Annotated in this window: 42 protein-coding genes and 2 tRNA genes (2 of these 44 running past the window's edge); 30 read left to right on the top strand and 14 right to left on the bottom strand. The window is 55.4% G+C overall.

Translation table 11 applies throughout. The features are described from left to right. From ABGM91_RS10495 to ABGM91_RS10470, 6 genes are all read left to right on the top strand, one after another. A protein-coding gene (locus ABGM91_RS10495; protein WP_354832156.1) for an autotransporter outer membrane beta-barrel domain-containing protein crosses the window boundary here: on the top strand, positions 1–3,146 show its 3' portion. Its footprint begins 43 nt before the window's first position; 3,146 of the gene's 3,189 nt are visible here — the last part of the coding sequence; its start codon lies beyond the left edge, outside the window; it ends in the stop codon at positions 3,144–3,146. 374 nt (positions 3,147–3,520) lie between these two features. Further along, positions 3,521–4,309, top strand: coding sequence for a LamG-like jellyroll fold domain-containing protein (locus ABGM91_RS10490; protein ID WP_354832154.1), 789 nt, complete (start codon positions 3,521–3,523; stop codon positions 4,307–4,309). 92 nt (positions 4,310–4,401) lie between these two features. After that, positions 4,402–7,785, top strand: coding sequence for a PEP-CTERM sorting domain-containing protein (locus tag ABGM91_RS10485; protein ID WP_354832152.1), 3,384 nt, complete (start codon positions 4,402–4,404; stop codon positions 7,783–7,785). Positions 7,786–7,809: 24 nt separating this feature from the next. Beyond that, a complete protein-coding gene (locus ABGM91_RS10480) occupies positions 7,810–9,252 on the top strand; it encodes a glycosyl hydrolase family 18 protein (RefSeq protein ID WP_354832150.1) in 1,443 nt (480 codons plus the stop codon). 155 nt (positions 9,253–9,407) lie between these two features. Then, the gene (locus tag ABGM91_RS10475; protein WP_290565178.1) at positions 9,408–10,325 is read left to right on the top strand and encodes a dihydrodipicolinate synthase family protein; all 918 of its coding nucleotides are present in this window, start codon (positions 9,408–9,410) and stop codon (positions 10,323–10,325) included. A 15-nt stretch (positions 10,326–10,340) separates the two neighbouring features. After that, positions 10,341–11,522: an AGE family epimerase/isomerase gene (locus tag ABGM91_RS10470; RefSeq protein ID WP_290565177.1), complete on the top strand. Its 1,182-nt coding sequence runs from the start codon at positions 10,341–10,343 to the stop codon at positions 11,520–11,522. Between the two features lie 204 nt (positions 11,523–11,726). Here the strand turns inward: ABGM91_RS10470 and ABGM91_RS10465 are convergent, their stop codons facing one another. Beyond that, on the bottom strand, positions 11,727–12,338 hold the full coding sequence (locus ABGM91_RS10465; protein ID WP_354832147.1) for an aminotransferase class IV: 612 nt from the start codon (positions 12,336–12,338) through the stop codon (positions 11,727–11,729). Then, positions 12,319–13,335, bottom strand: coding sequence for an aminodeoxychorismate synthase component I (locus ABGM91_RS10460; protein ID WP_354832145.1), 1,017 nt, complete (start codon positions 13,333–13,335; stop codon positions 12,319–12,321). Before ABGM91_RS10460 ends, ABGM91_RS10465 begins: the two co-directional genes overlap by 20 nt. Before the next feature lie 30 nt (positions 13,336–13,365). Between ABGM91_RS10460 and ABGM91_RS10455 the strand changes: the two genes are divergently transcribed. Continuing rightward, a complete protein-coding gene (locus ABGM91_RS10455) occupies positions 13,366–13,983 on the top strand; it encodes an aminodeoxychorismate/anthranilate synthase component II (protein WP_354832143.1) in 618 nt (205 codons plus the stop codon). Between the two features lie 94 nt (positions 13,984–14,077). Beyond that, entirely contained in the window at positions 14,078–15,214 is a 1,137-nt protein-coding gene (locus ABGM91_RS10450) for an NADH:flavin oxidoreductase (RefSeq protein ID WP_251841511.1), read from the top strand. A gap of 10 nt (positions 15,215–15,224) precedes the next feature. Here ABGM91_RS10450 and ABGM91_RS10445 read toward each other — a convergent pair whose 3' ends face one another. From ABGM91_RS10445 to ybaK, 3 genes are all read right to left on the bottom strand, one after another. Further along, entirely contained in the window at positions 15,225–15,968 is a 744-nt protein-coding gene (locus tag ABGM91_RS10445) for a TIGR02206 family membrane protein (RefSeq protein WP_354832141.1), read from the bottom strand. Then, positions 15,944–16,432, bottom strand: coding sequence for a pyridoxamine 5'-phosphate oxidase family protein (locus tag ABGM91_RS10440; protein ID WP_354832139.1), 489 nt, complete (start codon positions 16,430–16,432; stop codon positions 15,944–15,946). The genes ABGM91_RS10445 and ABGM91_RS10440 overlap by 25 nt, the downstream gene beginning before the upstream one ends. 180 nt (positions 16,433–16,612) lie before the next feature. Continuing rightward, a complete protein-coding gene (gene ybaK / locus ABGM91_RS10435; RefSeq protein ID WP_354832137.1) occupies positions 16,613–17,113 on the bottom strand; it encodes a Cys-tRNA(Pro) deacylase in 501 nt (166 codons plus the stop codon). A 156-nt stretch (positions 17,114–17,269) separates the two neighbouring features. Here ybaK and ABGM91_RS10430 point away from each other — a divergent pair, with 156 nt between their 5' ends. Both ABGM91_RS10430 and ABGM91_RS10425 read left to right on the top strand, forming a co-directional pair. Continuing rightward, on the top strand, positions 17,270–18,691 hold the full coding sequence (locus tag ABGM91_RS10430; protein ID WP_354832135.1) for a cytidylate kinase family protein: 1,422 nt from the start codon (positions 17,270–17,272) through the stop codon (positions 18,689–18,691). Positions 18,692–18,799: 108 nt separating this feature from the next. Further along, a complete protein-coding gene (locus ABGM91_RS10425; protein WP_354832133.1) occupies positions 18,800–19,237 on the top strand; it encodes a pyrimidine dimer DNA glycosylase/endonuclease V in 438 nt (145 codons plus the stop codon). 22 nt (positions 19,238–19,259) lie between these two features. On the opposite strand, the gene ABGM91_RS10420 is transcribed toward ABGM91_RS10425, so the two are convergent. The 3 genes from ABGM91_RS10420 to ABGM91_RS10410 form a co-directional block, all read right to left on the bottom strand. Then, positions 19,260–22,994, bottom strand: a complete 3,735-nt coding sequence (locus ABGM91_RS10420; protein ID WP_354832131.1) for a hypothetical protein — start codon at positions 22,992–22,994, stop codon at positions 19,260–19,262. Between the two features lie 265 nt (positions 22,995–23,259). After that, positions 23,260–23,335 (bottom strand) — tRNA-Ala (locus tag ABGM91_RS10415). A 48-nt stretch (positions 23,336–23,383) separates the two neighbouring features. Beyond that, positions 23,384–23,548 carry a hypothetical protein gene (locus ABGM91_RS10410; protein WP_354832129.1) on the bottom strand — a complete coding sequence of 55 codons (165 nt, stop codon included), beginning with the start codon at positions 23,546–23,548 and terminating at the stop codon, positions 23,384–23,386. A 5-nt stretch (positions 23,549–23,553) separates the two neighbouring features. Between ABGM91_RS10410 and ABGM91_RS10405 the strand changes: the two genes are divergently transcribed. The 12 genes from ABGM91_RS10405 to ABGM91_RS10350 all read left to right on the top strand — a co-directional run bounded on the left by ABGM91_RS10405 (position 23,554) and on the right by ABGM91_RS10350 (position 41,083). Beyond that, complete coding sequence (locus tag ABGM91_RS10405) at positions 23,554–23,826, top strand: hypothetical protein (RefSeq protein WP_354832127.1); 273 nt, start codon at positions 23,554–23,556, stop codon at positions 23,824–23,826. 72 nt (positions 23,827–23,898) lie between these two features. After that, positions 23,899–24,510, top strand: coding sequence for a PA14 domain-containing protein (locus tag ABGM91_RS10400; RefSeq protein WP_215429927.1), 612 nt, complete (start codon positions 23,899–23,901; stop codon positions 24,508–24,510). 1,480 nt (positions 24,511–25,990) lie between these two features. Beyond that, positions 25,991–29,752 carry a methionine synthase gene (metH, locus tag ABGM91_RS10395; RefSeq protein ID WP_354832125.1) on the top strand — a complete coding sequence of 1,254 codons (3,762 nt, stop codon included), beginning with the start codon at positions 25,991–25,993 and terminating at the stop codon, positions 29,750–29,752. A gap of 29 nt (positions 29,753–29,781) precedes the next feature. Then, complete coding sequence (locus tag ABGM91_RS10390; protein WP_215427694.1) at positions 29,782–30,558, top strand: threonine/serine exporter family protein; 777 nt, start codon at positions 29,782–29,784, stop codon at positions 30,556–30,558. Further along, positions 30,555–31,058 carry a threonine/serine exporter family protein gene (locus tag ABGM91_RS10385; RefSeq protein WP_354832123.1) on the top strand — a complete coding sequence of 168 codons (504 nt, stop codon included), beginning with the start codon at positions 30,555–30,557 and terminating at the stop codon, positions 31,056–31,058. The genes ABGM91_RS10390 and ABGM91_RS10385 overlap by 4 nt, the downstream gene beginning before the upstream one ends. 202 nt (positions 31,059–31,260) lie before the next feature. After that, the gene (locus tag ABGM91_RS10380; RefSeq protein WP_354832121.1) at positions 31,261–32,766 is read left to right on the top strand and encodes a class I SAM-dependent DNA methyltransferase; all 1,506 of its coding nucleotides are present in this window, start codon (positions 31,261–31,263) and stop codon (positions 32,764–32,766) included. Then, on the top strand, positions 32,756–33,892 hold the full coding sequence (locus tag ABGM91_RS10375; RefSeq protein ID WP_354832119.1) for a restriction endonuclease subunit S: 1,137 nt from the start codon (positions 32,756–32,758) through the stop codon (positions 33,890–33,892). The genes ABGM91_RS10380 and ABGM91_RS10375 overlap by 11 nt, the downstream gene beginning before the upstream one ends. Positions 33,893–34,080: 188 nt before the next feature. Beyond that, entirely contained in the window at positions 34,081–37,230 is a 3,150-nt protein-coding gene (locus ABGM91_RS10370; RefSeq protein WP_354832117.1) for a type I restriction endonuclease subunit R, read from the top strand. A 162-nt stretch (positions 37,231–37,392) separates the two neighbouring features. Beyond that, positions 37,393–37,467 (top strand) — tRNA-Gln (locus ABGM91_RS10365). Between the two features lie 399 nt (positions 37,468–37,866). Continuing rightward, on the top strand, positions 37,867–38,232 hold the full coding sequence (locus ABGM91_RS10360; protein WP_354832115.1) for a hypothetical protein: 366 nt from the start codon (positions 37,867–37,869) through the stop codon (positions 38,230–38,232). Positions 38,233–38,516: 284 nt separating this feature from the next. Then, the gene (locus tag ABGM91_RS10355; protein WP_354832113.1) at positions 38,517–39,845 is read left to right on the top strand and encodes a homoserine dehydrogenase; all 1,329 of its coding nucleotides are present in this window, start codon (positions 38,517–38,519) and stop codon (positions 39,843–39,845) included. 20 nt (positions 39,846–39,865) lie between these two features. Then, positions 39,866–41,083: an aspartate kinase gene (locus tag ABGM91_RS10350; protein WP_354832111.1), complete on the top strand. Its 1,218-nt coding sequence runs from the start codon at positions 39,866–39,868 to the stop codon at positions 41,081–41,083. Positions 41,084–41,274: 191 nt separating this feature from the next. On the opposite strand, the gene ABGM91_RS10345 is transcribed toward ABGM91_RS10350, so the two are convergent. Together ABGM91_RS10345 and ABGM91_RS10340 are read right to left on the bottom strand one after the other, a co-directional pair. Then, complete coding sequence (locus ABGM91_RS10345; RefSeq protein ID WP_354832109.1) at positions 41,275–41,874, bottom strand: hypothetical protein; 600 nt, start codon at positions 41,872–41,874, stop codon at positions 41,275–41,277. A gap of 92 nt (positions 41,875–41,966) precedes the next feature. After that, positions 41,967–42,845 (bottom strand): T6SS effector amidase Tae4 family protein, encoded by an 879-nt coding sequence (locus ABGM91_RS10340; protein WP_354832107.1) that lies wholly within the window; start codon positions 42,843–42,845, stop codon positions 41,967–41,969. An 88-nt stretch (positions 42,846–42,933) separates the two neighbouring features. Here ABGM91_RS10340 and ABGM91_RS10335 point away from each other — a divergent pair, with 88 nt between their 5' ends. Beyond that, positions 42,934–43,083: a hypothetical protein gene (locus ABGM91_RS10335; RefSeq protein WP_354832105.1), complete on the top strand. Its 150-nt coding sequence runs from the start codon at positions 42,934–42,936 to the stop codon at positions 43,081–43,083. Positions 43,084–43,299: 216 nt separating this feature from the next. Here the strand turns inward: ABGM91_RS10335 and ABGM91_RS10330 are convergent, their stop codons facing one another. Then, on the bottom strand, positions 43,300–43,812 hold the full coding sequence (locus ABGM91_RS10330; protein WP_290565157.1) for a thioredoxin family protein: 513 nt from the start codon (positions 43,810–43,812) through the stop codon (positions 43,300–43,302). A 103-nt stretch (positions 43,813–43,915) separates the two neighbouring features. On the opposite strand from ABGM91_RS10330, the gene ABGM91_RS10325 reads away from it, so the two are divergent. Beyond that, entirely contained in the window at positions 43,916–44,632 is a 717-nt protein-coding gene (locus ABGM91_RS10325) for a TIGR02206 family membrane protein (protein WP_354832103.1), read from the top strand. 35 nt (positions 44,633–44,667) lie between these two features. Here ABGM91_RS10325 and ABGM91_RS10320 read toward each other — a convergent pair whose 3' ends face one another. Beyond that, complete coding sequence (locus ABGM91_RS10320; protein ID WP_354832101.1) at positions 44,668–46,041, bottom strand: hypothetical protein; 1,374 nt, start codon at positions 46,039–46,041, stop codon at positions 44,668–44,670. Between the two features lie 686 nt (positions 46,042–46,727). On the opposite strand from ABGM91_RS10320, the gene ABGM91_RS10315 reads away from it, so the two are divergent. The 6 genes from ABGM91_RS10315 to ABGM91_RS10290 all read left to right on the top strand — a co-directional run bounded on the left by ABGM91_RS10315 (position 46,728) and on the right by ABGM91_RS10290 (position 54,388). After that, positions 46,728–50,270, top strand: a complete 3,543-nt coding sequence (locus ABGM91_RS10315; RefSeq protein ID WP_354832099.1) for an adenosylcobalamin-dependent ribonucleoside-diphosphate reductase — start codon at positions 46,728–46,730, stop codon at positions 50,268–50,270. A gap of 100 nt (positions 50,271–50,370) precedes the next feature. Next, positions 50,371–51,078: a DUF5131 family protein gene (locus ABGM91_RS10310; protein ID WP_354832097.1), complete on the top strand. Its 708-nt coding sequence runs from the start codon at positions 50,371–50,373 to the stop codon at positions 51,076–51,078. A 149-nt stretch (positions 51,079–51,227) separates the two neighbouring features. Then, positions 51,228–52,160 (top strand): shikimate dehydrogenase, encoded by a 933-nt coding sequence (aroE, locus tag ABGM91_RS10305; protein ID WP_354832095.1) that lies wholly within the window; start codon positions 51,228–51,230, stop codon positions 52,158–52,160. Next, complete coding sequence (locus ABGM91_RS10300; RefSeq protein WP_354832093.1) at positions 52,153–53,178, top strand: A/G-specific adenine glycosylase; 1,026 nt, start codon at positions 52,153–52,155, stop codon at positions 53,176–53,178. The genes aroE and ABGM91_RS10300 overlap by 8 nt, the downstream gene beginning before the upstream one ends. Continuing rightward, positions 53,175–53,753, top strand: a complete 579-nt coding sequence (gene aat, locus ABGM91_RS10295; RefSeq protein WP_354832092.1) for a leucyl/phenylalanyl-tRNA--protein transferase — start codon at positions 53,175–53,177, stop codon at positions 53,751–53,753. Before ABGM91_RS10300 ends, aat begins: the two co-directional genes overlap by 4 nt. Before the next feature lie 53 nt (positions 53,754–53,806). After that, positions 53,807–54,388: a four helix bundle suffix domain-containing protein gene (locus ABGM91_RS10290; protein ID WP_354832090.1), complete on the top strand. Its 582-nt coding sequence runs from the start codon at positions 53,807–53,809 to the stop codon at positions 54,386–54,388. 130 nt (positions 54,389–54,518) lie between these two features. Here the strand turns inward: ABGM91_RS10290 and ppdK are convergent, their stop codons facing one another. Both ppdK and ABGM91_RS10280 read right to left on the bottom strand, forming a co-directional pair. Next, positions 54,519–57,263, bottom strand: a complete 2,745-nt coding sequence (gene ppdK, locus ABGM91_RS10285) for a pyruvate, phosphate dikinase (RefSeq protein WP_215427726.1) — start codon at positions 57,261–57,263, stop codon at positions 54,519–54,521. Between the two features lie 215 nt (positions 57,264–57,478). Continuing rightward, positions 57,479–57,671: the final stretch of a hypothetical protein gene (locus ABGM91_RS10280; protein ID WP_354832088.1), read on the bottom strand. Its footprint extends 266 nt past the window's final position; only the last 193 of its 459 coding nucleotides appear in the window; its start codon lies beyond the right edge, outside the window — the gene reads right to left on this strand; its stop codon occupies positions 57,479–57,481.

Raw genomic sequence — 57,671 nt, 5'->3', positions numbered from 1 at the left:
TGCTGATTCCCGTTTCCTTGTCCTTCTCTGCCTCTGCTGCGGATTTCATAGTAGACGCCGCCCAGACTTCCGACCCAGCCCATAACATCTATACCACTCTGGATGATCTGGCCCGCTCCGGCTCCCTGGCTGCCGGGGATACGGTGGTTCTGAATAATGACGACGCTTCCTTGACGACCGGCTTGACCGTTCCGGTCAACTTCCGTTCGGATGATCCGGACACGCCGCGCACGGTGGACTTATCCGGACTGGGGAAAAACCCCATGTACGATCTTGCAGAGGGAGAGTATGCGCTGGATATGGATTCCGTTATCTGGTCCAACTCCCCAATCTGGGTCATGAAGATTCAAGGAGATAATTCAACGCTGACCTTTGGAAACAATGCGGTTTTTTCTTTTAATGTTATCGACATCATGAACACCTCCACCAATGGTCTGGGCTCAGTGGTTTATATGAGAGGAGACCATTCAGTACTGACTTTTGGAGACAATGCTTCCTTTTCCGGCAATATGTCCTACGCCTTGAATACCCCCGGCCGTGGCGGAGCGATTTCTATGAGTGGAAACGATTCAATGATGGCTTTCGGAGACCATGCTTCCTTTTCCGACAATAGAATCCAAATCATCGACCCCGCACCCTTCTCCGGCGCTGGCGGAGCGATTTCTATGAGTGGAAGCCGTTCAATACTGACTTTCGGAAACCATGCTTCCTTTTCCAGAAATATTATCTTCTTCTCTAATACCAACATCACCACCTCCAGCTATGGCGGAGCGATTTCTATGATTAGAAGCGATTCAATACTGACTTTTGGAGACCATGCTTCCTTTTCCAACAATGGTATCAGCTTCAATTTTAGCTACACCAACACCCCTTCCTCCAACTATGGCGGAGCGATTTCTATGCATGGAAGCGATTCAATACTGACTTTCGGAGGCCATGCTTCCTTTTTCAACAATGGTATCGGCCTCAATTCTAGCTACACCAACACCACCACCTCCAGCTTTGGCGGAGCGATTTCTATGAGTGGAAGCGATTCAATACTGACTTTCGGAAACCATGCTTCCTTTTCCGGCAATTACGCCTACGGCTCCTCCGATGGCGCCGGCGGAGCGATTTATATGCAAGGAAACAACATATCCCTAACCATCAGGAACGGAGCCTCATTCACCAATAATTATGCTTTCGTTAATGGCGGGGCTATTTTCCTGGATGGGAACAATACCGACAAGTTCAGCCGGTTTCTGGCCTTCACTCATGACGTTTTCTTCAGCGGAAACATGACCGGGGGAACGTTCACTCAACACGATGACGGCTCCTTCTCCGTGGAAAACGGCATTGCCAACGCCATTCATGTATATGGAACCAGCCATCTCCAGCTGGCCGCCGCCCAAGGAAGGGAGGTTCGCTTCAATGACCCCATCACCAGTTCAACCTACGGCATCATCAAGGAAAATGTCACCCTCTCCCTCAACCAATACACGGACGACGACGGCATCTCCCACGCTACGGACGGCACCGTCATCTTCAGCGGGGAACTCTACCAGGGGGACGACGCCCACCTTGTGGCCAGCCGCTACAGCGATTTCAAGGGCCAAACCACCCTCTACGGCGGCACCCTCATCCTGGAACACAATGTCGTCTTCGGCAACTCCCAGCTCAGGGACGATACTTCCATGACCCTGGAACACGGAACCCTGGAAATCACCGGGAGCAGCGTCATCAACGCCGCCTCCTTCACCATCGCCAACGGGGACGCCGTCCTTCGTCCCGGGACCAGCGCCTTCATCAATGCCAAGGACGTGGATCTCTCCCGCGGCTTTGTTTTTGACATGCAAAAGCAGGCGCAGGAAGCCGCCTCCCTGGCAAACACCAACGGACTCTCCATCTCCGCCTCCGGTTCCTTCACCCTGGGCGGCTCTATAGGGATTATGGACACGGGAATATCCGCCGATTATTTCTATGCGGACAATTCCTGGGAGCAACAGCGCACCTTCATCATCCTGACGGACGCCAACCAGACCCACACGGATGACTTCTCCGGCGCCCATTCACTGGCTACCGGGTCCGACCGGGTGGACAGCCCCTATGCCTACACGGGCTCCTGGAGCCACCAGTGGGTGGATGCCGACGGCGACGGCTTCCCGGAACAACTCCAACTGGTCTGGACGCCTGATGAAGAAGCCGCCATCCGGGACATCCTTCCGGAACTGGCAGGGACCCTGGCCATGAACTCCATGTGGTCCAGCTCCGCCAACGCGCTTGGGATGTCCCGGGCCGCCCTGGGCCATCTGGACGCCATGCGCTTTATCGCCGGACCGGAAAACAACTACTGGGTCAAGGGCATGGGGGATTTCCTCAACCACGCCTCCGAGGGAGCCCGTGACGGCTTTGACTACCACGGCGGCGGCTATTCCGTGGGTGCGGACAGGAAAATCACTTCCCACACCATCCTTGGCCTGGGCTTCGGTGACCTGTACGGCAAGATGAACGGGCGCCACTTTGCGGGGGATATTGACCAGCAGACGCGCACCGGCATGCTCTACGGGGGCTGGCACAAGGTTCTCAACCGGAAGAATACGTTGCTGGTGACGGGAACGGCAGGCTATGGGTGGACGGACAACAAGATGAATTCCTTCCACACGGGCGGACGGTCCCACGGCAAGTGGACCAACGAAACCCTGTTTGGAACGCTGACCGGGAAGTGGAGCCGCCGGGTAGACGAGACCGTGGCGATGGACTTCATGCTGGGGCTGGAGTATACGGACGTGACGCAGGAGGCGTTTACGGAAACGGGCTGGGACGCGAGGCGCTTTGAAAAGGGGCGCCTGAAGAACCTGAGCGTGCCTGTAGGGGTGGGCCTGACGCACCGCAGTGAGCTGAAAGGGAGGGAATGGATCAACAGCGCGATGGTGAGCTATGTGCCTGACGTGTACCGTGAGAACCCGGGAGCGCAGGCGGAGCGGCTGCTCAACGGGTACCGCTGGGAAGCGCAGGGAACGTCTCCGGACCGGAATGCGGTGAGGGTGAACGTGAACAGCGCATTACAGTTGAACGCGCGCTGGAGGACGTATGCGGGGTACGAGTTTGAGGGAAGGAGCAAGGCCACGGCCCACCGGTTTAATGCCGGTGTCAGTTATGCCTATTGAAGAGAAAATACTAACGACTAAAGATTAAAGATCTGAATAAGAGAATTGGGGGCTGTCTCACTTGCTGGTGAGCCAGCCCCCTGCCGATTAAGAAAGGAAGAAAGGAGGCATGCTCCACATCCGGCGTTTCTTTGGAACAGAAATTGTATTATCAATATCGTCCACAAATCTGACGAATTTACAATCCGGAAGTCAACCTATTTTTTTGAGCTCAAAAACGTAACGGCAAATATTCCCACATATAAAGTAGGGATAAGAAAACATCGGTGGATAGGGGAACTTTATTTATTTACAAGAAGTTCTTTAAATTGAAGCCACCTTCCGGATTGTAAATCCGATACTCGCACACGTTTAATTACTTTATTCATAAATTGATGAAACTTTCTCTGTACCTTACCATGTTCCTGCTTTGCTCGGGATTGGGAGCCCAGGCCGCCGAACTGAGATATTTTTATGATTTCAACGAGCTGAACGGCACTCTGTCTTCCCTGAACAACAATAATCTGGCCGGACCGGACGCCGGCTCCGCCACCTTCAGCGGGGGCGGCTGGATCAATTACACGGCGGGATATGAGGGGCTGGGATACGACAGCCGCGCGAACGGCGGACAGCTTACGCTGGGCTCTTCCAGCACCGGACTGGGCCTGAATACCACGGAAGGATTCAGCCTTTCCATTGCCGTGAAGGATTTTTCTCCGGGCAACAACCACTCCACGACCAAGTGGAACAGCATGCTGACCTTCACGTCCGGCAGCGGCCAGAATATGTACCTTCAAAAGGATTCCGGCGATACCTCCACCGCGGGCCAATGGGCAGCGTATTGCGGCGGAAACGTGGGGAACTGGGCCAACCTGACGGTTTCCAAGGATTCCTTTTCTAATATCATCATCACCTTCCAGAACGGGGAATTGAATATTTATCTGGACGGGCAGCGGAGAATCACCGCTTCCGGAGTCAACTTTTCCGGAGACGTCCAGTCCCTGAAGCTGGGCTCCTCCGCGGATACCACCATGGACGATCTCCAGTTGTACTCCGGCGTTCTGAACGATGCGGAAATTGCGGCCCTGGCCGCCAATCCGGCCCTTCCCGTTCCGGAACCCGCCACCGCCACGCTGAGCCTGCTGGGACTGGCTTCACTGTGCATGCTGCGCCGGAGGAGCTAATTTAAATCAGCCATGATTTTTTTAAACGGGAAAGCGAGTTGGTGCTTGTTTTCCCTTTTTTATTCTATATTACCCTATTTGTTAGAAACTGCATGAAAATAACCGCACTGTTCTTTGGAGTGTTCGCCGGCTGCCTCTCTTGCATTCCGGCCTATGGATCAGATTATATCTGGAATGGAGGCAATGGGTCCTGGACGGATTCCGGAGCCTGGCAACTGGACGGCTCCGCCGCGGACTGGGGAAATGGAAATACGGCCCAATTCCAGACAAATTCCTCCATCACGGTCGGAACCGGAATCACGGCCTCCGGCCTGCTTTATGACGGAGCGGCCGTCACCCTGAACGGAGGCTCCCTTACCCTGACGGGTACGGCAGCGGGCCGCAACGGCGGTTCCGCCACTCTTTCCAATGCCGGGCTGGTTCTGGACGCCCCCAATGCGGGAGATTCCTATGAAGTGCTGGATACCAACCTTGCAGGCACCTCCACGCTTACCAAGACAGGGAACGGCTCCGTTATCCTGGGCGGAACGCATACGGCCAGCGGCGCCTGGAATATCAATGCGGGAACGCTGGTTTTCACCGGAGAAAGAAACATCACGGCCACGGACAACAACCGGATTAACGGGAAGATCAGCATCGGTTCAGGAGCCGTACTGGACGCCAGCAACGGCCGCCTGTTCCATAATAACACTTACACGGCCAATTTCCAGTCTCCCACCATCACGCTGAACGGCGGCACGCTCAAGCTGAACCAGTTCGGGTATGATTCCGCCTCCCTGGGCAAGCTGCACAACAACTTTTACGCCCTCAAATTCGCTTCCGGCACTTCCAGCCGCATCGTCATTTCCCAGGGGTATGAATCCGGAGGCACGGCCAGCCGCGGCATTTACATCGCCGGATGGGGCACGACGGCTACCATTGAACTGGGAGCCAACCAAACCCTTACATGGACTTCCTCCAATGCGCAGTACCAGGACGCCATCGTCTGCGAAACCGGCGGCGGGAGCGCGCTGGCGCTCGCCATCGGAGAAAATTCCGTACTTTACTTCAACCAGGTCTTTGCCAATAAAAACACGTCCAACGAATACGGAGACCCCACCACCGCCAACTTCTCCGGCCTGAGCCTGATCAAATCCGGCGCCGGGGAGCTGGTCATCCAGAGGGCCAATACGATTTCCTCCGGACGCGTGGTCCGCGTGGACGCCGGCAAGCTGACGCTGGATGTGGACAACGCCTTCGGCACCGGCGGCAATCTGGGCAATGTAAGCATCGCTTCCGGAGCCCTGTTCTTCATGAACGGCCACACCCTTTCCAACGTCATTGACGTTCAGAACGGGGCCACGCTGGACATGGGAGGGAGCTCTTATGCCTACATGATTAACTGGCATGAAGGCGGCATCCTCCTGAACACGGAGAATAACAAGGGCACGCTGAATATCATGACCCGTGCGGCCCTGGAGCTGGGCGCCAAGGCATGGGCGGGGAGCGTGCTGACGGATACGGATACCGTTTTTACGCTCACGGCGGACCAGAACCTGGAAGCCCTGGGAGCAAACGTCAACTGCTGGGTAGGCGGACGCGGGTATAACGGCACCCTCCAGAACATCACCTTCACGGGCGATCACGGAATCAACGTTGACAACTACGGGGCCAAGTGGGCCGTCATCCTCTCGGAAAACGTCACCTTCCAGGACATCGGCAGCCTGACTTTCTCCAACAATGCGTCCGACATGTCCAACTCCGACGCCCTTTACGGCGCAGGAGCCATTGCCGCCAACGACACCGTCACCTTCAGCAACACGGGAGCCCTTACGTTCACCAACAACAGCGTACGCACCAACGAAGATGAATCCGCTTCCGGAGGGGCCATTTACGCTTCCGGCGGCGCCTCCTTCTCCAACACGGGGGCCATCAGCTTCTCCGGAAACTCCGCGATGACGAACGGAGGCGCCATCCATACGGGAGGCACCACGGGCAGCCTGAACTTCTCCGACATTGCGGAAAACATCTCCTTCACCGGAAATACGGCGGGAGAGAACGGCGGAGCCATCAATAACGACTATGAAGCCGTGGAGTGGTCCAATGTGGGCCACGTCACCTTCTCCGGCAACATGGCGGAGGCCGGGGCGGGCGGCGCCATCTGGTCAGGCGGAGACGTAACGGTTGATACCGCCTCCTCCTTCAGCATGACGGGCAACGAGGCCCGCGGCGGCAGCGGAGGAGCCATTTACTCCGACGGGAATGTTACCTTCTCCGGGGCAGGTTCCCTGACCTTCTCAGACAACCATGCCTTTTCCTACGGAGGGGCCATCAGCGCCTACGGAGACATCACCATCTCCGATTCCGGTTCCGCCGCCTTCTCCGGCAATACCGCCTATGAAGGAGGAGCCCTGGACGCCTACAACGTTTCCATTTCCGGCAACACGGGAACGGTACTGTTTGAAAACAACAGTGCGGAAAACACCGGGGGCGCCATCAACCTGCAGGCGGGGGGCTCCGTTTCCCTGACGGCGGACCAGGCGGACATCATTTTCCGCGGAAACACGGCCCAGGACGGGAGCGTTTACAACGCCATCCATTTCAACGACGGTTCCACAGGCTCCTTTAATGCGGGGGACAACCGCCAAATTCTGTTTGAAGACGGCCTCAGCTCCCAGGATGAATCCGTGGCGGACATCAGCGTGAATGACGCCGCCGGGTCCAATGGCACCGTCGCCATGTCCGGTGCAAACAGCCAGTCCGGCATCCGGGCCAACACGACCGTTTACGGCGGCACGTTTGCCGTCACCAAGGGCGCGACCTACGGCTACCATTCCGCAGACTGGAGCACGGAGGAAGCCCGCACCTCCTTCACGGTGAGCGGCGGGACGCTCCACATCGGCGAACAGTCCACCCTGAATGCGGCGGACGTACGGCTGGAGGACGGCACGCAGCTCTCCGTCATGGGGACCGGCAGCCTGAATGCAGACACGCTGACCCTGGGGAACAACGTCACCGTCCTCGGTACGGGTGAAGGCAGCTTTTCCATAACCGCCAATGTCATTGACATCTCCAACGGAATCACGATTGACTTCTCCGCGGGCGCCGTGGCAGGCCTGGAACTCCATGCGGACACCCTGACGCTGGGCGGCACGCTTACCCTGGGGGATGACCGGGTGGACTACACTTCCTCCGTCTGGCAGACGGACCAGTCCTACCTGGTCATGGATGCCTCCGGCGTCACCAGCATGGACGGCTCCTTCTCGGAAATCCTCTCCTCCCTCTCCAACTCCGCTACCGTCACGGTGGGAAACCTGGGCCTGGAGGGCTATGACCCGGCCCTGGAGCTGGGCCGCTGGGAACTGCGCTGGGATGAAAACAATTCCCTGCATCTGGACTGGATTTCCAACGGCCTCGTAGTCCCGGAACCCGCCACCTCCCTTCTGATCCTTCTGGCCGCAGGCGGCATGCTCGCCGTCAGAAAGCGCACCTTCTAAAAACAATTAACCTGTTAATAAAGCATGAACAACATCCTTAAAACCGGCATGTGCGCCCTGGCCCTGGGCCTGTACGGCGCAGCCCCCCTGCATGCGGCTTCCGCCACGGCGTACTGTGAACAAACGCACTCCGTCCTGTATGCGGGCGCGGCCAGCCAGGCCATCATGAAAATCAAGGTGACCGTCACGGAAACCAGCCAGATTCTGAAGGGCATGTCCTTCTCCATGGACGGAACCACCTCCGTTTCCGACATCGCGAAGGCCCGGATTTTCTATTCCGGCTCCACTCCCTACTTCTCCCCGAACGCGGAGCAGTCCAACCGCCGGGCCGTCCCCGTGCTCAACGCCATCACCAAGGGCGCCAAAACCCTCCAGTTTGAAGGAAGCCAGGCTCTTTCCCCGGGTGACAACTACTTCTGGCTGTGCGTGGACCTCACATCGCGCGCGCGTGGGAATAACAAGGTGGACGCCTCCTGCACGGGCGTGGCCCTGCTGGAGGACTCAAACGTGGCGGTCAGCAACCCCTCCCCGGAAGGCTTTGCCCAGGTATACCCCTACCAGTTCCGCGTGGTGCCCTATTACCGCAACACCAACCTGATGCAGTGGAACCCCAACCACCTGAACGCCCAGCATTTCAAATCCTTCACGGACCTCATTTATTTCAACGTGGGCTGTGACACGGAGGGGAACCTGACGGGCCAGAACAACGCCCAGTTCCTGAACGGCCTGGACAAGCTCAAAAAACTGCGCGGCACGGCGGGCAGCAAAATCATTCTGGGCGTGGCCCATTGTGACGCAGGGCTGACGGCATTCACGGGCAACGCGGAAAAGAGGCGCCAATTTGCGTACCAGCTTGTTTCCTTTGCCAAGGAAAAGGGCTTTGACGGCATAGACATTGACTGGGAATACCCGGACAACACCAACGAATGGTACAACTTCTGCCTGCTGCTGGGAGAAGTGCGCTCCGCCATGGGCGCCAGCGGCATGTCCCTGAGCGCGGCGATCAATCCGTACTACCTGGCGCCCACCAGTGAAATGATGGACCTGCTGGACTTCGTGAACCTCATGAGCTATGACCGTGCCGGACAGCACTCCACCTATCCGGACATGCTCACGGACATCCAAAACATACGAGAAAAAAACATTCCGGACTGCAAAATCGTCGCCGGACTGCCGTTCTATACGAACGAAACGCGCTCCGCCCGCAACTGGGACGCCCAGAAAGGCTATTCCAACGTGATCCAGCTCTACCCCAACATCGCCCCCGGCACGGACCTGTGCACCATCGACGGGCAGCAGCACTACTTTAACGGCATCACCACCATTAAGAAAAAATGCACGTACGTGAAAAACCAGAAGCTGGGTGGCGTGATGATCTGGTGCTATGACGGCGATTTGCTGCTGACGCACGCGAAATCCCTGGCAAAAGCCATGTACACGATCATCAAGCAACAGCCTGTCCGCTAACGTTTTGAAATAGTCCTCCCTCCGGCGCGCGTTCCCTTACCGGGAAGGCGCGTTTTTTTATGTGGTCTTTTTTGATTCAAAAGGATTCAGGGGTTGTCTTTCCCGGGGCCCTTTGCCATTATTTCCACCTAATCCTTTTCATATCACCTCATCATATGAACACCACATTGAAACTCCACGGCCTGGTGGCCGCCGTACATACTCCGTTCAAGGCGGACGGTTCCCTGAATCCTTCCATCGTTGACGCCCAGGCCAAACTGCTTGCCGCCCAGGGCATCAAACTAGCTTTCATTACCGGCAGCACCGGGGAATCCTCTTCCATGCAGCTTGCGGAACGCAAGGAAATCTATTCCGCCTGGAAGGAAGCCTCCGCCAAGCACGGCGTGGACGTCATCGCCCATACCGGTTCCAACAGCGTCTGGGACGCCCGCGAACTGGCCGCCTTTGCCCAGGAATGCGGCTTTGTGGCCACCAGCTCCCTTTCCCCCTCCTATTACAAGCCCGCTACCGTCCAGCGCCTGGTGGAATGCTGCGCCTTTGCCGCTTCCGGCGCTCCCGAACTGCCCTATTACTATTATGACATTCCCGTGCTGACGGGCGTGCGCTTCAATCCCGTGGACTTCATCAAGCTGGCCAAGGAACAAATCCCGAACTTTGCGGGCATCAAATTCACCAATCCGGACCTGGCCCTGTACCAGACCACGCTGAATTATGACCAAAACGTGGACATCCCCTGGGGCGTGGACGAATGGTTCACGGGCGCCCTCTCCGTAGGCGCCAAAGGCGCCGTGGGCAGCTCCTTCAACTTTGCTCCGGCCCTGTACCAGAAGCTGATGAAATCCTTTGAGGAAGGCGATGTGGAAACGGCGCGCGACTGCCAGTGGAAATCCGTGCAGATGATCAACATCCTGGCCTCCAAGGGCTACATGGGCTGCGCCAAGGCCCTGATGGGCTGGCTGGGCGTAGACCTGGGCCCCGCCCGCCTGCCGCAGGGCAACCCCACCGCGGAACAGCTCAAGGAACTGCGCTCCGAGCTGGAAGCCATCGGCTTCTTCCAGTGGGCCATGAACTAAACCGCACCCCTTCTTATGGCTGCAACACTTGACCTGCCCGCACTGGGCGCATTCTACCGCCGCCAGCTTCTGGAAAACGTTCTGCCGTTCTGGTTCCCCCGCGCTTTTGATGAAAAAAACGGGGGCCTCTACCACTGCTTTGACGCGGACGGCACCCTGGTGGACACGGACAAGTCCGTGTGGGCCCAGGGCCGCATGGCCTGGATGCTGCTGACGATGTACAACAGCATTGAAAAGAACCCGGACTGGCTCAAATGGGCGGAAAGCGCCCTGACCTTCCTGACGGCCAAATGCGTGGACCCTTCCGACGGCCGCATGTACTTCCATGTGGAGGCGGACGGCACCCCCATCCGCAAACGCCGTTATGCGTACAGCGAATCCTTCGCCGCCATCGCTTTTGCCGCGCACGCGAAGGCCGTGGGAAGCGAAGAGTCCGCCAGGGCCGCGCGCCACTGGTTCGATATCTTCACGGACATCTGCTTCACTCCGGGAAAGATGGTTCCCAAATTCACCGGAAACCGTCCCGCTACGGGACTGGGAACGCGCATGATCACGCTGGCGACCGCCCAGGAACTGCGCAAGTACCTGGGTGACGAGGACGGCTTTTACACCGGATGGATTGACCGCTGCATCAACGACCTGCGCACCCTGTTCATGAAACCGGAGCTTAAGGCCGTGATGGAAGTGGTGAGCCCCGACGGCGCCATCATCGACCACTTTGACGAGCGCACGCTCAATCCCGGCCATACCATTGAAGGCGGCTGGTTCGTGCTGGAGGAAGCCCGCCACCGCGGCAATGATCCGGAACTTATCAAGGTGGGCTGCGACATGATCGACTGGGCATTCGCCCGCGGCTGGGACAAGGAAAACGGCGGCCTGCTCTACTTCACGGACGTGTACGGCAAGCCCGTCCAGGAATACTGGCACAACATGAAATTCTGGTGGCCGCACGATGAAGCGCTCATCGCCATGACGCTCGCCTACAAGCTCACCGGGGAAGAACGCTACGCCATCTACCACGACATGGTGCACAACTGGGCCTTCTCCCACTTCCAGGACGTGAAGCACGGCGACTGGTTCGGCTACCTGAACAAGGACGGCTCCAGGGCAAACACCCTCAAGGGCAGCCTCTGGAAGTCCTTCTTCCACCATCCCCGCGCCATGTGGTGCTGCGCCCATTACTGCGGCGCCATTTAAGGGAAAAACAGTTTCCTCCCCGGCGGCCGTCCCGTGTTTTACGGAACGGCCGCTTTTTGATGCCCGGCTGGGAGTTTATAGAGGCAGGCGGTAAAAAGCTTGCTCCGGAAAGCTTTTACAATGGAAGGGAAACCACGGAAGAACACGTCCCCACAGCTTGAACAAACGGAAATGAAGTCTTTTCCCATGAGGCTTTTTCCGCGGTTACAGCAAGATGTCCTCTGTCCGTACCACCACGTCCCCGGGGTCCAGCATGGCGTTAATCAGGGAACAGAACCGGAATTTCCCCATATCCTCCGCCCTCACCCGGCGCTCGTGAATGGCTCCCTCCGCCAGCAGAAACGCGCGCTTGGTGCCCGGAAGAAGGAATGTCTCCGGAGTCACCCAGGAAGCGCCGTCCCCGAACACGACATTGCTGTACCGCGTATCCGTCACCATCCCATGCTGAAGGATAAGGACTTCTTCATCCGCGCCCATGCCTGCCCCGGCGGATTGAAGAGCGGCCCGGTCCTCCCACTTGCAGGAGTAATCCAGCCGGGGAACTTCCACGCACCGCAGCCTTCTCACCATCCGGGGGCGGTAAGGCTCAAAAGAAGGGTTCCGCACCCTTCCCCGCGTATCGTACGTGATATGGCATTTGTAAACGCCCTTGCCCCCGGGACCGCGGCATCCTGCCAGCACGGAGGCCAAGTCCGGCACGGAAGAGCCTTCCTCCCCGTGAAGTTCCATGCTCCTCTCCACCCTGCGTTGGTGCCAGGGCAGCAGGCGGGGGGCTCCATCCTCCCATTTTACGGTTTCAAAGATCAAACGGCACATAAACTTTGGCAACAGCTTCCCGGTATTCCTCCTCCATGCGGCTCATGACGGTAATGCCGCCCCCGCTCTTGTACGCCATCCCCTCCCCGGTCTCTTCCATGAAGCGGATGGCGACGGCGGAATCCAGCTCCCGCCCGTTGAAAAAGCCGAAAACTCCCGTGTAAAATCCCCGTTCCATGTCTTCCGCCTCCGCAATGGCCCGGCAGGTGGCCTCCTTGGGCGCTCCGGTCACGCTTCCGGCGGGCAGCAGCTTCATCATCATCTCCCCCAGGCTGGAACGCCAGTCTTCCGGGAGAGTGCCTGAAATTTCAGAACTGCACTGGAGGATGGCGCCCCCGCGCGTTTCCACGGGGCTGATGTAGCGGTAGCGCTTCACCTGCACGCCGGACGCCACCATGGAGAGGTCATTGCGCATCAGGTCCACAATGGTGGCGGACTCACGGTTCTCCTTCTCATCCGTTTCCAGCCATTGGCGGGCTTCCTGCGTGCAGGCGCCCGCCGTCCCCTTCATCGGAAACGTGGAGACGGTGCGCCCGCGCACCGTGACGAACGGTTCCGGAGAAAAACAGACGCAGCCGCGGCCATGCACGCCGGGAACACGGGAGTCCGGCCCCAGCAGCATCCGGTACGGCGCGCGGGCGTACCGGAACAGGTGGCGCAACGCCAGGTTGGTTTCCACGGGAGTAGCCATGCACAAATTCAGCAGGTAGGAGTCCCCCCTGAGCAGATGCTTCCGCACGGAGGAAAAAGCCTCCGCATACCGGGACATGGAACAGGGGGAAGGAGTGAACCGTATCCGTTCCGGAAGCGCAGGCATCTCCCCCCTCAGTTCCATCTTTCCCAGGGGAAGCTCAAAGGCCGCCGTACGCCCCTCCCCTGCTCCGGCAGGTTCCAGCAGCAGGTTGTGTTCCAGGTCATGGGAGATCACGAAAAAAAACGGATGTTCCGCACGGCCCAGGGCATTCATGCGGCGGATGGTTTCTTCCCGTGTGTACATTGGCGGGAATTACTCTATCATGTGCGCGCCATGAGTCAACAGAACGTCTGGATCATTGACCACCGGGATTCCTTCACCTGGAACCTCGCGGAACTAGCCAGGGTGACGGGAATGGCCGTTCCGCGCGTGGTTCCCAATGACTCCCCGGAACTGGAGCGGGCTGTCCAGGCCGGGGAAAAGCTTATCCTGTCTCCGGGCCCCGGCGTGGTGCGGGACGCGTGCCACCGGGCAACCTTCCGCCTGCTGGACGGGCTGCCGCCTTTCACCCCGGTGCTGGGCGTCTGCCTGGGGCATCAAATCCTGGGCGTCCATTACGGGGCGGAGCTGGAGCACCTCTCCCGGCCTCTGCACGGGGCGCGGGAATCCATACGCCGGGTAGCATCATGCCCGGTCCTTGACGGATTGCCGGAAGAATTCCCCGCGGGCCTGTACCATTCCTGGCGCCTTGCCCCCGCCCCGTGGCCGGAGGACCTGGCTGTGACCGCCAGGGACTCCCGGGGGAACATTCAGGCGATCCGCCATAAATCGCGCCCCCGGTACGGCATCCAGTTTCATCCGGAATCCATCCTGACGCCGTCCGGCGCGCTCCTGCTGCGGAACTTTCTCTCCCTTCCGGAGATGGGGGAGGCCCATGGACGAATGGCATGAGGGATGAACGGGAGGGAACCGCAAAGTGTCTCATTCCTGTACCATCCCGGCCCGCCCCGCGGGCCAGGTCAGGAAATAACGCCTTTTTATGCTCATGAACGCACAGGACGAACTTAAAATCAGGGACATGGAAATCCTGTTCCAGCCTTTCCACTCACGCAAGCTCAACACCCCGACGCGCCTGGTCCTTCCGGCCATGACGCGGGGATTTTCTCCCAACGGGGTTCCCACGGACCAGGTGGCTGAGTATTACAAGAGCCGGGCAAAGCATGAAGTGGGCCTTATTATTACGGAAGGCACCTTCATTGACGAGCCCAGCGCCTCCCCCTCCTCCAACTATCCCAACTTCTTTGGCGGAGCCTCCCTGCGGGGATGGAAAAAGGTGCTGGAAGCCGTCCACACCACGGACTGCAAAATAGTCCCCCAGCTCTGGCACGTGGGCATGGACCGCCCCTTCAAGGGAGACAACCTGCCCAACCCGGAACTGCCGCCCATCGGTCCCTCCGGAATAGACGTGAACACGCTGGAACAAACGGCGGAACCCATGAGCATCGCCAAGATTGAGGAAGTCATTGACGCCTTTGCACGGGCGGCGGCGGACGCCAAACGGCTGGGCTTTGACGGCGTGGAGCTGCATGGAGCGCACGGCTACCTGATTGACCAGTTTTTCTGGAAGGAGACCAACAGGCGCACGGACGAATACGGCGGCGACCTGGTGGGCCGTACCCGTTTTGCCAGCCGCATCATTCATGCCGTACGCAAGGCGGTAGGCAGCCAGTTCCCTATTATCTTCCGGTTCTCCCAATGGAAAACGGGCCATTACGACGCCAAGCTGGCGTATTCCCCCGTGGAGCTGGAAGACTTTCTGGCCCCCCTGACGGAAGCAGGCGTGGATATCTTTGACTGCTCCACGCGCCGGTTCTGGGAACCGGAGTTTGCGGGCTCACGCCTCAACCTGGCCGGATGGACCAAAAAGCTCACCGGAAAGCCCACCATCTCCGTCGGTTCCGTGGGACTCAAGGGAGACTTCACCAACGCCTTTGACGGCGGACCGGAAGCGGAGGCCGCCAGCCTGGAACCTCTGGTGGAACGGATGCAGGCCGGGGAGTTTGACCTCATTGCCGTGGGACGCGCTCTGCTGGCGGATGCGGAATGGGCGGAAAAAATACGCCATGCCCGTGAAAAGGACATCCACCTGTTCACGAAGGAAGACCTGAAAACGCTGAAATAGGAACTGGCGCTCAGTCTTCTCCTCCGGCGCGGCCCTGCTTTTTCCTGATGCGGACCGTCAGGTACAACAGCCGGAGCACGGTCAGCGCCGGAACCTGAAGCGTCAGGAAATACCACGGCTCAGGCCCGAAGTACTCCAGAACGGTTCCCGGAGGGGCGTACCGGGTGAACCCGTAATTCGTGCCCAGCCAGATATTCACGGGAATGATCAGCAGCAGGTACGCGTCGCACAGGGCCAGCGTTTTCACGTCGTCCCAGGGGCGTGCGCGCCATTGCAGCACCACGGGGATGTACAGCGCGGAAACCAGCAGCAGGCCGTGCCCCACGAAGAAGGCAAAAAAGGCGCCGGAGGGGAATCCCTCATACAGCATGGGCGTAATCAGCCCCTGGATGCTGGCGGCCAGCACGCCGAAGTAAGCGGCGGCACACGCCCAGGGCCTGCGGTACCACAGGGCGATGAAGCAGACCAGCGTCATCAGGCTGCAAAAATGCAGGGGAAGCCGGTCCTGCCAGGGTTCCCAGTGCTCCCGGACGATGCGCCCGAAGGTCTCAATCAAAAAAGTGAGCAGGAAAACGGCGCCCAATACTTTGCCGATGAGCACGCGTTTTTCCATCCGCAGCCGACGGCAGCCCCACAGAAGGGCGCCCGCAGCAGCCGCCACGATGCCGAGCGCCATCCAATGCGGCAGGCTCCAGCGGATGAACAGGGCGGCGTCTCCGGACATGGAAATCAGGCGGAAGGAGGTTCCGGGCATGCTTGAAGCTTGCCGCTCATGGACTCCACCCGGAGGCGAAGGACGCATACGGCGCGGACCATGGCGGGGGTAAAAGCCGCTTCCCGCCCCGTCTGTTGCAGCATAATGCGGCTCAAGGCACGCATCTTTTCCCCGTCCTCCTGAAGAATTTCCACCGTTCCCCGGCCCATCACGCAGGCATACGCATAACTGTACAGGCATGGGTTTTTCCCCTCTATCAGCCTATGGTCCCCATCCATTTCAAAAGAAGCGGCCGGGCGGGATTGCAGGATATCCAGCTTCCGCCCTTCCCTGGCGCAGTGGAAAAACAGCTCCAGGGAACCGGCCCGGTCCTCATAACCGAAGTTCAGGGGCACCATGTACACCTCCCTGCCGTCCCATAATCCCAGGCGGCACACCTTGAACCGCGCGATCATCTCCAGCAGGTCCTCCCGCCGGGTTACTTCCTTGTCTTTTCTTCTCATAAGTGAAACCTTTCCCCTTCCGCTCATGCAGAGCGCAGAATCCGGCCCTGTAAAAGAACAGGAAACGGACCGGCTGCCCATGGCAGCGGAGAAACGGACCGGAACAGGGATATAGAAAAAAATCCTCCGTGAAAAGCTTTTTACCCCAGCTCTTCCGCTTTTCCGGAACACCGGAAAACATCAGGAAGCGGAAGCCTCCGTCACATCAGCAAAAACAGCATCCGCCGCGCGGCATAAATCCACGGGATTCAGTTCAATCTGGCACCCCAGGCGGCCACCGCTCACCACCATCTTCGGCAGAGCCTCCGCGCTGGAATCAATCACCGTGGGGTACTTCTTCTTCATCCCCAGGGCCGTACAGCCGCCGCGGACATACCCTGTCACCGCCGTAATATCCTTCACGGGAAGCATGGCAACGGCCTTGGCGCCTGCGGCTCGCGCCGCCTTCTTCAGGGAAAGCTCCGCGCCAATGGGAATGACAAACACGTAATACTGGCGGGGAGCGCCCTCCGTCACCAGCGTCTTGTACATCTTTTCCGCCGGCAGCCCCAGAGCCTCCGCCGTATGCCGGGCATCCACGAACTCATGGCACTCATACGAATAATGCCTGTAGGGAACCCGCAGGGTATCCAACAGGCGCATGGCGTTCGTCTTTACCTCCCTCTCCTTCTTTTTGGACATAAGCTTGAAACGGAATCTGCCCGCAAGCATAGGAAAAACGGAGCCCTTTGACAAGGCCGGGAGGCCCTTCCCCGCCCGCGCGAGGGAAGGGAAAAAGCCATTCCCTCCCCCTCAACCCTTGACTTGACGCTGACAGAGGGGCTAACATCCGGCACCATGGCAGATCATCACGTCCGGAGAAGCATTGGGGAACACATCCTGCGGTGCTCCGTCCTGATCGTGGCGCTCTTCATCATGTCCCTGGGCATTGCCCTCTCCGCCAAGGCCAACCTGGGAGTCTCCCCCATCTCCTGCACGCCGTATGTGCTCAGCCTGGCTCTTCCGCTGACGATGGGTACCGTCACCATCCTGATGCACCTGAGCTTTGTGGCCGTGCAGGCGGCCCTGCTGAAAAGGAACTTCCGCCCGGCGCATCTGCTCCAGATACCCGTGGTATTCCTCTTCGGCGCGTTGACGGACTTCTCCATGTGGCTGATGGCTCCCCTGGAACCGGACGGCTACCTGTGGTCCGCCGTACTCTGCCTGCTGAGCTGCCTGGTCATCGGCTTCGGCGTATTTCTCCAGGTCAAGGCGGATGCCGTTCTGCTGGCCGCGGAAGGAATGAGCCTGGCCTTCGTCAAACTCTTCAAATGGGAATTCGGAGCCGTGAAAACCAGTGTGGACTGCACGCTGGTCTGCATTGGCCTGGCGTGCTCCCTGACGCTCCTTCCGGGACTGACGGGCATCCGGGAAGGAACCATTGTGGCGGCCGTCCTGGTGGGAATGATCGTCCGCTTCTTCAACAGGCACGTCTTCTGGCCGGACAGGCTGCTGGAACGGCTGACACGCTCCGGAGCGGCGGAAGAACTCCTTCCGCTGGCACAGACAGCCGCTTACGCGCCGGACGCTCCGCTGGTCATTTCCATTGACCGGGAATACGGCTCCGGCGGCCACGCCATCGGGAAAATGCTGGCGGAAAAACTGGGAATCCCATTCTACGACTCGGAACTGGTATACCTCACCGCCGCCCAAAGCGGCCTCACCCCGGACTACATCCGCAAGCATGAACAACAGCTCACCAGCCGCTTCCTGCACGAGCTCTACGCGCAGAACTACGCCTACACGGCGGAAGAACTGCCGCCGGAAGACGCCACCTTCCTGGCCCAGAGCAAAGTCATCCGTGACATCACGGCTGCACAGGCCTGCGTCATTGTGGGCCGCTGCGCCAACTTCATCCTGAAAGGAAGGCCCAACCTGTTCAGCGTCTTCCTGCATGCGGATCCGGCCGTACGCATGCAGCGCGTCGTGGAAAACTACGGAGTGGAACCTGCCCGCGTAGCCAAAACCATGGACACCATGGACTCCCGCCGCCGCACCCACTGCCTGCACTACACCGGGCAGGAGCTGGGCAACGCCCGTCTTTACGACCTGTGCGTCAACACGTCCGACTACGGACTGGAACGCACCGTGGAACTGATCCTGGAAGCCATCAACACCAGAACGGCGGAATCCCCCGCCGCGGCAGCGGCGCCCGTCCGGGAACCCGCACTACCGGAACCGGATGCCGAAGACCTCCAGGGAGAAATCTCCCTGGCCTGAGGATAATTCAGGACTCCGGGAAATCCGGATACGCTCCCGGCCTGCCAATAACACGGTCCGGTGAAAGTGAAAATCAACGGCGCCCCCCTATCCATAGTCCAAGAGTTCATGAGACTCTGGTCCCTCCACCCTTCATATCTGGACTCCATCGGCCTGATTGCCCTGTGGCGGGAAGGCTTGCTAGCCCGGAAAGTCCTGCTGGGCCAGACAAAAGGCTACATCCACCATCCCCAGCTCATCCGCTTCCGGGAAACGGAAAACCCCATTCAGACCATAGACGCCTATCTGAAAGCCGTCCATGACGAATCCGTCCGCCGGGGCTACAACTTTGACTTAAGCAAAATTTCTCCCTGCGAGTGTCACCACCCTACCCTCCTCCCCCTACCGGATAAACAACTGGAATACGAATTCCACCATCTCCTGAACAAACTTAAGAAAAGGTCTCCCCACCAATATTCTCTTTTGCAACAGACCACATCCATCCTTTCCCATCCACTTTTCCAAGTGATGCCGGGAGACATTTGTTCATGGGAAAAATATGATTAATCAAAAACGATTAAAACAAAATTCATTTAGCCAAATCAATACAAATAACTTCTATATTATTTTCATAACCAATAGGAACAGAATCTTTTACCCTCTCTAAAAAGGAATCGTGACCACGGAAATTAAATATTAAATAAATTCCATGTTGTACATTTGAAGAAAAATACTTGTCTATTAATTGACTTTTAATACTTGTATACAATTCTCTATTACTATCTTTCTTACATTCAATCTGTATTTCAAAATTTTCTACGTTATAACGTACATTAATGTCCACTCTATTATTGGCCTCATATCTTTCCTTGGTCATATCAAGATCATTTCTATATCTATCTTTCAAACGACGAAGAATAGTGTCTCTACAGAATTCTTCATCTTTCGAAGAACCATCCTGATTATAAAAAGCATCTTTATCATTATCACGATTATCCTCTATCGTTTTCTTCAACTCATTCAATCTACAACAAACGTCTATAAAGAAATCCTCTTTTGATAAAATTGTGTCAGATATAATAAATTCTTTGAGATTTTCAATAGGAATCGAATTTTTTACACTGTCTGCTTCCTGTTGGATCAACTCACTAATGCGATTTGTTATTAGATGTGTCCAAACATCATTTTCATTCCTCCGCCTGATTTTTAATTCTTGCAATTCTCCTAAATTTAAGAGATAGAAGCAATCCCTCCGTAAGAAGGTAGCACACAGATCTCTAGCTGATTGTAAACCACTTACATATTCTATAGATTCAGGCGTATTAAAACAGCTGATCATATAGTCTATAGCTCTTACTTTCATATCCGAAGATAAAGAATGAAAACTGTATTTACTCGGTGAACAAAATTCACTTAATATAATTGCATGGCTTTTAATAAATTCTTCTTTTTTACCTTCTAGAAAAATAATCAGAGTTCGAATTTTATTTTTATTCTCGTCTGTCAGTTCACATTCCTCCAATTGTTGTAAAGTTCTCAAATCTAATTGAAAAGCCATTAAACGCAAAAATGTCTCGACAATATAATTTACATTACTCTTACACGCCACAGCCATCTTTCTCAACTGCTCAATTTCAATTTCTTTCTCAAAATACGACAACAATACATTTTTTAAGCTAGGAACTTTCTTAGCAATTGTATTTTTTAAAAAATATTTCAGTGATTCTTTTGCTAGTTTAGAATTCTTTACATTAAAATATTTCACAAAATCATTTTTGATGATACCGCATATATTAGAATGTAAAATACAGTTGATGTAAATGTATTTTTGAATCTCAGTATCCAATTTCGAAAGTTCTTCATGTGTATTCAATGAGCATGAAACATAATAAACCCTATGTATTGGGTTATCTTCTATCAAAGAATATATATCTAAGTTATCAATTTTTACTCTATCAGAATTATATAAATTTTTAATAATATCTTTTAATCGTTTTTGTGTATGCTCAGAAACAGGAATTGCTTTTTCACAAAAAATAAATTCTGCAATCCAAAAAAGATGTTCATTTACAATATCATTGTCACTCCTATTTTTGAAATATTCATCATTCTTTATAATTACATTTCTATCATTTTCTTTTCGTTTTTCCTTTTTCTTCTCATACTCGATCGTCCATTCTTCTTCAGGAGGATATATGAGTTTTTCATATATATCTACAATTTGAAATCTTTGTGCAATTGCTTTTATATTTTCTGAAGATTGATTTTCTTTTGGTAACGCACAAAATGCAAATTGAAACAGTTTCTGATTTATGTCAGCATCGAAATTTAAATTCATTTTTTCAAACAATATCTCGCTTTTCTTTCTTACTATACATATGGGAAATAGGTATTGAAATTCATGAATTTTACAAATTTCACTATTACTCTTCAAAATATCATCTACGTATAATGAAAATAATTCATCAGCCAATCTTTGTAATTTTTCTAAATTTTTTTGAACTAATTCCTCCATGGTGAATAAAGGTTCCAAGGGATGGTCTTTATATGGCCGATAATACTGTTTAAAATGCTTTAGAATGTTATAAATTTCAGAAGCAGATAAACCTTCTTCAAATTTCAATATCGTTTCATAAAAATAATCTTTTATAAAAAATTCAGCAATCTTAGGTACTTCCATACCTGATTTGCATTTACTCAGTTGATAAATCCGATCTATCAATTCAAATTTATGTTCATATCGAGTTCGGAATAAAAAATCTCCATGCCCTCCCATACTTGATTCCTGATACATCATCAGGTATTCAACAACTTTCTCCAATGAGAGATGATCAGGGTACAGTAATTCCAATAATTTATCTTTTAAAGTATTATCCCCATCCTCTATCTTCCTATTTTTGATTAAATCAAGTACTTTTGTTAAAAACACCTTGTCTTTAGAAACGCCTTCAAGCATTTCAGTTTTATAGTAAGGAGAAATACCTTTTGCTACTATTTTCTTTTTCAAAAAATCAATCATTTTAGCACTCAATGATGTATTGGATACGACAATACGGGTAATCAAATACACATAATGGTTATCCAATCGTAATGCTTCTTCTAGTTCATCAATAAAAAAATCATCAAATTCAGAATCATAAATATCGGAAAGAAATTCTGTTCTGTTGAAATTCCAGAAATATGGATTATCCAATGAATATTTTTTAATCTCCAGAAGAATCTCTCTTTTTTGTTGATCATTAAACAGCGATGGATCACCGTAAACTAATTGATAATAAGGGTCTATTTTAATGAATTCATTATTCCGCGACAAAGAACACAACCATGCATAGGTACCTCTTAATTCTGTCGCTACCTTGCCCTTATATGCAAACATATTTTTAACACGCAAAAATGATAATGGACAACTTTCTGACAATTTATACTTCTGAATGAACATTGCTGCTGCAAATTCGGCAATGGTTCTGTGGATAAAGTGATGTTCTGCAAACAATGCTGTTCTAAGAGTTGCTTCTAATTTCTCTTTAGGATAACCATTGGAAGTGTCACATATTTTGTCCAAGAAATCTCCTCCCAGTTCTCCGACATCCGAAAACATATAGAAAAACGCAATATATCCTACATATTTCAGCATTTCATCAGGTTCAAGTCTGTATTCCCTTCTACGATTATGCGAACTATTATGTTCGCGCGCGGTAATAATAAAGTCCTTGTAGAGTTCAGATTTGGCATCAAAATTTTTCTCAGGATTATTTTTATACAGCTGCACTAACATTGTAAACATCTGAGGATTGCTCAAAAAACCATGACTTGAAAATTTCCTCATGAATACTTCAATATTATCAACTCTATGTAATTCAGCCAATTCTTTCTGTTGTAACTCATTCATCGGCTGAATTTTATAAACTTTTGCAATGTTTCCGACTACATCTTTTAATGCTTGAATATCACTTTCTCCATACCAGTCCATTTCTCGACAGGTTATGACCACTTTGATTGTATCTGGCAGTTCTTGTATCCTATGGGCAAGTTCTACCATCAGAAATATTTCATCTTTTTCGAAACATCTACTTTCATCCAAACCATCCAATAATACTATTTCAGTACAATCTTCCATAGCTATTGGAAATTTTAAAAAAGATTTTATCTCTATAAACTTTGTTCTTGAGGAATGATCTTGATAATATTTTTTCAAGAGAGATGTTTTCCCACTTCCAGGAGCTCCAAGAATGACTATGATTCTGCTTTCTTGAAGTGCATCATTAAATGAAATAATTTCTTCTGTTTCATTAGAATGCTTTTTTAAAAATAAATCTATATACATAAAAATATTAATTATAATTTTTCACTTATGCTAATTTCATAGCAGTATCACTTGTAATATTCTCTAGGGACGGCCTATTAAATATCTATATCTGTTATCAGGTACTACAAATCTTGATAACTCCCATATGCTCTAAGGATTATTGTCAAAGAGATTTTGTATACTCAAAAGCGTCCCTTATTTTTATCCGTGAATCTTCCAACTGGCAAATAATAGTTGATAAAAGGAAAAGGCCTTAAAGCGTTTGTGCTTTAAGGCCTTTATTTGGTGGAGCATAGCGGGTTCGAACCGCTGACCTCCTCAATGCCATTGAGGCGCTCTACCAACTGAGCTAATACCCCTTGACTTTCGTCTTGGTGCGTCCTGTTGAGGACGGGGAGAAAGTACCATTACTGGCGCAGGCGCGCAAGCTTTTTCTGCAAAAAAGATGCGGATGGATGATTTTTTCCGGGAAATCCCGGGCTGGGAAGATTCATCAGGCCACGCCTGCCCGGAAATCGGGACAGCCCGGACAAATGTGTTTGAATGGAGTTCACGCCTGATTTACCTTCCATGAAAGATGAAACGGCTCTTTTTCCTGCATCGCACGCTTTCCGCTTCCGCCCTGGCGGCTTTTTTCCTGGCAGGTTCCCTGCACGCGCAGGAACCTCCCGCAACCGCCGGACAACCGGCACCCACGGCGGAGAGCGGCATTTCCACACCCCGGCGGGTAGCCGGGCTGGGCGTTCTGGCGTTCCTGATCGGCTGGATGATCTGGAGAAGCGGTTCCCGCCGCCAGAAGGACGGCAGCCAGGAGCAGGAGGGGCCCCATGACACCGAACCCCGGGAATGACGCCGTTTTTGAAAGGTTGCCCCTATCCTTTGCGTAGTCGTTGCAGAGAGTACCCCTCTGCCCCATTCATCCATGAACGTTCTTTTACCCATCCTGAGCCTCCTGTGCGGCGCCATGCTGGCGGAAGCCGCTTCTGGCGCCGATGCCGGAGAACCTTCCCCAGGCGTAGCACAGGAATTATGGTTCGGCATTCCGGGTAGTTCGGTGAGGGATTTAACGCACGGAAAGGTTTTTGAAACAGCGGCATCAGCCGTTCACAAGATAAGCAGCCTGGATGTAACTAATCTGGGCGACCAGTACGGAGCCCGTTATTCCGCCCTGCTCCGGGTGCCCGCCAGCGGAAAGTACCGCCTTTACCTGTCTTCCGACGATTCCGCCGAGCTGTGGCTTGGCAAGGACGCCACCCAGAAGGATATGGCCTGCATCGCCACCGTCAAAGGGTATTCCGATCCCCATAATTGGAGCAACCAGCCCAACCAGGCATCCGAACCCATCCAACTGGAAGCCGGCCGTTTTTATTTTCTGCTGGTGATTCACAAGGAGGACGGCGGCCCGGACCATATGTCCGTCGCCTGGTCAGGGCCCGATATCCCTGCTCCCGTCATCATTCCGTCCACGGCCCTGTTCGTTCCCCCCGGCATTCTGCCGGAAGACAAGCCCCAGGCGCCTAAATCAGCCGAGTAAGCCCTCCGTGCCATTCCGGACGCCGTCGGAACTTTTTCAGGGCATCCCCCCTTGCCCTTAGAAAAAGGGTGCGTTTCATGCGGTGCGACAGCCGGAGAATGGGAGCGTTTTCCCTCCCGATGATCAACTACCGGGCCTCCCCTTTCAGAGAAGCCCGGCTTTCTCGTCGTATATCACGTAGTTAATTGGAGCGGACTGACACCAAAAATGTCAAAACACCCACTGAAATCAGTCTAGCGGATTTCTAATCCGTTCGGCGCAGGATGCCATGAACAGCATGAAGGATGAAGCCACCTTCAAAACGCCGAATCGATAAAATATTCTCGTTCCCTCACGGCACAACCACCTGGGGAACAAGTGCCTCCCGGCCCTTGAAAAACCATACTTCCCAAAAGAAATTCCACTTTGCTGCGCTTATGATGTTATATGATATACGAAAGCCGTGAGGCTTCCGGTTCCCAGCTGGTTGCTCAAGAAACATCCGGAGTTTTCCCTCAAATCATTTCTCTTCAAGCTAGGAACTTGACCGCGGATTAGAAATCCGTTTTCATCCCGGTTGTCCTGAATTTCTCCTTAAGGAGTTGAATTTCTTAAGTTACTCAAAGAAAGTTTACACGGAAGAAATACCGGGAGCATCCGGTCTACAGGAATGGAGAATTTCCCGACATGGGACGGATGGGAGCGGCTGAGCCTCTCCTCACGTTTCCTCATTTCATTTTTTATCACTATTCATTTATTTATGCGCATTTTATTATTTTTTTCAGATACTCTGCTTTAGTTATACACCTGTTATCCACATTCTATTTACATCACCTTTCATCTTCGGGTGAGCGTCCGTCCTGTTTTTACACGGCCAAATCATGAATGCGGAAACCCAGGCAGAAAATAGAAATAGCCATGAAGCCCTTCAAGCTACACTCAAACGGGCAGGAGAAGAACAGAAAACCAACTCTCCCAGCCGCCTTTTCCATTCTGGAAACAGGCTCCAGAAAAGAACGGCAAACCACCTGGAACGATTCTCAGACCGGGATCACCTCAAGAGTTATACACATCTTATGAACATATTATTATCAAACCTTCCATGATTTGCCCTGATTTTTTTCGTGATCGGCAAAGTTTCATCACAGGCAGGCTTCAAGGAAAACACCGGAAACGGCTTTGACCGGGAGAAGACTGTTTCCCGTAGATTATCTTCCGGATGTTGAAGAGAAGAGTTACCGCTGCCGTTATCACATTCATATTATTGAGACAGAAATGCACCGTTCACGTGCTTTTCAAGCGCCAGAGGATAAGGCATCCGCAGATATTTCACGTACACATTTCTCCCGGAGCACGGATTTTCCATCCATTTCCGCAGGACAGAATGAGAGTAAACGGAAGGATTTAAAAACGCACGGCCACGAATGCCTGTTTCCATGGCAAGCGTGACGCCAATTGTCCTTGTCCCAAACACGGACGAACGGTAGATTTTCCGCGCCATATGACCAGAGCATCCAGATTCGAACGCCTTGATTATCTGAAGGACCAATTGAGCAAAAGGATTGTCATCCTGGATGGCGCCATGGGCACCAATATCCAGAAGTTCAGGCTGGGGGAGGAGGATTACCGCGGGGAACGTTTTGCGGATGCGGCGCGCTACCCCAACGACCTGAAGAATAATAACGACCTGCTGGTCCTGACCAGGCCGGAGGTGATCCTGGACATCCACCGCCGCTTTTTGAGCACGGGGCATGCGGATATTCTGGAAACCTGCACGTTCAGCGCCACCAGCATCGGCCAGCACGATTATTTCTGGCACCGTCCGGAAGAAGGGCGCCGCAAGGACCAGGATTATTTTCAGGAGGTAGTGGACGCCCCCGGGCTGAAATCCCTGATCCGGGAAGTGAACCTGGCCGCCTGCGCCCTCGCCCGCCAGGCCTGCGACGAGGCGGAAGCGGCGGACGGAAGGCCGCGCCTGGTGGCCGGGTCCATAGGTCCCCTGCCCGTTACCTGCTCCCTGTCTCCGGACGTGAATGACCCGGGGTTCCGGGCCGTGAATTTCCGCCAGCTGAGGCAGGCCTACCGCGACCAGGTCCTGGCCCTGCTGGAAGGCGGCGCGGACCTGCTGCTGGTGGAGACGATTTTCGACACGCTGAACGCCAAGGCGGCCCTGTTCGCCATTCAGGAGGTTTTTGAGGAACAGCCGGACGGCGCCGTTCCGGTCATGGTGTCCGTCACGCTGACGGACAAGGCGGGGCGCACGCTGTCCGGCCAGACGATTGAAGCGTTCTGGAATTCCATCCGCCACGTACGCCCCTTTTCCGTGGGCATTAATTGCGCCCTGGGGCCCGACCTGATGCGTTCCTTTGCGGAGGAGCTTTCCGGCCTGGCGGATTGCCATGTGTCCATTTACGCGAACGCCGGGCTTCCCAACCCGCTCAGCCCCACGGGGTACGACCTTCTTCCGGAGGACATGGCCCGGTTCATGAAGGAGTACGCGTCCCTGGGCCTGCTGAATATCGTGGGCGGCTGCTGCGGCACCACTCCGGAACATATCGGCGCCATTGCGGCCGCCGTGGAAGGCCTGGCTCCCCGCGTTCCAACCGCGCAAGAGCCCGCGCTGCGCCTGTCCGGTTATGAAGCGTACAACCACACTCCGGAGAAGAATACCCTTTTTGTGGGGGAACGCTGCAACGTGGCGGGTTCTCCCAAATTCGCGCGCCTGATCCGTGAAGGAAAGTATGAGGAAGCCGTGTCCATCGCCCGCCAGCAGGTGGAGAACGGAGCCGTGGTGCTGGATTTCTGTTTTGACGACGGCCTGATTGACGGGCCGGAGGCCATGGTCCGGTTCCTGAACCTCGTTTCCGCGGAGCCGGATATCGCCCGCGTTCCCTTTATGGTGGATTCCTCCAAGTGGGAAGTGCTGGAAGCCGGCCTGCAGTGCATGCAGGGCAAGGGTATCGTGAATTCCATTTCCCTGAAGGAGGGAGAGGAGGAGTTCCTGAAGAAGGCCTCCCTGATTAGGAAGTACGGCGCGGCGGCCGTGGTGATGGGTTTTGACGAACAGGGGCAGGCTTCCAATTACGAGGACCGCGTCCGCATCGCCCAGCGGGCTTATGACCTGCTAGTGAACCGCGTGCAGTTCCCGCCGGAGGATATTATTTTTGACCCGAACGTGCTGACCGTCGGCACCGGGATTGCGGAGCACGCCAATTACGCCCTGGATTTTTTCAAGGCCGCAGGCTGGATTTCCCAAAACCTGCCGCACACGCACATTTCCGGCGGCATTTCCAATGTTTCCTTTGCCTTCCGCGGCAATAATCCGGTGCGGGAGGCCATGCACTCCGCCTTCCTGTACCACGCCACCCGGCAGGGGCTGGACATGTGCATCGTGAACGCCGGCATGCTGGAGGTGTACGACAATATTCCCAAGGACAGGCTGAAGCTGATTGAAGACGTGCTGCTGAACCGGGATCCGGACGCCACGGAGCGCCTGACGGATTATGCGGAAAAGCTGGCCGCGGAGAAGACGGAGGCCGGAGCGGAGAAGAAGCCCGTGCTGGAGTGGCGGGAGCAGGACGTGGCCAAGCGCCTGGAGTATTCCCTGATCAAGGGTATTACCGAGTTTGTGGATGCGGATACGGCGGAGGCGTTCCGGGAGCTGGGCTCCCCGCTGAAGGTGATTGAAGGCCCGCTGATGGAAGGCATGAAGGTGGTCGGGCAGTTGTTCGGGGACGGGAAGATGTTCCTGCCCCAGGTGGTGAAGAGCGCCCGCGTGATGAAGCAGGCCGTGGCCTGGCTCACCCCGTATATTGAGGCGGACAGCAAGGGCTCCTCCAAGACGGGCAAGGCCGTGATCGCCACCGTAAAGGGGGACGTGCATGACATCGGCAAGAATATCGTGGGCGTGGTGCTGGGCTGCAACGGCTTTGAGATGATTGACCTGGGCGTGATGGTCCATTGCGATACCATCCTGGACCGGGCGGAGGCGGAACAGGCGGACCTGGTGATGCTTTCCGGCCTGATCACCCCTTCCCTGGAGGAAATGTCCCACGTGGCCGCAGAGATGGAGCGCCGGGGAATGACCATTCCCCTGATGGTGGGGGGAGCCACCACGTCCGCCCTGCATACGGCCCTGAAAATAGCCCCCCATTACCAGGGCGCCGTGGTGCATACGGTGGACGCGTCCCAGGTGGTGCCCGCTGCCGCCTCCCTGGTGAGCGGGAAGAAGGATTCCTACATCGCCGCCGTGAAGGCCCGGCAGGAGGAGTTGCGCAACAGGCATGAGAACAAGCCCGCCCGCGACCTCCTGTCCCTGGAGGAAGCCCGTGAACTGCGCTGGAAGGGGGCGGAGGGCGGTTACCTTCCCCCCGTGCCCGCACGCCTGGGGCCGGTTTCCATCGGCAGCCTGCACAGCTCCGTCAGCTGCGGCTGCTGCAGTGACGATCCTCGCTATTACGTGACCGTGGAGGAGCTGGTTGAGCGGATTGACTGGACTCCCTTCTTCCACGCCTGGGAGCTGCACGGCTCCTGGAACCGCGCGGCCCGGGAGTTCCGCACAAAGGACCCTTCCAAGGCGGAGGCGGCCGCCGCCCTGTACCAGGACGCCCGCGGCCTGCTGGACCAGGCCGTCAGGGAGAACCGCTACCAGGCCCGCGGCGTGATAGGCATTTTCCCGGCCAATTCCACGGCCAGCCATGACGATATTACCGTCTGGACGGATGAGTCCAGAAACGTTCCCCAGGCCACCCTGCTGACCCAGCGGCAGCAGTTGAACAAGCAGGGGAAGACCCGGATGGCGCTGGCGGATTTCATCGCCCCCGCGGGAGTGAAGGATTACGTGGGGGCCATGGCGGTCAGCATCCACGGCTCCCGGCGCTGGGCGAAGGAGTGGGAGGACAGGAACGATTCCTACCGCGCCCTGCTGGTGAGTTCCCTGGCGGACCGCCTGGTGGAGGCCTTCGCCTCCATCGCCCATGACAGGCTGCGCCTCCTGTGGAATATTCCGGAAGAGTCCGGGGTGCGTCCCGCCTGCGGCTATCCCAGCCAGCCGGACCACCAGGAGAAGGAAACCGTGTTCAGGCTTCTTCATGCACAGGAGGAAGCGGGCATGAGCCTGACGGAGACCTGGATGATGCAGCCCGTTTCCGCCGTCTGCGCCCTCGTGTTCTCCCACCCGGAAAGCACCTACTTCACCGTGGGCGCCACCGGAGAAGACCAGCAGAAGGATTACGCCGCCAGAAGGCAGGCCGCCCATTCCTGACCTTCCCTTTTTCATTCCGCTTTTCATCTATGCAGCATACCGATCAAATACAGGCCCTTTCAGAGTTCCTGCTGGAGTACGCCACCACGCTCATGGGCGCAGGGGTGCACACCAACCGCGCCGTGCGCAATATTTCCCGCATCGCCGCCGCGTACGGGTACAGCGCGGACATGACCATCTTCCAGCGCAACATCACCATGAGCCTGATCTGCAAGGATGACGAGACGCTGCGCCGCACCTCCGTCCGGAAGCTGAAGCCCCTGGCATTCAACCTGAACCTGATCCAGCAGCTCAGTGAATTGAGCTGGCTCCCGGTGGACAACAACGTCAGCATTGCGGAGATGGAGCAGGCGTTCAGTTCCATCGTGCGCACCAAAAGATTTTCCCGCTGGACGGACCTGCTGCTGGTCAGCGTGGGGAACGCCGCCTTCTGCCGCCTGTTCAATGGGGACCTGTGGGCCATGCTGACCGTGTTCGTGGCCACCCTGCTGGGCTTCCTGGTCAAGCAGCAGCTCTCCCGGCTGAAGTATAATCCGCTGGGCGTGATCATCCTTTCCGCCTTCGCCGCCTCCATGGCGGCGGCGTGCGCCGTCATTTTCCAGATCGGCGCCACGCCGCAGATCGCCCTGGCCACCAGCGTCCTGTTCCTGGTGCCCGGCGTCCAGATGATCAATTCCATCATGGACCTGATGCACGGCCACATCCTGATGGGGATTTCCCGGGGCGTCCATTCCATCATGATGATTACCTGCATCACCATCGGCCTTTCCGCAACCATGCTTATTGTGGGGGTAAACAGCTTATGAGCCCGGATTTCCTTTCTTCCATCCTCCTGGACGGCCTGATGGCCGCCATTGCCGCCACGGGGTTTGCCGTCATCTCCAATCCGCCCAAGCGCGCCATTGCCGTTTCCGCCCTGCTGGCGGCCATCGGCCACGCCTTCCGGTTTTACATGCTGCATTCCTGGTCCATTGACATTTCCAGCGCCACTTTTATCGCCGCCTTCACCATAGGCATGCTGGGCGTCATGACGGCCAAGCTGGTGAAGTGCCCGGCGGAGATTTTCGCGTTCCCCTCCCTGCTGCCGATGATTCCGGGCGTGTACGCGTATAAGACCATCCTGGCCCTGATGCAGTTCATGCAGGAGAACCAGGATACGGCCACCATGAACCGGCTGATCGTGGACATCTGCAAAAACGGCATCACCGCCTTCTTCATCATCTTCTCCCTGGTGATTGGAGTAGCCATTCCCCTGCTGATATTCAAACGGTTAAGCTATACCAGGCATCTAGTCAAAGAACCTTGAACGGAGTTTCGCCCGTCCTTAACCGGCTTGAGCTTCCGGGAAAATATCACCGGGGCGTTGAAAGCCAAAGGCGTTCTTTCAAGCATAAAATCCGGAGGAAGGAGAATAGCCCCGTAGTCTCCCTGTCCGGCCCCCTCTCCCTTGAATCTTGACGCGTTCCGTCATCCTCCCTAAACTTCCCTCCCGTACAACCGTAACTGCAATGGCTGAAAAAAATAACGCCAACATTGGCTTTGAAAAACAAATATGGGACGCCGCCTGCGAACTGTGGGGGCACATCCCCGCCGCAGACTATCGCAAAGTCATCGTCGGACTGATTTTCCTGCGCTACATCTCCTGCGCCTTTGAACGGAAATTCCAGGCGCTTCTGGCGGAAGGGGAAGGCTTTGAAAATGACCGTGACGAATATCTGGCGGACAATATCTTCTTTGTTCCGGAAAAAGCGCGCTGGTCCGCCGTGGCCGCGGCGGCGCACACGGAAGAAATCGGCAAGGTCATTGATGAAGCCATGCTTGCCATCGAAACCGAAAACAGGAGCCTGAAAAATGTCCTTCCCAAGAACTACGCCAGCCCGGATCTGGAAAAACGGGTGCTGGGCAACGTCGTGGACATCTTCACCAATATGGACATGGGGGATGCTGAGGCGGGGAAAGACCTGCTGGGCAGAACCTATGAATACTGCATCGCCCAGTTCGCCTCCTATGAAGGCGTGAAAGGCGGCGAATTCTACACCCCCGCCAGCATCGTCAAAACCATCGTCGCCATCTTGAAACCCTTTGACAACTGCCGGATTTACGACCCGTGCTGCGGCTCCGGAGGCATGTTCGTGCAGAGCGTCAAATTCCTTCAGGCTCACAGCGGGCGGAAAGACGGCATCGCCGTTTACGGGCAGGAAAGCAATGCGGATACCTGGAAAATGGCAAAAATCAACATGGCCATCCGGGGCATTGAAGCCGACTTCGGCCCTCACCAGGCGGATACCTTCTTCAATGACCTGCATTCCTCCCTTAAGGCGGACTTCATCATGGCCAACCCTCCCTTCAACCTCTCCAACTGGGGGCAGGCCCAGCTGCGGGACGACGTCCGCTGGAAATACGGCATCCCCCCCGCGGGCAACGCCAACTACGCCTGGATCCAGCACATGATCCACCACCTTGCCCCGAACGGGAAAATCGGGCTGGTGCTGGCCAACGGCTCCCTGTCCACCCAGTCTTCCGGCGAGGGAGAAATCCGCAAAAACATCATTGAGGCGGATTTGGTGGAAGGCATCGTCGCCCTGCCCCCCAACCTCTTCTACAGCGTGACCATTCCCGTAACCCTCTGGTTCATCGGCAAAAACAAGAGGCAGAAAGGCAAAACGCTGTTCATTGACGCCCGGAAAATGGGAACCATGGTCACCCGCAAGCACCGCGACTTTTCAGAGGAAGATATCCGGAAACTGGCCGATACCTTTGAAGCCTTCCAGAAAGGCTCTCTGGAGGAAATCAAGGGGTTCTGCGCCATCGCGGATCTGGAAACAATCAAACGGCAGGACTACATCCTCACCCCCGGCCGCTACGTCGGAATTGAGGAACAGGAAGACGACGGAGAACCTTTTGAAGAAAAAATGGCCCGTTTGACTTCCGAACTGTCCGGACTCTTCGAGAAATCCCACAAACTGGAAACAGAAATTAAGGAACGACTGGGGGCCATCGGGTATGAAATATAATCTTTCGGATATATGCGACTATGTCCGGGGCAAAGTTGATGTGGCTTCCCTGGGATATGAGAACTACATATCTACAGAAAATATGATTTCTAACAAAGGTGGCATCACCTCAGCATACTCACTCCCCTGTGTGGCACAGACGCAGTCGTTTCAAGTAGGAGATGTTTTAGTATCAAATATTCGACCATATTTCAAAAAAATATGGTTTGCTGAATTTAATGGAGGATGCTCCAACGATGTTCTGGTATTGAGAGCGAAAGACGGCATCAGCAAGAAATTTCTCTATTATGTGCTTACGGATGATACATTTTTCAATTATTCGATGATTACATCCAAAGGCACGAAGATGCCTCGTGGAGATAAGGCCGCCATAATGAAATATGAGGTTCCAGAATTTACTTATAAAGAACAGGAAAAAATAGCAAGAATTTTGGAGGCATTTGATGAAAAAATACAGCTTAATTCGAATATAAATGATAATTTACTTGAGCAAATGAAGGTACTCTACAAATTTTGGTTTGTAGATTTTGCCCCCTTTGACAGCACAAAGCCGGAATCTTGGGTACAGACCGATATTTACGAACTGGCAAATATCATTTATGGTGCGCCATTTAAGTCCAAGCTATTTAATACAGATGGAATTGGGAAGCCAATCATTCGTATTCGTGACTTGAAGGATCAGCAATTCGCAACATATACTACCGAAGTTCATCCCAAAGGTTATTTGTTGCAACCAGGAGACATCGTTGTTGGTATGGATGGTGAGTTTCGTCCGTACATTTGGGGAAATGATGAGGCATGGCTCAATCAACGAGTATGTGTATTTGAAAATAAGCGTCCAAACGGAAAAGCCTTCCTTTATTTCACGATAAAGCCTCTACTTCATGCGATTGAACAAACTCAAGTGGCAACGACAGTTATTCATATTGGGAAGAAAGACTTCGATGCATTTGAAATTGCACTACCTGACACTTCTACTTTGGACGACTTTGACACACTTACAGCCCCAATGATAAGAATAATTGTATCGAATATCTTTGAAAACAAGAAATTGGCTGTGATGCGAGATATTCTTTTACCCAAACTCATGTCCGGCGAAATTGACGTCTCTAATATTCAAATCTAAGCTACTAAATTATCATTTAGCCGGATCAATGATTGGCCTGTTCAGCCTATTCTCGCTTCAATTTGTTTAACAACATATCAATATCATAACAACCAATATTTCAAGATCCCTCCCCATCACAAAATGATTGATTTTCAACAGAGAGTTGTATAATTACATTCATCATCAACCTTGAAGTACGCATTCAGATGGCAGGAGCATACACAGAAGACAGCTATGAAAAGTCTGTAGTGGAACTATTTCAGAACATGGGCTACACCTACGTTTACGGACCCGACGTGGAGCGAGACTATCACCTTCCCTTTTATGAAGATGAATTGAAAAGCGCCATTTTCCACTTAAACCCCGCTTTGCCGGAAGAGGCTGTGACGGAAGCGCTCAACAAATTAAAAAATATTGATAATGGAGAGCTTGTACAGCGGAATGCCGTGTTTATGAACTATCTTCAAAACGGAATTTCCGTACAATACCGCGACAAGGGCGAAGTGCGTTCCGACATTGTCTACCTGGCGGATTACAACAATCCGGACAATAATTCCTTTGTTGTGGCCAATCAATGGACATTCATGGAAAACAGCTGCAAGAGGCCGGACATGATTCTGTTCCTGAACGGCCTGCCTGTCGTGCTTGTTGAGTTGAAATCTCCTTCCCGGGAAGAGACGGACGCTTCCGAAGCCTACCGGCAGCTCCGCAATTACATGAAGGAAATCCCCTCCATGTTTGTTTACAACGCCATTTGCGTGATGAGCGACCAAATGACTTCCAAGGCCGGAACCATCACCTCCGGAGAAGACCGTTTCATGGAATGGAAAACGGTAGACGGCAGTTATGAAAATACCAGGTTCGCCCAGTTTGACACCTTTTTCGAGGGACTGTTCCGGAAACAACGCCTGCTGGATATTCTTAAAAACTTTATCTGTTTTTCCAATAACGGAAAAGAGACCGTGAAAATACTGGCGGGCTACCACCAGTATTTTGCCGTTAAAAAAGCCATTGAATCTACCCGGAACGCCACTCTTACCGACGGCAAGGGCGGGGTGTTCTGGCATACGCAGGGGAGCGGCAAATCACTGTCCATGGTCTTTTACGCCCACCTCCTGCAAGAGGCGCTGGAAAGCCCGACCATCGTTGTGCTTACCGACAGGAACGACCTGGACGACCAGTTATACGGGCAATTCGCCAAATGCAAGGGCTTCCTGAGGCAGGAACCCATCCGGGCAGAAAGCAGGGAACACCTGAAAAAACTTTTACAGGGGAGGAAAGCCAACGGGATTTTCTTTACCACCATGCAGAAGTTTGAGGAATCCCATGAGGCTCTTTCCGAACGCAGAAATATCATCGTCATGGCGGATGAGGCCCACCGGGGGCAATACGGGCTGGCGGAAAAGATCAGGATTTCCACAAATGAAGAAGGCGAGAAAATTGCCAAAAGAGTTGTCGGCACGGCGCGCATCATCCGCAACAGCCTGCCGAATGCCACCTATATCGGCTTTACGGGAACTCCCGTCTCCACCAAAGACAGAAGCACCCGCGAAGTGTTCGGGGACTACATTGACGTCTATGACATGACTCAGGCGGTTGAGGACGGAGCCACCCGCCCGGTTTACTATGAAAGCCGGGTGATCAAACTGAATCTGGATCAGGAAACCCTGAAGCGGATTGATGACGAATACGAGCTCATGGCCGCCAACTCCGACCCGGACGTGATTGAACGCAGCAAGCGGCAGCTGGGGCAAATGGAAGCCATTCTGGGCAATGACAACACCATTGATTCCCTTGTCCACGACATTCTGGATCACTATGAGCATTACCGGGAAGGTCTGCTGACGGGCAAGGCCATGATTGTGGCTTATTCCCGCCCCATCGCCATGAAAATTTACCGGCGCATGCTGGAATTGCGCCCGGAATGGACAGAAAAGGCAAAGGTGGTGATGACTTCCGGAAATAATGATCCGGAAGAATGGAGGGAAATCATCGGCAATAAGAGCTACAAAAATGAATTGGCCAGGGAGTTCAAGGATAATGACAGCCCGATGAAAATCGCCATTGTGGTGGATATGTGGCTGACCGGGTTTGACGTGCCCTCCCTGGCGACCATGTATGTCTACAAGCCGATGAGCGGCCATAACCTCATGCAGGCCATTGCCCGCGTCAACCGCGTGTTCGGCGACAAGGAAGGGGGGCTGGTGGTGGATTATGTGGGCATCGCTTCCGCCCTGAAGCAGGCGATGAATGATTACACAGGCCGGGATAAAGCCAACTACGGAGATACCGACGTGGCCAAAGCGGCCCATCCCAAGTTTCTGGAAAAACTCAGCATCTGCCGGGATCTGTTCCATGGATTTGACTATTCCGGATTCACGATGGGTACTGATCTTGAACGTGCCAGATGCATCAGCGGAGCGGTTAATTTTATCATTGGCAGGGATAAGGAAAAGAAACAGGAATGTTTCCTCAGGGAAGCGCTGATGCTGCGCCAGGCCCTGTCCCTGTGCGCCTCCATCACCCAGGAAACCGACCGTTTCGAAGCCGCCTTCTTTGAGTCCGTCCGGGTTCTGGTGCAAAGGCTCAGAAGCGCGGGGGCCGGGAAGAAAATTTCCCTGAAGGAGATGAACGACAGAATTAACGCACTGTTAAAACAAAGCATCCGGAGCGAAGGCGTCATCAATTTGTTTTCCGATGTTTCCAGGGAGTTTTCTCTTTTTGACCCAACGTTTCTGGAGGAAATTGCGAGGATGAAGGAAAAGAACCTTGCCCTGGAATTGCTTAAAAAACTGATTCTGGAACAGGTCTCCATTTACAAGAGGACCAACATCGTCAAGTCGGAAAAATTCAGCAAAAAGATGCAGCGGCTGATTAATTCCTACATCAATGGGTTAATTACCAATGAAGAAGTCATTGCGGAGATGCTGAAACTCGCGAAACAGATGGCGGAAGCCCGCAAGGAAGGAAGAAATCATGGCCTTTCCCCCGAAGAAGAAGCTTTTTACGACGCGCTGAACAGGCCGCAGGCCGTTAAGGATTTCTATAAAAATAACGAGCTGATCGCCGTGAGCAGGGAACTGACGGAGGCTCTGCGCAGAAACAGCACCATCGACTGGCAAAAGCGCACCCAGGCGCGGGCAAAAATGCGCACCATGATCAAACGTCTTTTGAAAAAATACAAGTACCCGCCCGATGATGTGCCGGAGGCTCTTCAAACCGTCATGAGCCAGTGTGAGCTGTGGGCGGACAACATCATGGATGTCAGGAAAAAGAGTTATTTGAATGATTTTTCCGAGGATGAGGGAGCCCCCAAAGTAGCGGAAGATCCGGAACAATACGGGGTCAACAGCTGATCATGGCAAGATACTCAACCAGGGAAGGAAAATGGAATCCGCATCCTCCTGTTCCGGGCATCGCCGGAGAGGCATATTCCCGCCGTTCGGATTTTTTCTCTTGTCAGACTGCGCCCCGTGTGGTTTACTGCGCCCCGCAACGGCAGAAATGCCTGAGCAGACAGCCCCATAGTGTAATTGGTAACACACCTGATTTTGGTTCAGTATTTCTAGGTTCGAGTCCTGGTGGGGCTGCCATTTTTTTCTTTTTTAGACAATTTGAAAGGGAGCTTAATTTATTACGGAATTACGTAGAATAGTCTTGCTGTAAGATTTTCAGAATATTCTGGCTATTGACAGCCAGTAAATTGCTCCTGTGCAAAACCAGAAAGATCAACGAAACAAGACTAAAGTAAATAATTTCGATTTATTATAAAGCGGATTGGTTGATTTTGTCCCATTGAAATATACGGGGCTGTATAGAATAGTTTTGTTGTGAGGATGATCATCCGTCAGGTGATGGAATTGGAATGTTAAACATTTATAATGTTTTCTTATTCAATAACCGGATGGAGACAAATCAGACAACTGAAGTGGGAATAAGATTAAAGAAGATAATTCCGACAAAATTTAGCCTGATTTCGAATTGCCTTTTCTATGAATACCTTACGTAACGCTAAAGAAATAGCCTTACTCGTTGCCAACGCATGGGAAGAACGTTCCACAGACGGACTTCGTGATGTATTAGCCGCCGATTTTGAATACGCCTCACAATGGGTCTTTGATACCATGCGCGGAGCAGATGCCTATGTCGATTATCTAACAGGCAAGTTTAACGCCATCAAACGCAGCAACTGCAATATAAACGTCAAAGATACGCGCTATTCCGATACCCTGATCGAAATTGATCTGGAACAATCTATGCCGGATATCGTCAAAGTCGTCATGCTACAGTTAAAAATCAGCAATGGTAAAATCACCCGCGGCGACATGTGCGCCCCGGCTTTCAGGCAGCTACCCTAGATGAACGCCGTTCCGCTAATATCAGATAACAGCGGATAATCCTGGATACGCTACTGTTGTGATTTTCTGAAGGGTTCCATGGTCTCTATCAGAGTTTTTTCCGGTCATGACGCCTTGCAGACGGAACCCATTGTCAAGACACCCGTTGACTCCGGATTATGGAAGAACCGCACGTTCTTGACAGCCCTGTTGAGCGGATATGGAGGGGCGGCGATTACGAGGCATTCCGGAACGGTAAAAGCTCTTGCGTTACAGGGATTTTTTTGCATAATCGCCCCGCAGGAATGACGGAAAAACCTATACAACTTGGGCTTGCTGGGCTGGGAACGGTCGGTTCCGGCGTGTATGAAACGCTGTGCCGCAACCATGCCCTCCTGGAAGCCCGGAGCAAGATTCCTTTCAGGATCAAGCGCATCGCCGTGCGCAATCTGGAAAAACCCAGGGAAACCGCCGTTCCGCGGGAATTGCTGACGGACGACTGGAACGACCTGGTGAATGATCCGGAAATTGATATCGTCATTGAGCTGATCGGCGGCACGCGCCAGGCTTACGACCTGGTGACGCTGGCCCTGCGCGCCGGAAAGCCCGTCGTCACGGGGAACAAGGCCCTTCTGGCGGAGTACGGTGCGGAGATTTTCAAGCTTTCCGCGGAGATGGGCACGCCCATTTATTTTGAAGCTTCCGCCGGGGGCGGCATCCCGATTATCCAGAGCCTTCAGAATTCCCTGATCTGCAACCATATCAGTTCCATTGTGGGCATCATCAACGGGACGTCCAATTACATCCTTTCCGCCATGGGGGAACACGGGGCGGATTATGCGGACGCCCTGGTCCAGGCCCAGAAGCTGGGCTTTGCGGAGGAAGACCCCTCCCTGGACGTGAACGGCTGGGACGCCGCCCACAAGGCCCTCATCCTGGCGATGCTGGCGTACGGCACCACCATTTCCCCGGACAAGATTTACGTGAGCGGCATTGAGAACATCACCAGCCGCGATTTCGAGTTCGCCAAGAAGCTGGGCTATACGATCAAGCTTCTCGTCGTCATCCGCTACCATGAAGGGCAGGAAGACGCCCTGGAACTGCGCGTGCAGCCCTGCTTTGTCCATGACTGGCACATCCTGGCCTCCGTGAACGGCGTGTTCAACGCCATTTCCGTCACGGGAGACATTGTAGGGGAAACGCTGTTCTACGGACGCGGAGCGGGCAAGAACCCCACGGCCTCCGCCGTCATCAGCGACGTGATCACCGCCATGCGTGAAAGCCGCTATCCGGAGTACCATACGGGCTTCAATCCGTATGCCAAGGCATGCGGAATCATGCACATCAACGACACGGTCACTCCGTACTACGTCCGCTTCCAGGTGGCAGACCAGCCCGGCGTCATTGCGGAAATAGCCCGCATCCTGGCAACCTTCGGCATCGGCATTTCCGCCACCTCTTCCGCCCCCAGCCATATTGATGAAGACGGAGCCCCCTGGAACGACCTCGTTTTCATCCTTCACTCCTGCCCGTGGGGCCAGCTCCAGAAGGCCCTGGAGGAAATTGCGCGCATTTCCTGCGTGGCGGCGGATCCCCGCGTGCTCCGCATTGAACATCTTCTTCCTCAATCCTAACCACATTATCATCCTGTTACATGGCTCTTATCGTTCAAAAATTCGGAGGCAGCTCCGTCGGCACCATTGACCGCATCCGCAATGTGGCGCACCGCATCCATGATACCGCCAGGGACGGCAACCAGGTGGTGGCCGTCGTTTCCGCCATGAGCGGCGTGACGGACAAGCTGATCAGCCTTGCCAGGGAGCTGTCCGAATCCCCCTGTGAACGCGAACTGGACGTGCTGATGGCCACCGGCGAGCAGCAGTCCATCGCCCTGCTCTGCATGGCCCTTCACGAGCTGGGGGAAAAAGCCATGTCCTTCACGGGGGCGCAGGCGGGCATCACCACCTTCGGCAACCATACGCGCGGACGCATCCACAGCATCAACCCCACGCTGATGAACAAGTACCTGCAGGAAGGCAACATCCTCATCTGCGCCGGCTTCCAGGGGGCTACGGAGGAAGGAATGGTCCAGACGCTGGGCCGCGGGGGGTCTGACCTTTCCGCCATCGCCATCGCGGCCGCGCTGAAGGCGGACGTGTGCCAGATTTTTACAGATGTGGACGGCGTGTACACCTGCGACCCCCGCGTGGTGAAAGACGCCAAGAAAATACAAACCCTTTCATATGACGAGATGCTGGAGATGGCCTCCAACGGTTCCAAGGTGATGCAGTCGCGCTCCGTGGAATTCGCCAAAAAATTCGGCGTCGTCTTTGAAGTTCGCAACTCCATGAACAACAACCCCGGTACAATCGTGCAAGAAGAAACTCCCTCCATGGAAGCCGTCGTCATCCGCGGCATCTCCATTGACCGCAACCAGGCCCGCGTCACCATCACCGGCATTCCGGACCAGATCGGCTATACGGCCCAGGTGCTGGGCGCCCTGGCTGAGGCGGAAATTAACCTGGACATGATTCTGGCCAATACCGCGCATGACGGCTACGTCCGCCAGTCCTTCACCATGCCGTCCAATGAACTGGGCCGCGCCCAGGCCGCCCTCAAGCCGGTCATGGCCGCCCTGGGCTCCACCGTGAAGGTGGAAACGGAAGCGGGCCTTGCCAAGCTTTCCCTGGTGGGCATCGGCATGCGTTCCCATTCCGGCGTGGGCGCCACCGCGTTCAAGGCCCTGGCGGACGCCAACATCAAGACCGGCATGATTTCCACCTCGGAGATCAAGATTGCCGTGATGGTGGACGAGTCAGACATTGAGGAAGCGGCCCGGGTGGTGCACAGGGCGTTCAATCTGGGCGTTTAACCCTTCCCCCTTTTTCAGGACCGGTTCACGGAAACGTGAACCGGTTTTTCATGTATTCCCCTGTCCGGGACAGGAGGAATGCTGAAATACAAAAAGGCCTGCTTCCTGAAAGGAACGGGATGGGGGATGAAACATGCCCGGGCAACAAGGAAGGGCCTGCCGGAAAGAGGGAGAGAAAAAAGAGTAAGACGTTATTTGCCGGAAGAGGGCTGGAAGCGGGCAGCCTCCGATTCTGCGGTGATTCTGGCGGGTTCGATATGAAGGAGTTTCCTTATAGCCCGGCCCCGGTCGCTCTCCGTCACCGGGAAGTAAATGACGTCGTCTCCCAGATGATAGGAATCCAGGCCGGGGATACTGCCCGCGGGGGCAAAAGATTCCGGCGTGTCCGGCAGTTTTTTTACTTCCTTGGAGGAGGCAAGGATATAATACATATAATTACCGGAATACAGTTCCGTTTTAGGGGGGCTGCCCGGTTCCGGTTTAGAGAAGCTGACCGCAGAGTGTTTATTGGCAGACCAGCTCCACTGGATCAAAGCCTCCACGGGAATGTCTCCCCGGAGAGATTGGACGACGCGGGCGTAGTACGTTACCTCCTGGTCCGTTTCTACCGTCTTATAAATAATAACCGCCAGGAGAATGTCGCTTTTCCGCAGGTGCATGGCCGGGCTGTAAAGAGAAGCATCCCCGGCCACTTCAGCCTGCGTGGGAAAGGAGGGGGGAGATGGCGCCGCGCCGGCCGATACGGTTACCAGTCCGGAAAGCAAACAATAAAAGAGTGGGTTTTTAACCATAGAAATGGGTAGATTACTTTCTTTCCCATTATGTTCAAAAACGGAGCGAATGCTTTAAAAGCATCCGCTCCGTAAAAAAAGAAGTTGATGAATTATTCAGCGTCTTTCAATGTCGCCCGATTGATTAACCAAATGGGGCCAGTCAGGAAACTGCCAATGGAGATGTTGTCTCCCGGACACATGCCTACGTGGCCCTTTCCGGCAAACACAATAATGTCGCCCGGCTGCGGGCTGCAATAGCCTGTATCCTGGCCGTCGGCATAGTCAGGGTCGCCCAGGAGCTTTTGCACATAAGCAGCCATGTCCCTTGCACGGGTGATAACGTGGGTTTTACCTCCCAGCGCATCGGCGTTCGCCTTGTCCCCGATGAGCTCCGCTCCTGCTTCGTTCTTCAAGTCCTTCCCGAAGGAACTCAACGCGATACTCATTCGCAAGGCGCAGCTGTTATAATAGTTGCGCAATTGCTCAGGGACATTGTCCTCAATTTCCTTCAGGTGTGCCTGATAGAGCCACCCTCCGATATAGGACCAAACCTGTCCAGGATTGGGCATGGTGACATAATCCACCACATTGTAGCATTTCAGCAGTTTCTGGGCATCCTCCGTCTTCCAGAGATTGACGGGAGCATCAATTTCCCAGAGTTCCAGGTCAGCCCCATCCATTTCAGGAACGAATTCTTCCGCATTGGGATAAGGGGCAATAGAATCCGGAACCTTCAGGTTCTCATGATGGAGCTTGACGTAATGGTAACCTTGCTTGAGTTCCTTCTTGCCCTCTGCCTTCTTGGATGAGTTGCCGTCCTTGAGTTCCACCACTTTCTGGTTGTCTATTTCCAGGTAACCGTTGTCGTCCATCTGAATGGTAAAGGCGCATTCCTTGTCAAAGGGAACACGGATGTATCCTTCCCAGTCATGGACGCCGGTTTCTTCCGTCTTGTGCCAGACGATTTTGGGAGCGTCTTTTTTCTTCACCTTGTAACGAGGATTATTCTCAGCGTCGAGCGGGTGAAATGGTATAGTTGATATAGCCATAGTGTTTATGTTTTCAATTCATTTATTGTTGAATGAACTGACCATTCAGTTCCTGGCCACCTTGAAAGATTTCCCACTCCCCATCAACACGTTCAACGCGTATTCGGCAGGCAGGGAAAGGGCTGAAACGGCGCAGAAATCAGGCGAAAATAAAGGGCATCAAAAATACAAGCATTGATGGTCAATGATTAAACATTCCACTCTCTCCGCCCGGGAAGAAGTAAATGCGCCTTCCGCCCGTACATCCCGGAATTCCGTCAAACCGCTTCCAATACAAAATATAAGAAGCGCCTCCAGAAGGAATATACCTCTCCGAACTATTGACGAGTGTCCATGGGCCAGGGAATTGGTTATTTTCCCCGTAACCATGCAGAGGCCCGCAAAGGCAATTCCTTTACTGCACCCGTATCGTCTGCTCAATCAGTTCGTTCAGGCGCGGCGCGGAAAGGGCGCCCACCATTTCCTTCAGCTTCATTCCCTCCAGGTACAGAAGCGTCAGGGGGACGGCTTCCAGCCCGTACTTGCGGGCCACGTCCGGATAGGCATCCGCGTCAATCAGCACGGCAAACGCCTTGCCGTCCTGCGCCGCAGCGTAGGATTTGACCGCCTGGACGTAGTCCATGGCAGGGCGGCTCCACGGAGCGTAAAAGACAATCAGCACCTTGCGGCCTGAAAGTTCCGTCAACTGCCGCATGTCCTCCCCCTTGTAATCCATCCACGCAGGCGCCTTTTTCACGGGCGCGGCGGGCGGAAGAACTTTTCTGGGAGGATCAAACGTTCTTTCCAGGGGACGCGGAGCAGGCTTCTTCTCCGCATAACGGGCGCGCCGTTCACTGGAATCGTCGCATCCGGTCAGACCGGCCATCATCAGCAAAGCGCTGACCCCTATGAACAAGCCCTGTTTCATTCCGCCGGCAAGTATGCCCGGGAAGGGCAAATTTGCAAGACTGAAACCCGTCCCGCTTTTCACGTTGCCCCGGGGCCCCTCCATCTGTTATGGTAGCCGTTGAATGAACGGCATCCCTCCACTGGAATTCGCAGGGGTTTCCCACTGGGCGGCTCTGGCCGTTCTCCTGGCGGCGGGATTGTGCATCATGGAACTGGGCCAGTCCTACAAGAAAGCCATACGGAACCGCACTACGTTCTGGTTGGGCATCGCCTGCCTGTTCAGCCTGGTTCCGGACCTGGCCGCCATGCTGGCGGATGAACCGGAAAAGGGCTGGGCATGGATGCTCCCCCTGCATTTCTGCTCCGTCATGCAGGTGCTGTGCGCCCTGAGCCTGTGGATACCCTCCCGCCTGCTGCGTTCCATCGTGTATTACTGCGTGCTGTGCGCCACTTTTCAGGGACTCGTCACTCCTTCCGTTGCCCATGATTTCCCGTCCTGGACGTATTTTGCCTTCTTCCTTTCCCACGGCGTGACGGTCATCACGGCCCTTTACCTGCCGCTGGCCCTGGAATGGAAGCCGGCGCGCTGGGACTTCCTGTGGGCTCTTTTGTTCGCCAACGTGTATCTGGCCGTTGTCCATCCGGCCAACATGCTCCTGGGGACCAATTACGGCTTCACGGTCGCTACTCCGGCGGGCGGCTCCGTGCTGGACCTGCTTGGCCCGTGGCCCTGGTACCTGCTGTGGATGCAGGTTCCGGCGCTTGCGCTGATGTATCTGCTTACGCTACCCTTCCGCCATTATCCCAAGGGCCGCACGGGCAGCTCCCTGTTCCAATAACAGAAGGAAGGCAGGAAGGCACGGGACGCGCCCTTTTATTTGACGATCGGCTTGAGGATGCCTATGTAGGTGTCAGATGTGCCGGTACCGGGATAGCTGGAGTCTATCCTGATTTTAATGGTGCGGACAGGCTGCCTGTAATAGGGAGGAACCACAATCTGGGGCGTCCAGTCATCCCGCAGCGTGGCGTCAAAGGTGTAATCCCCGTTCAGCGTCACCTGGATGCCCTTGGGGCGGCTGAACATGGAGTAGGCGATGTTGGGGTGCCGACGCGCCTCCGAATCCCTGGCCGGATTAGTCACCGGGGAGATGCCGGTTTCCAGCATGATGCCGAGCAAACGCCCCGGGTTCCTGAGCTTGAGCTCCAGCGTTTCCCCCTGGCCGTCTCCGGAAACGCCTTCCGCCCAGTATCCGGTGCCGTTCTTCAGGTTGTCCGGTGAGCACGGGGCGCCGTAGGGGTCCTTGTCCAGGGTGGAGCTGGCCGTCACCTCATACTGGTCCGTAAGCTTCCCTTTTTCACCGCGGATGGTGACGTGCCCGTCCTTGTCCAACACCCAGGAGGGTCCGGGCGCCAGCACCACGGAAGGAGCATAGGGACGGCCGTCCGCGCCCAGCAGGGACCAGGTGAAAACGCCCTTGGGCGTGGTCACGATGGATTTGGCGTCCGCGGAGGGGTCCAGCTTGACGGACTGGTTGGTCATTTCAGAGCTGTACACATTCACCACCGCCTTGGGCGTGCCTCCGGTCCAGGTCATGACCGGGGAGGTGAGCAGCGTCAGGCGGGGTTCCCCCACCGTGACTTTCGGGTCCGGAGTGATGACGGTATCCTGTATATAGGGTACGGAGAACTGGAAGGTGAGCACGTGGGTCCCCGCCTTGTTGGGAACCTGGGCCACCAGCCAGTGGGTAATTCCGGCTACGGGGGACATGGTGGGGGCGTCCGCCTGGAGATGCTTCCCTTCCACCAGGGAGAAATCACATTTCAAGTCATCCACGGACGTCACGACATCCTGCACTGCCTTGGTGAACGGAAGGATGCGCAGGGGTTCCGGCGTGGCGGCATTGGCCTGCTCATCCGGCGGGGCATACTGGAACGGCACGCCCACGGAGATGGTCTTCCCCTTCACCCCCCTGGGAATGTCCAGCGCGCAGGTGTAAACCAGAAAAGCCTGGTGCTGTTTCAGGGCTACGGTAACGTCCAGGGCGTTCAGGCGGATGCCGTCCGCCTGCGCCAGGTCCATGGGTACCGGGAGGCCCGGCACCGGGGCAACGCTTTGGATGGAGAGGTCACGCGGCTGGCGTTGCAGCGCTTTTCCCGCAGCGGGCTGTTCATGCCGCTCAGGCTCCGCAGCCATGCCAGGCATGCAACATGCGGCGCTGGCCAGCCAGATGAGGGTAGCTAATCTCATGACCTTTAAAATAACGTTTCCCATTCCGTTCATCAAGGCTGATTTAAGGAACATGAAAAAGGCCCCTGGCTTTGCCGGGACAAAGGCGGAGGGCGGAAAAACCGTTCCGGACTCCGGAAAGGCGGAGTTCCCGACTTCTGCCAAGGTTCCGGCAAGATGCCCCGGTTTCCGGAAAACATGAAAAGCTCCGGCACGCCACATCAGGGAATCCGGTTTCACCCACGCGGAAAACCATCAGGAGCAATCCAGGGAAGTCTCATGTTAGTAAACATCACAATTCATTCATTGATAAAACACAACAGATATTTCCCATGAGCCGCGGCATGCCTTGAAATACCCGCTGATTCCACCTTTTCAAGGGCTGTTAACACCTTCTTATTGCCGGGAGTTCCCATGAAAGAAGTACCGCAGGAAGGGATGCAGAACGTTCCGAAGGAAGGGGTGCGTCAAGCGAAAAAAAAGCAGTGTCAGCCGGACGAAAAAAATTTACGCAAGAGAGGAGCGTAATTTCTCATAAAGGGAGAGAAAACACAAGATGTGGCACACATGAAAAAAGACTGTACAATATTTCCTTTTCATCGCGATTATTTTTCAGTAGATAATGCACACGCTACGCGCCGCCCCAACCCCGCGACGGAGCGCTGCTCCCGGGAGGCTCCTCCCAAATGCTTTCCATTTCGCAAGCCATGACTACAGACAACTCGCAAACTACGCTTAAACTCCGCACAGGACAGGAAATCATCCTCCCCCAGAGGAAGGACCTGCTGGGCGGTTTGAAATTCACCAGAAGATTTTCCCACAATGAAGTCCACCCTTATGATGAAGTGGACTGGACGCGCCGCGACGTGCGCATCATGGACTGGAAGACCGGAAAGACCATTTACGAGCGCCTGGGACTGGAAGCCCCCGCCCACTGGGATGACAATGCCGTGAAGATCACGGCGGACAAGTACCTCTTCGGCAGTGAACCGGGGTCCCTGGAATATGAAGACAGCTTCCGCAATATTTACGACCGCATTTCCAACACCTACACCGTGTGGGGCTGGGAGGAAGGCTACTTCGCCACGCTGGAGGACGCGGAGATTTTCAATGAGGAAATCAAGGCTATGCTGGTGCAGCAGATCTGGGCCCCCAACTCCCCCGTCTGGTTCAACATCGGCCACTGGGAACAATGGCGCTGGGGCCGCCCGGACCTGCGGGAAAACTATACCGGCCACGGCAACAAGGCCTACCATACCAAGGGCACCAAGAACAACCTGAAAACCTTCACGGTCCAGTCCACGTATGAGTATCCCCAGTGCTCCGCCTGCTTCCTGACGGAAGTGGGGGACAGCATGGAGGACATTCTGGACCACCTGACCACGGAAGGCCGCATCTTCGCCTCCGGTTCCGGTGTGGGCATCAACCTTTCCACCCTCCGTTCCTCCAAGGAGCCCATCAGCGGGAAGGGCCGCTCCTCCGGCCCCATCTCCTTTGACCGCGGCTGGGACCGCATGGCCGGAGCCATCAAGTCCGGCGGCAAGACGCGCCGCGCCGCGCGCATGGTGCTGATGTTCAGCGACCACCCGGACATTTTCGAATTCATCAACACGAAAAACCGCCAGGAAGACATTGCCAAGGTGATCCTGCGCGAGCACAACGTGCATGTGGAGCTGAAGCAGATTGCAGAGACCAAGCTGGTGGCCGGCACCCCGGCGGAAAAAGCCGCCGCGCGCCTCATCCTTTCCCTGCCCCTGGCTACGCGGAACAGCTTTGACCCGCACATGGACGCCCTGCTGTACGGGGAAACGCTTTCCCACCAGAACGCGAACCACTCCGTCTCCCTGAAAGGGGACTTCTGGCAGGCGCTTGCCAACAACGGCAACACCTACACGCGCTGGGTCACGAACCCGGCCCACATTGAACAGACCTTCCGCGCCCAGGAGCTGCTGGAAGCCATGGCCAAGTCCATCTGGGAAAACGGGGAGCCCGGCGTGCACAACAATGACGTGATCAACCTGTGGAACCCCGTCAAGTCCATCGGCTCCATCACCACGTCCAACCCCTGCTCCGAATACGTCTTCCTGAACAACACGAGCTGCAACCTTTCCTCCTTCAACGCCTACCGCTTCCTGACGAAGGGAGAGGACGGCAAGCCCGTCTTTGATGCGGACGCCCTGACCCATGCCGCGCGCCTGGCGATGGTCTGCGCGGACCTGAATGTGGAACGCGGCGGCTTCCCGATTGAAGAGATCGCGGAAGGAACCTACAAGTACCGCACCACGGGCATCGGCTTCGCCAACGTGGGCGGCTCCCTGATGGCCCTGGGCGTTCCGTATGATTCCGATGAAGGCCGCTGGATTTCCTCCCAGCTTTGCAGCGCCCTGACGGCGGCCTGCTGGACGGCCTCCGCGGAGATGGGCGCGGAACTGGGCTCCTATGTGGAATACCCCGCCAGCAAGAAGGACCTGCTGGCCGTGCTGCGCCTGCATAACGCGGCCCAGAAGCTGGCTACCGCCCTGCCCGCCCAGAAGGATTCCAAGGCTCTGGACGACCTGATTGAAAACATCATCGCCAACGCCGGGGGAACGCTGCCGGAAGCGCAGGGGCTGACCGCCTCCTATGCCCTGCACGCGTACCTCAAGAGCTTCAAGGCGCCCACCATGATGAACAAGGAGCGCATCGCCCCCGCCGCCAAGCTGGCGGAAGCGGCCTCCAGCATGTGGGCGAAGGCCGCCAAGGCCACGGCGCACCGCAACGCCTTTGTTTCCGTCATGGCCCCCACGGGCACCATCTCCGCCCCGCTGGGCTGTTATGATGAAGGCACCACCTCCATTGAACCGGACTACACGCTGGTGAAGTGGAAGCAGCTTGCTGGCGGCGGCTCCCTGAAAATGTTCAACCGCCTGGCTCTGGAAGGCCTCCGTTCCCTGGGGTATCCGGAAGACTTCGTCAATGAAGCCGCCCTGGAAGTAGCCGGCCTGGACGGCCTGATCTCCGCCTTCCAGGGGAATATGGACGCCGTGGTGAACCAGATCATCGTGGACCCCTGCAACGACCAGGCCGGCCCCGTGCGCCTCGCGTGGCGCCGCCTGCTCTCCGGCACGGAATCCCGCAGTGAAATTCAGGAAAAGGTGGCCTACATCAGCAACCCGGCCAACATGTCCGTGCTGACGGCGGACGAACTGACCGTGGTCAACGGCTCGGCCCACATTGAATCCATTCCGTGGCTGGACAAGAAGGACCTCCCGGTCTTTGACTGCGCCGCCACCAACGGCAACGGCGTCCGGGCCATCTCCCCCGCCGGGCACGTGCTGATGTTGGGCGCCCTCCAGCCCTTCATTTCCGGCGCGTGCTCCAAGACGGTGAACATGCCCGTCTCCGCCACCGTGCAGGAAGTCTACGATTCCCTCATCATGTCCCATGACCTGGGCGTGAAGTGCATCGCCATTTTCCGCGCCGGGTCCAAGGCGAACGCCGTTTACGTGGTGGATACGCCGGAAACTCGCATGTTCAAGGCCAACCACGTCTGGGAACAGCTCGTGAACGCCGGAACGGAAGCCATTGACGAGATCATCGCGGAAGCCTCCAAGCCGCGCCAGCGCAAGCTGCCCGGCCGCCGCCTGGGCCAGACCGTGAAGTTCTCCGTGGGCGGCCAGCTCACGGGCTACCTGACGGTGGGCGTTTATGCGGACGGCACCTGCGGGGAAGTCTTCGGGCGCCTGGGCCAGGTGGGCTCCTTCGCCTCCGGCATGTTTGAAGCTTATTGCAAGCTGCTCTCCACAGCCCTCCAGTTCGGCGTGCCGCTCAAGGAAGTGGTCAAGGGCTTCCGCAATTACTCCTTTGAGCCCTCCGGCTTCTGCCGCGTGGGGGACGATACGGAGGCGGACACCTGCACGGAAATCCGCTCCTGCGCCTCCGTGGTGGACCTGATCGCCAAGATTCTGGCATGGCTCTTCCCGGAAAGCAACGGCTACCGCCTGCGGGACGTGTTCTCCATCCCGAGCGTCAGCCTTCCCGGCCAGTCTCCGGACACCACGGTGAGCGTGCTGCCCCCCCGCATCATCACCACTCCGGTTCATACCCAGCCCCCGGCTCTTCCGGAAATTCCCGCAGGCAAGGCGCCGGAAGGGACGATGCTCAACGGAGCCTCCCTGTGCCCGCAGTGCCATTCCCTGGCCTACGTCCAGGACGGCAAGTGCAAGTCCTGCCGCTCCTGCGGCTACAAGGACGGCGGCTGCGGGGAATAAACATATTCCCGCATCCATTCTTTCCAGGCGGAACCCGGCCAGCTTCCGGGTTCCGCCTTGCTGATGCTTTTCCCAACACCAATTCACCAGAAGCAGGCAAATGGCAATGTGGAACCCATGGCGCGGATGCCACCGGTACAGCGCCGGGTGCAAGTTCTGTTATATTCACCAAGCCGACAGGCGGCGGGGGATGGATACGGACGAGATTGTTAAAACGGACAAGTTCCATGCCCCCGTGCTGAAGAATAAAAGGGGGGATTACAGAATGAAGCCCGCCCAGACCGTCTATCTGGGCTTCTCCACGGATTTTCTCATCCGGGAGGCTGACCCGTGGCGCGGCGAATGCTGGGACATGATCCGGGAACGCCGGGACCTGAACTTTATTTTCCTGACTAAAAGAATCGAACGGTTCATGGAGTGCATCCCCAGCGACTGGGGGGACGGCTATGACAACGTCACCGTAGGCTGCACGGTGGAAAACCAGGACAGGGCGGATTTCAGGCTTCCCATTTTCAGCAGGCTGCCCATCAAGCATAAAAACATCATCTGCCAGCCACTTCTTGAACAAGTGGACCTGGCCCCGTATTTGCGGCAGATTGAACTGGTCGTCGCAGGCGGGGAATCCAACAGTTGCGCCAGGCCCCTGAACTACGAATGGGTCTTGTCCATCCGGGAGCAATGCCTCCGGAACAAGGTCCGCTTTGAATTCCGGCAATGCGGGACAAACTTCATCAAGGACGGTAAAATGTACCGTCTTCACGCCAGGCAGCTGTGCAGCCAGGCGAAGAAAGCCGGCATCAACTGCTGACCTCCCGCCCGGCGTGCGGCGGAAACACGCCTTCCGGACCATGGGCAAAAAAAGCCGGGAAGAAGGAATGATAGGCGTTTGCCTTGAAATCCGGCGGAATTTCATTCATAGTACAGCGTGAACGCCTGAGGCTGTTCCTCTATCTTTCCATGAAACCCTACTACACCCTGGCCGATCTTCTGGATGAAGAACATCCGTTTGATGCCGGGGAATCCGTTCCCGCCAGACTGGCCGTGATCGGCTTCCCCATCTCCCATTCCAAATCTCCCGCCATGCAGCAGGCCGCGCTGGATGCAGCAGGCATCCGTGCGCGCTACATCCGCATCCAGGCTTCTCCGGAAGAGTTTGCGGACGTGGTGCGCCTGATCCGGGAGAAGGGATTCATGGGCGCCAACGTGACGGTGCCCCACAAGCAGGCGGCGTTCTCCCTGTGCGACGATACGGACGCCCTTTCCCGCGCTACCGGCTCCGTCAATACGCTCGTCTTTCAGAAAGACGGTTCCGTTTCCGGCTTCAATACGGACGGCCCGGGCTTTGCGCGCGCCATCCGGGAGGATTTTTTTGTGGACCTGCGCGATCTGAAGGTAGTGCTGCTGGGCGCCTGCGGCGGCGCCGGACTGGCCCTGGCGTACACCTGCGCCATGCAGCACTGCGAACGGCTGGCACTGGCCGGAAGATCGGAAGAAAAGCTTCAGTCGCTAAAGGACAGGCTGAGTTCCTTCTTTATTGACGAGCACAGGTTGGAGGGCGCTTCCGACCGCCTGGCGGCCCACCTGAACAACACGCCGCGCTTCAATGCCGCCGTGGAGGAAGCGGACCTGATTGTGAACGCCACTTCCCTGGGCCTGAAGCCCACGGACCCGTCCCCCGTGCCGTCAGCCCTGCTCTCCGCCCACCACCTGGTGTATGATTTACAGACGCATGACGACACGTTCCAGATGGAAGCCCGCTTCCAGGGAGCCAGAGTCGCCAACGGCCTCTCCATGCTGGTTCACCAGGGGGCCCTGTCCTTTGAACGCTGGTTCGGCATCAAGCCGGATATTTCCGCCATGCGCCAAGCCCTGGAACAAAAGCATGCCTGACTCCGCACCAGACTTTGACCGTCACGCGTTCCGAAAAGCGCTGGTGGAGTGGTTCCGGAGGGAGGGGAAGGATTACCCGTGGCGCCGGACCACGGACCCGTGGCACATCCTGGTTTCCGAGCTGATGCTCCAGCAGACCACCATCCCCACCGTTCTGGGAAGGTATGAGCGGTGGATGCGCCAGTTTCCCACTCCGGGGCATCTGGCCGCCGTGGACGAACAGACGGCCCTGCGCTCCTGGGAGGGGCTGGGGTATTACCGCCGCGTGCGTTCCCTCCAGGCCATCGCCAAGGAGATTGTCAACGAATTCGGCGGACGGTTCCCGGACAACCCGGAAGGGCTGAAACGCCTGCCGGGCATAGGCCCCTATACGTCCGGGGCCCTTCTTTCCTTCGCCTTCAACAAGGCCGCCCCCATCGTGGACGCCAACGTGGCGCGCGTGCTGGCACGCATTGATAATTATTCCGTGCCCGTGGATTCCACGGAAGGGCTGAAATACCTGTGGACCCGGGCGGAGAGCCTGGTGGACCCGGAACATGCCCGCGAGTTCAATTCCGCCATCATGGAGCTGGGGCAGACCTATTGCAGGATCAGCGCGCCGGACTGCCTGCTGTGCCCCGTGCGCCCCTTCTGCTCCGCGGAACAGCCGGAAACGCTTCCCGTCAAGAATCCCAAGCCGGAAATCACGCGGGTGGAGCACCACGATATTCTGTACCTCCGCAGCAAGTCCATCCTGCTGGCAAGATGCCCGGAGGGGAAACGCCACGCCGGGATGTACCGCTTCCCCCAGCGGGAGGATGACCACACCCTTTCCCTGCCCCATGTGCTGAAACAGACCTACAGCGTCACCCGCTACAAGGTGACCCGCTACATCCACCATGTGACGGAGCCCCCGGCCTTCCTGGAAGGGGAGGAACTGGTTCCTCTGGACAAGGTGCACGAGCTGCCCATGGCCTCCCCGGACCGCAAGGCCCTGAATTCCCCCATTCTAGGCAAACTGCTGGACCACATCAGATGAATCCCCGACTGACACCGGAGCTGGTTCTTTCCGCCTACTGCCACGGGTGTTTTCCCATGGCGGACCCGGAAACGGGGGAAATCTCCTTCTATGAACCGGACCCCCGCGCCCTGATTCCGCTGGACGACCGCTTCCACATTCCGCACGGACTCAGGCGGGTTCTGAAGAAGAAACCTTTTGAAATACGGATGGATGCCGCTTTTCCGGAGGTGGTCCATGCCTGCGCCCGGACGGAAGAGCCGGAGGAACAGTGGATAGACGGGCAGATTGAAGAAGTGTACGGCAAGCTTCACGAGATGGGGTTCGCCCACAGCGTGGAATGCTGGGATGGGGAAGGATTGCAGGGGGGCCTGTACGGGGTCTCCCTGGGGAAGGCGTTTTTCGGGGAAAGCATGTTCCACTGGAAAACGGACGCCAGCAAGATTGCGCTGGTGGCCCTGGTGCAGTACCTGCGGGCGCACCAGTTCCTTTTTCTGGATACGCAGTGGACTACGCCGCATTTGCTGAAATTCGGCACGTACGAGGTGCCGGCGGTGGAATACAGGAAGCTGCTTAAGAGGGCGCTGGAGGGGTGAGAAAGTTTGGTATTTTATTATTTTAATGGACAAAATGGGAATAAATAAACAGAATGAACTCTATGGACGGAATGTCTCATGGATTTATTCCCAAGCATGGAGGATACAGGAATCTGGTGGCGTACCGGATTGCGGAGATCATTTATGATTTCACGTTCCGGTTCTGCAATAAATACGTGAAAAATCAAGGCCGGACTTATGACCAGATGGTTCAGGCAGCCCGTTCCGGCATGCAGAATATTGCGGAAGGGAGCGTAGATTCAGGCGTCAGCAAAGCGTCGGAATTGAAATTGACGGGAATTGCCAAGGGAAGCTTGCAGGAGCTTAAGGAAGATTACTGTTCCTATTTGCGCCAGCGAGGATTGGAACAGTGGGAAAATAACAGTTTTTATGCGCAGGAATTGATCAGGGCCAGGTTTCCTTCCGCCCAGGAAGTTATTCGGTGGGTGGGAAGGCACAGGGATTTCCGCCCGGATCAATTCGGCGCGAATACAGCCATCATCCTCATTAATGTGGCACTGGGCCTCCTCAGCAGATTGCTCCAGGCACAGGAAAAGGATTTCATGCAGAACGGCGGCATCCGTGAACGCATGACCCGCGCCCGGCTGGAACAGCGCAAATATCGGGGCAGTTAAGCTCCCGTTGATTCAAGCTTCATCCTTTAAGTCCACGCCGTCCATTTAGCCCATTAAGTCAATTCTGTCCACAAAAAAGCCCGTGGTTCCGGAGAACCACGGGCTGTGTATTAACCCTTAACAAAAAGGCTTACGCCTGTTCCAGAGCTGCCTGGGCGGCGGCCAGACGGGCGGTCGGGACGCGGTAGGGGGAGCAGCTCACGTAGGTCAGACCCAGCGTGTTGCAGAACTTGACGGAGGCGGGGTCGCCGCCGTGTTCGCCGCAGATGCCCAGCTTGATATCCGGACGGGTGGAGCGGCCGAGTTCCACGGCAATCTTCATCAGTTTGCCGACGCCGGCCTGGTCGATGGAGGCGAAGACGTTTTTCTTGATGATTTCCAGTTCCTGGTACTGCGGCAGGAAGGAGCCGGAGTCATCGCGGCTCATGCCCAGGCCCGTCTGGGTCAGGTCATTGGTGCCGAAGGAGAAGAACTGGGCGGTTTCCGCGATTTCGTCAGCCGTGACGGCGGCGCGCGGGATTTCAATCATGGTGCCGACGAGGTAGTCCACCTTGGCGCCCTTTTCTTCAAATACCTGCTGGGCCACCTTGTCGATGATGGCTTTCTGGATGTCCAGTTCCTTCTTGAAGGCCACCAGGGGAACCATGATTTCAGGCACCACGGAGAAGCCTTCTTCCTGGGAGACTTCCACAGCAGCTTCAAAGATGGCGCGGGCCTGCATTTCCGTGATTTCCGGGTAGGCGATGCCGAGGCGGCAGCCGCGGTGGCCGAGCATCGGGTTGAACTCATGGAGTTCAGCCACGCGGCGCATGATGACTTCCACGGGCATGCCGATCTTCTGGGCCAGGTCAAGCTGCTGTTCCTTCGTCTGGGGAAGGAATTCGTGCAGGGGCGGGTCCAGCAGGCGGATGGTGCCCGGCAGGCCCTTGAGCGCCTTGAAGATGCCCTTGAAGTCGCTCTTCTGGTAGGGAAGAAGCTTGGAGACGGCGGCCACGCGGTCGCTCTTCTTGGTGGAGAGGATCATTTCACGGACGAAGTCGATGCGGTCCCCTTCAAAGAACATGTGCTCCGTGCGGCAGAGGCCGATACCGGTGGCGCCGAAGGCGATGGCGGTTTCCGTCTGCTTGGGGGAGTCAGCGTTGGTGCGCACTTTCATCTTCGTGCAGTCGTCGCACCACTGCATGAGCCTGGCGAAGTTCTGGTACGTGCGGCTGTCCTCCGGCTTCATGGTCTTGGAGATCAGCACCTGGATGATTTCAGAGGGGGAGGTTTCCACCTTGCCGGCGTATACCAGACCGCTCGTTCCGTCAATGGACATGTAGTCGCCTTCATTGAAGGTCATGCCGCCAACGGTGACGGTGCGGTTGTTATAGTCCACGATGACTTCATCAGCGCCGCAGACGCAGACCTTGCCCATCTGGCGGGCGACGAGGGCCGCGTGGGAGGAAACGCCGCCGCGGGCGGTCAGGATGCCTTCAGCGGCAATCATGCCGCGCAGGTCTTCCGGAGAGGTTTCCAGACGGACCAGAAGCACTTTTTCACCGTTGTCCGCGGCTTCCACGCAGCGTTCCGCGTTCAGGTAGATGCGGCCGGTGGCGGCGCCGGGGCCGGCGGGAAGGCCGCGGGTCAGCACCTTGGAGGATTTGAGGGCTTCACGGTCAAAGATGGGGGTCAGGAGCTGGTCCACCTGGTCCGCGGGAATGCGGCGCACGGCGGTCTTCCAGTCAATGAGGCCCTGCTCCACCATTTCACAGGCAATGCGGAAGGCGGCCACGCCGGTGCGCTTGCCGTTGCGGGTCTGGAGCATGTACACGGTGCGGTCCTGAATGGTGAATTCAAAGTCCTGCATGTCGTGGAAGTGGTTTTCCAGCACTTCGCGGATGCGCATCAGTTCATTGAAAGCGGCGGGCATCACGTCGTGAAGGGCTGCCACGGGAGCGGGCGTACGCACGCCGGCCACCACGTCTTCACCCTGGGCATTCATCAGGAATTCACCGTAGAATTCGTTTTCCCCGGAGGCGGGGTTACGGGTGAACGCCACGCCGGAACCGGATTCTTCACCCGTGTTGCCGAAGACCATGGCCTGCACATTGACGGCGGTGCCCCATTCGGACGGGATGCCGTATTTCTGGCGGTAAACGATGGCGCGGTCATTGTTCCAGGAACCGAATACGGCGCCGATGGCGCCCTGGAGCTGTTCCCACGGGCATTCCGGGAATTCATGGCCGGTGCGTTCCAGCACCAGGGCCTTGAAACGGGAGACAAGTTCCTTCAGGTCGTCGGCGGAAAGCTTGGTGTCTTCCACGTCCGGGCTGCCGTAACGTTCTTCCTTGATGGCGGCGATGGCGGCTTCAAAGGGTTCGTGGTCTTCATCCGGGTTCTTCTGCACGCCCAGCACCACGTCGCCGTACATCTGGACGAAGCGGCGGTAGCAGTCCCATGCGAAGCGGGGGTTGCCGGTGGCCTTTACCATGGCTTCCACGGATTTTTCATTCAGGCCGAGGTTCAGAATCGTGTCCATCATGCCGGGCATGGATTCGCGGGCGCCGGAACGCACGGCCACCAGCATGGGCATGGCTTCCGTATCGCCAAACTTGCGGCCCAGGATCTGTTCCATCTTGGCGATGCCTTCCTTGATCTGCGCGTCAAGCTGGGCGGGATAGGTGCAGCCGTGATCGTAGTAATAAGTGCAGACCTCCGTGGTGATGGTGAATCCGGGAGGGACAGGAAGACCGATGCGGGCCATTTCCGCAAGGTTGGCTCCCTTGCCGCCCAGAAGATTTTTCATGCTGCCATTGCCGTCGGCGGACCCTCCGCCGAAGGAATAGACGAATTTGTCAGTAGATGCGCTGCATGCGCAGGAATTGGTGGACATATCGATTATTTTAGTCGAATTAATGATTCTGCCCAAACATCAACCACAGGAGCCAACAAAAGACCCGATAGCGAGTTAGGGTCGAGTAAGGATGCCCGCCGCCCCCGGCTTTGTCAACTCGAAATTGTACGGAAAACGAAAATGTTTTTTATGATTTTTAGGGAAAAATATCTTCCGTATTTTCTCCGCAGCTCCATTCCGGCGGCTCCATTTTTTCAGAGCATTTCCCGAAAGGAGGAATCCGGCTCGTAGTAAAGGATATCTACCGGACATTCCACATAAATGGTGCCTCCCGTCCACCGGAATAATGGAAGAATGATTCCCGGTATTCTATAGTTCCGGGTGCGGGCTATCATCATTTTACCCTTCATCCGCACATTGGGAGGTTCCGTACCATCCCAGATATCC

The organism is Akkermansia muciniphila (assembly GCF_040616545.1).
GTDB classification, from domain to species: domain Bacteria; phylum Verrucomicrobiota; class Verrucomicrobiia; order Verrucomicrobiales; family Akkermansiaceae; genus Akkermansia; species Akkermansia muciniphila_E.
Note: the sequence above shows the minus strand (reverse complement) of the source record. Positions and strands in the feature narration are given on the sequence as shown.

Excerpts from the sequence above, each read along its gene's own strand:
- ABGM91_RS10410 (WP_354832129.1), bottom strand. The coding sequence starts at position 23,548 with ATGGAAGGTAAATCAGGCGTGAACTCCATTCAAACACATTTGTCCGGG.
- ABGM91_RS10390 (WP_215427694.1), top strand. The coding sequence starts at position 29,782 with ATGCAGCATACCGATCAAATACAGGCCCTTTCAGAGTTCCTGCTGGAG.
- ABGM91_RS10430 (WP_354832135.1), top strand. The coding sequence starts at position 17,270 with ATGGCAGATCATCACGTCCGGAGAAGCATTGGGGAACACATCCTGCGG.
- ABGM91_RS10425 (WP_354832133.1), top strand. The coding sequence starts at position 18,800 with ATGAGACTCTGGTCCCTCCACCCTTCATATCTGGACTCCATCGGCCTG.
- ABGM91_RS10400 (WP_215429927.1), top strand. The coding sequence starts at position 23,899 with ATGAACGTTCTTTTACCCATCCTGAGCCTCCTGTGCGGCGCCATGCTG.
- ABGM91_RS10445 (WP_354832141.1), bottom strand. The coding sequence starts at position 15,968 with ATGCCCGGAACCTCCTTCCGCCTGATTTCCATGTCCGGAGACGCCGCC.
- ABGM91_RS10300 (WP_354832093.1), top strand. The coding sequence starts at position 52,153 with ATGCCTGACTCCGCACCAGACTTTGACCGTCACGCGTTCCGAAAAGCG.
- ABGM91_RS10460 (WP_354832145.1), bottom strand. The coding sequence starts at position 13,335 with ATGTACACACGGGAAGAAACCATCCGCCGCATGAATGCCCTGGGCCGT.
- ABGM91_RS10480 (WP_354832150.1), top strand. The coding sequence starts at position 7,810 with ATGAACAACATCCTTAAAACCGGCATGTGCGCCCTGGCCCTGGGCCTG.
- ABGM91_RS10385 (WP_354832123.1), top strand. The coding sequence starts at position 30,555 with ATGAGCCCGGATTTCCTTTCTTCCATCCTCCTGGACGGCCTGATGGCC.
- ABGM91_RS10355 (WP_354832113.1), top strand. The coding sequence starts at position 38,517 with ATGACGGAAAAACCTATACAACTTGGGCTTGCTGGGCTGGGAACGGTC.
- ABGM91_RS10360 (WP_354832115.1), top strand. The coding sequence starts at position 37,867 with ATGAATACCTTACGTAACGCTAAAGAAATAGCCTTACTCGTTGCCAAC.
- ybaK (WP_354832137.1), bottom strand. The coding sequence starts at position 17,113 with ATGTCCAAAAAGAAGGAGAGGGAGGTAAAGACGAACGCCATGCGCCTG.
- ABGM91_RS10310 (WP_354832097.1), top strand. The coding sequence starts at position 50,371 with ATGGCAATGTGGAACCCATGGCGCGGATGCCACCGGTACAGCGCCGGG.
- ABGM91_RS10375 (WP_354832119.1), top strand. The coding sequence starts at position 32,756 with ATGAAATATAATCTTTCGGATATATGCGACTATGTCCGGGGCAAAGTT.
- ABGM91_RS10325 (WP_354832103.1), top strand. The coding sequence starts at position 43,916 with ATGAACGGCATCCCTCCACTGGAATTCGCAGGGGTTTCCCACTGGGCG.
- ABGM91_RS10465 (WP_354832147.1), bottom strand. The coding sequence starts at position 12,338 with ATGTGCCGTTTGATCTTTGAAACCGTAAAATGGGAGGATGGAGCCCCC.
- ABGM91_RS10475 (WP_290565178.1), top strand. The coding sequence starts at position 9,408 with ATGAACACCACATTGAAACTCCACGGCCTGGTGGCCGCCGTACATACT.
- ABGM91_RS10345 (WP_354832109.1), bottom strand. The coding sequence starts at position 41,874 with ATGGTTAAAAACCCACTCTTTTATTGTTTGCTTTCCGGACTGGTAACC.
- ABGM91_RS10330 (WP_290565157.1), bottom strand. The coding sequence starts at position 43,812 with ATGAAACAGGGCTTGTTCATAGGGGTCAGCGCTTTGCTGATGATGGCC.
- aat (WP_354832092.1), top strand. The coding sequence starts at position 53,175 with ATGAATCCCCGACTGACACCGGAGCTGGTTCTTTCCGCCTACTGCCAC.
- ABGM91_RS10290 (WP_354832090.1), top strand. The coding sequence starts at position 53,807 with ATGAACTCTATGGACGGAATGTCTCATGGATTTATTCCCAAGCATGGA.
- ABGM91_RS10440 (WP_354832139.1), bottom strand. The coding sequence starts at position 16,432 with ATGAGAAGAAAAGACAAGGAAGTAACCCGGCGGGAGGACCTGCTGGAG.
- ABGM91_RS10485 (WP_354832152.1), top strand. The coding sequence starts at position 4,402 with ATGAAAATAACCGCACTGTTCTTTGGAGTGTTCGCCGGCTGCCTCTCT.
- ABGM91_RS10370 (WP_354832117.1), top strand. The coding sequence starts at position 34,081 with ATGGCAGGAGCATACACAGAAGACAGCTATGAAAAGTCTGTAGTGGAA.
- metH (WP_354832125.1), top strand. The coding sequence starts at position 25,991 with ATGACCAGAGCATCCAGATTCGAACGCCTTGATTATCTGAAGGACCAA.
- ABGM91_RS10315 (WP_354832099.1), top strand. The coding sequence starts at position 46,728 with ATGACTACAGACAACTCGCAAACTACGCTTAAACTCCGCACAGGACAG.
- ABGM91_RS10455 (WP_354832143.1), top strand. The coding sequence starts at position 13,366 with ATGAGTCAACAGAACGTCTGGATCATTGACCACCGGGATTCCTTCACC.
- ABGM91_RS10380 (WP_354832121.1), top strand. The coding sequence starts at position 31,261 with ATGGCTGAAAAAAATAACGCCAACATTGGCTTTGAAAAACAAATATGG.
- ABGM91_RS10420 (WP_354832131.1), bottom strand. The coding sequence starts at position 22,994 with ATGTATATAGATTTATTTTTAAAAAAGCATTCTAATGAAACAGAAGAA.
- ABGM91_RS10405 (WP_354832127.1), top strand. The coding sequence starts at position 23,554 with ATGAAACGGCTCTTTTTCCTGCATCGCACGCTTTCCGCTTCCGCCCTG.
- ABGM91_RS10450 (WP_251841511.1), top strand. The coding sequence starts at position 14,078 with ATGAACGCACAGGACGAACTTAAAATCAGGGACATGGAAATCCTGTTC.
- ABGM91_RS10320 (WP_354832101.1), bottom strand. The coding sequence starts at position 46,041 with ATGAGATTAGCTACCCTCATCTGGCTGGCCAGCGCCGCATGTTGCATG.
- ABGM91_RS10350 (WP_354832111.1), top strand. The coding sequence starts at position 39,866 with ATGGCTCTTATCGTTCAAAAATTCGGAGGCAGCTCCGTCGGCACCATT.
- ABGM91_RS10490 (WP_354832154.1), top strand. The coding sequence starts at position 3,521 with ATGAAACTTTCTCTGTACCTTACCATGTTCCTGCTTTGCTCGGGATTG.
- aroE (WP_354832095.1), top strand. The coding sequence starts at position 51,228 with ATGAAACCCTACTACACCCTGGCCGATCTTCTGGATGAAGAACATCCG.
- ppdK (WP_215427726.1), bottom strand. The coding sequence starts at position 57,263 with ATGTCCACCAATTCCTGCGCATGCAGCGCATCTACTGACAAATTCGTC.
- ABGM91_RS10470 (WP_290565177.1), top strand. The coding sequence starts at position 10,341 with ATGGCTGCAACACTTGACCTGCCCGCACTGGGCGCATTCTACCGCCGC.